This window comes from Acinetobacter sp. AR2-3 (genome assembly GCF_001878775.1).
GTDB lineage: Bacteria > Pseudomonadota > Gammaproteobacteria > Pseudomonadales > Moraxellaceae > Acinetobacter > Acinetobacter lwoffii_D.
Genome location: NZ_MJIQ01000032.1, coordinates 1 through 57,671 on the forward strand (window position 1 = coordinate 1; position 57,671 = coordinate 57,671).

Sequence of the window (57,671 nt, forward strand, 5' to 3'; positions counted from 1 at the left end):
GTCTCGTGGGCTCGGAGATGTGTATAAGAGACTTCTTTATTTTTTATTATATTAGACTGTTGTAAAATCCGGATCATTGGCAAAATGTATAGCATCTTAAATGCTGTTGATGCATTTTCACCTTAAGGACTTGGCCTAAATATGCGGAATACCTATATTTTACTGTTTTCGCTATATTGGGCACAGGGGCTTCCGGTCGGGTTTATGACGCATGCCTTGCCGGTCATTCTGCGGGCTGAAGGGGTATCGCTGGCGCATATCGGGGGCTTTGGCCTGTTAATGCTGCCTTGGTCGATTAAAATATTCTGGGCACCTTGGGTCGATCGACATGGATCAATCGCCAAAGGTCATTACCGTAGCTGGATTATTCCCCTGCAATGGCTGTCAGTTGCTGTATTGATTGGGCTCTCATTTCTACCGATTCAGGCCTTGAATCAGCCGCTGTATTTACTGCTGTTTTTTATCACGCTGTTGCTGATGAATGGCATTGGCGCGACACAGGATATTGCGACCGATGCACTGGCGGTCAATATTCTGAAAAATGAACAGCAATATTGGGGTAATACCTTTCAGGTCATCGGTTCACGACTGGGATTTATTGTCGGAGGTGGGGCCATATTATGGTTGCTAGATCTACTGCAATGGCAAGCCACCTTTTTATTATTGGCGGCTCTGGTCTTTCTTAATACTTTACCCATTTTATTATTTAAAGAACCGGATCATCTAAAAACCACCACGCAAACTTCTGAACAACCAGCACTCAGTAATATTAAAACCTATTTTCAATACTTCTGGTCGGATTCAACCTTGGCTGTCTGGTTACTGGTTTTATTGACCTTTAAAATCGCCGATGGTTTATCCGGGCCTTTATTAAAACCTTTAATGGTAGATCTCGGACTGAGCTTTAGCCAGATTGGCCTTTATGTCACCATGCTGGGAGCATTGGCTGCCTTGATTGGGGCAGGACTGGCTGGTTGGTGTCTGAAATACTGGTCGCGCAGCCGGAGTTTACTGATTTTTTCTGTTCTGAAAATCATGACTTTAATGGCTTATGCATGGCTGGCTGCCCAGTATGAAACCCAAAAAAAAGTAGAAAACTGGATGATATATCTGATTAATGCAGCCGAAGACATGATCTCAGCCATGCTTTTGGTGGTCATGTTGACCTTGGTCATGCAATACAGTCGCAAGCATCTGGCTGGTACTGATTTCACCTTTCAGGTGGCACTGATGGCTACGGTGAGTGGGGGACTTTATAGTCTGAGTGGTATTTTGGGAGATGCTTTAGGCTATCAAAATTATCTGAACCTCATCGTGATCGTGGCAATTATCTGTTTAATTCCAATTTTCCGATGGATGAAAGTTGCAGAAAAAGTATAAAATTTCTAAATAATCAACTGTTTGGTTAAATGTTAGCCTAAAGTACTAAATAGAATATATAAATATTAATTTAATAATTTTGTAATATAAGCGCCGTGTGTATTATTTGTTACAAAATAAATTAAGGATATTTTTGATGAAAACTAAGTTAGCAACAGCAATTGCATTCAGCCTTTTGGCGGGGACAACTTTTGCAGCACCAACTTTTTATGGTGAGATTGATGCCACAGTTGATTACTTACCGGAAGACAATGCTTCACCTGTGTCTGATCGTGACGTTATTGAACTGAATACTAATAATTCATTCTTGGGTTTAAAAGGTGAGGAGAAACTTACTGACCGTTTAAGTGGGCTTTATCAAGCTGAATTTACCTTCTATGTAGACAATGGTGGAAGCAATGATACATTCGTACCGCGTAATCTTTTAGTCGGTCTTAAAGATGAAAAGTTAGGTACAGTAAAACTAGGTAAAATCGATACGCCTGTAAAACAGCTTTCTTCAGTAGTTGATACTTTCAATAACTATGTTGCAAATAAAGCGGATATGGCAGGTATATTTACCGGTGAAAACCGTATCGATAATGTTGTCGTCTATGAAGCTCCTGGCTTTGCAGTCGGTGAAGGTAAACTAAAAGCAACTGCACTATTAGCTACAGGTGAGGCCGGTGGTATTAGCTCTTCTAAAGGCGGTGCTAAAGTTGCAGGCCGTGGCTTAGGTGATGCTTGGTCTGCTTCTGTAGTATATGACAGCCCAGTAGTTGTAGCAGGTGTTGCTTATGACAAAGCAATTCCGACTAACTTCTTAGGGCGCGGTTTTGATAATGCTTCTGCTCCAGAAGTAACGGGCGGTACTTTATTTGCTGCTGCAAATACCATTCGTGCAATTGGCCGTGTAAATCTAGATGGTGGTTTAGCGCTTAAAGCTCTTTATCAAACTTCAGAAGTGGCGGATGTGGATGCAGCTTCTAAAGCAGTTGATTTGCTTATTGATGATGCTCAAGGTTGGTTAATTGGTGCTGAATATAATCTTCCAAATGCAAAAGCTTGGACAGTTAAAGGTCAATACAGCCAAAACACTACAAGCTTCAAAGATAATACTGCCGATTATGAAGCACAGCAGATCTTTGTTGGTGCAGATTACGCATTTAGTAAACAAGTGAAAGCATATGGTTATGCCGGTTATCTAACACTTGAGCGTGGTTCTTTAGAAACTAAACAACCAGTTGTTGGTACAGGCTTAGAATACAAATTCTAATTTAGATTTTGTACTCTAAGAAAAGGCGATGCTTTGGCATCGCTTTTTTTATGCTTAAAACAACAAAACTTAGCAATTTTATGTCTGATCTAACAAGTGTAGGGCTGTTAACATGATTGAAAGTTTCAGCATTTCGTTTTGAAAATTATGCCTATTCAAGCCGTTTTATTTGACCTCGACAATACCTTGACCCATCGTGATCTGACGACACAAGCCTATAGCCGTTATCTGGCAGAATATTATGCGCCAGCATTGAAACAGGTCGAGTCTGACAAAATTATCGAGATTGTAAGACGCATCGATAATGGCGGTTATCCTAAAAAGGAATTGCTGACGCATGGTAGTATCGGGGCTTCGGCTGCTTATGCGTTGTTGCAGGAACTGTCTTGGTTAAATCCCCCAACCATAGATGAACTGGCCCAATTCTGGTTTAGCCAGTTTGGCCGTTTCGCCGTAGAAATGCCGGCAGCAGAGCAAGTATTAATGCAGCTGAAAGATGAGGGTTATCAGCTGGCCATTGTTTCCAATGGCGGACATGACACCCGTTTAAATACGATTCGGGGTTTGGGTATTGAACCTTATTTTGATGAGATCATCAGTTCGGGGTTGGTGGGTTTTAACAAACCACAGCCGGAAATATTCCAGATCACTGCAGAGCGTCTAGGCGTGCAGCCTGCACAGTGCCTGTATATTGGCGACCATCCAATTAATGATGTACAAGGAGCTACAGAGGCCGGAATGTATGCATTATGGATGCAAGGTTTCCATCCGGATGCCGAACATATTCAGCATAGAATTCAGCATCTGCCGGAAATTTTTGCCCATTTGCAGTTATTAAATCAGACTTAAGTTATTCTTAAACAGTCAATCGTTTCGGCCCATTGTGAAGAATCACAGCGCGGACATTGCTGGTCGGCATGTGAAAGGGTTTGTACCTGTCCACAGTAAATGCAGGCATATAATTGCCCGGCCTTGACCTGTTGGACTATAGAACAGGTTTTAGGAAAAAGTGGCAGCCCAGGCCGAACCTCATCCGATTTGAAAAACAGGATACTGAACTTACCGTCAGTTTCCAGTAAACCGGTACGAACCTGACCGAGATGTTCTACGCCTTGCTGGCGCATTTCGGCAAAGAATTCATCATGTGACATCTTACCTTTTTTAATTTCTTCAACGACCAGCACGCCATCTTCTACGATATAAATCGGTTTACCTTCCAGTAGGTCTTCAAACCACTGATATTTCATCATGAGCCAGGTGGTCAGGCGGTACATGATAATAATCACCGACATCACCAGAACTGCCTGAATCAGGGGAATATCTTCAGTAAACATCGGGTCGCCGGCAATCGAACCCAAGCTCAAAATGATAGCGACTTCGAAGATAGAAAGTTGACGTACCCCACGTTTTCCGGTCAGACGCAAAAACAGGATAATCATCGTGTACATCAGGGCACAACGCAGCAAAATTTCTGCGGTAAACTCCCAGGTGGTGTCATTTATAAATATGGTCGCCCAGTCCATTTAAATTCTTTATCCTCATTTTTCTCTTTGGCTCGAGTCTAGCAATATCAGTATTTTATTTGCTGCTGTGTTTATGTAAGTTTATGAATAAAGGTAGATTCTATTTAAAAAAGAAGCTTGAACTTAAAAATCTAGCTATTTGATCTATTGAAAATAAGATAGAGATTTCATGTAAATAATACATAAAAAATCAGCAGATTAAATTTGAAGAAGATCACATTCTCTACTGTCTATTTTTAAATCTATAAAAGTATTACCCATTTGAAATTTATAAATATATATTCTGAATAATGTGTTTTGAATAATTAGGAGTGTTTAGAAATTTGTAAGCAAATCACTTCATCTTTATAAAAATCTGTAGTTTGTGGCCTGAAAAATAGAGTGATTACACTACTTTAATAAACTGTTTTTAAATTAGAAATTGTGATTTTGACTTCCAACAAGGGATGTATTGTGAAAAGAATATTCACGCTTTTAACGGTTATGGGTTTAAGTACAGCGGTCTGGGCAGATGCGGATTGGGATTATACTCAGCCTGAGCAATGGTCGACTTTGAGCCAGAAATATTCGGCCTGTAATGGTCTGAACCAGTCACCAATCAATATTGAGCGAACAGTGAAAGCAGAACTGGAGCCGCTCAAGTTCAGCTATAACACCATGATTCATGCGATCGAAAATAAAGGTCATACTGTTCAGGTGGATTTTGCGCAAGGTGGTGAATTGCAGCTGGATGGCGATACCTTTGTACTGAAGCAGTTTCATTTGCATAGCCCGAGTGAAAATCTGATCAAGGATAAAAGCTATCCACTGGAAATCCATTTTGTCCATGCCAATGCCAAAGGTGAGCTGGCTGTCGTGGGGATGATGTTCGAGCAGGGTGCAGAAAGCCAGATGCTCAAACGCATGTGGAACCGTTTGCCAAAAAAGCAGGGTGAGAAAGTGGTTTTAAAGACCCCACAACCTGTGAATGCAATGTTGCCTAAGAATCTGGATTATTACCGCTTTAGCGGCTCGCTGACCACACCGCCGTGTTGGGAAGGAGTACGCTGGCTGATCCTGAAAGATATTCAGCAGGCTTCTGCCAAGCAGATTTCGGAATTTGCCAAACTGATGGGACACCCAAATAACCGTCCGTTGCAGTCATTGAATGGCCGTGTAGTGCTGGAATAATCAATATGAGAGCGAAAAAGCAGACTTTGGTCTGCTTTTTTTAATTCTGATACAAATTTAGAAAGGGCACACGGAAAAGGACTTTGTGACGAAAGCTGAAAGATTTAATATGGATCTTATTTCTTCTTTGACCTTCTCCTGCCATGCTCTTCGACTTAAAAACCATGATTCAGCCATTCACAGCGCTTTCGCCACAGCAGAAGAAGCTGGATCATCTGATTGATAAAATCGAGCAACAGAAACAGGAATTACAACAATGGCAACAGGCTGAAGAAGAGCTGCAACAATATACCCATAAAACGTTTATGCCGATCTATCATGAATTACATGGCGTACTGTTCAAGCAGCTGGAACAGCTCTGGAAGCACCTGCAGGAAACCACATTTTCCAAGGCAGAACTGGTGGTGCTGGATGAAAAGATTCAATACCTTGCAAATTATCTAAAAGACTCTCAGGCAATGTCGGTGCAACAAGCTCATAAAGTGAATGAAATCTTCACTTACTATCAGCAACGTGCCGAACATGCCCAATTCAGAAAAAGCCAAAAGAAAATAAATGAACTGGAAACATTTTTTAAGAATGAGCATCCCTCAGATCTTGCAGATGTAGAAGTATTTGAAGAATGGGAATCAGATCATTTTCAGCAGGCACGTGAGCAGGCCAGATTAAAACGCCAGCAGGAAAAACAGGAACAGGCAGCAGCGATGGCAGAGCAGTCATTGAAAACCGTTTATTTAAAAATTGCTGCCATCATTCACCCTGACCGTGAAGTGAATGATGTCAAAAAAATCAAGAAAACTGAATTATTACAACGTGCCAATGAGGCTTATGCAGAGCAGGATCTGTTTACGTTACTGAGAATGCAACTGCAGATTGAACAAGATCAGGATGTTTCAAAAAAAGGTTTAAGTGCGGAGCAACTCAAGTTTTATCAACTGGCTTTAGATGCACAAAGTCGGAAATTACAAGATCAGATTGATGCCTTGATCAATAGATTGGTCTGGTCATCGAAAACCAGAATTGCCGTGAAAAAGGCGAAAGGCAAGGTCCAGATTGCTGATCTGTATAAGCAGATTGATGAAGATACTTTAGCCATCAAACAGCAGATTAAAGTGGAAAAAGAACGCCTGATGTATATCAAAAAGGTGAGCCGCTTGGAGATGTTTTTAAGGCATGGGATGCTTTAATCTCTTATTCGTATAGTCATTCTAGATTTAATAATGAAAGTTCCCTCTCCTAGTAGGAGAGGGAAAATAACAATGAAAATAGATCCTCAATTATTAGAATTCGCCAAATCTATGCGCCATACCGCCACCGATGCTGAATATCTCATGTGGCAAGTCTTACGTGCCAAGCATTTTATCAATCTTAAATTTCGCCGTCAGCATGTGATTCAGCCGTACATCGTGGATTTTTACTGTCATGAAATTGGTTTAGTGATTGAGTTGGATGGTAGTCAGCATGGTATGGATGATGCTATTGAATATGATGCTGAACGAACCAAGTTTTTAGAGGCTTTGGGTTTAACCGTTATGCGATATTGGAATTTTGATGTATTGGGACAAACAGATGTGGTATTGGAGGATTTATGGAATGTGTGTTTTGAGCTTAAAAGCAAAAGTACCTCTCCCTAACCCTCTCCTAAAAGGAGAGGGAACACCATTCCTAAATTCATGCAAATATAAAATCAAATGACACACCCTCTCCCTATGGGAGAGGGTTGGGGTGAGGGTTATTTCTTAAATGAGATAATATCTTTTAGAGCTTGGATCGTATTATTTGAACTTTCAGATTCGATCCGACTTCTTTCAAGATCAATAGTCGTTTCATCTTTTTTTAAAATAAAATTACGCTCAGTATCCATTAGTTTTTCAATAACTTTAGCTTTAACTTGTCCATTATTAGCTTCGAAAGCATATAAAATTGCTAAGTATTTACTTTCTAAATTCGTTACTTCATTTTGGAAATATTTTATATCCTCTAAATTTTTTTATAAAGGTTTAAGAAAAAGTATGAAAATATTTCGATCAATATTGTTAGTGTTATTCTAGGAATAAAATATATTAGAGAGTTTCTTAAATTCTCATCAACTGTTGGTGTATAAGTCATCATAGAGTAAAAAATAAAGCCAATGCCTGTAATACAAAAAAATAGACCATAAACTAAGTTGAAATTGGCTTTTCTTTCTAATTTTAAAAGATATTTATTTAGTCGTTCGATTGTACGTTGTTTTAATTTTAGAGATTCGTTTAATTCATAGATATCATTTTTGATCTTGGTGATTTCTTTTTTTTGGTTTTTTAGATTTAATTTAAGTGTATCTAGTATTTTAATTCTATCCAAATTTTTACTAAATGGTAAACCTAAGAAAATTTTTAAAAAATCAATATAATGAGGTTTAGACTCAGAATTTAAATATCTGAGAGTAAACATAATGAAAGTAATTGCTAAACTACCAATAATTGCAATAGCCATAGCATCTTGTGGTGTTATAATTTGACTCATATAAGTATAAAGGGCTGAATAATCAGCCCTTTATACACAAATTAAATCAAACTAACAACACATTAAAGCGCTGCAATTTGCTCCATATTCGCTTTAATTTTCGCTAACTGGTCAGCAAACTCAGCCAGTTTCGCACGTTCACCTTCAACCACAGCCGCAGGTGCTTTTGCAACGAAACCTTCGTTAGAAAGTTTATTGGCAATTTGATCATGCTGTTTTTGAACCTTGTCTAAGTCTTTTTGCAGACGACCCAATTCCGCTTTCGGGTCAATCAAGCCCTTCATTGGAACGTAAACAGATACGTGACCCACTACAGAAGAAGAAGACAATGGTGGTTGCTCGCCATCAGCCAAGAAGGTGATGCTTTCTACTTTCGCCAATGCTTTAAACAATGCTTCAATACGAGTGATCTGTGCTTTTTCAGCTTCGGTGGTGTTTTGCAGAAGAACTGGTAATAAACGCGCATTACCTAGACCCATTTCACCACGGATGTTACGTACCGCACCAATCAAACCTTGAAGCCATTGCATATCTGCTTCAGCTTGGTCGTTCATCAACGCTTCATCAGCAACAGGGTACTGCGCAAGCATGATGGTTTCGCCAGTAATGCCAAGTTTAGGTGCAAGCGTTTGCCAGATTTCTTCAGTTAAGTACGGCATCAACGGATGCGCAAGACGTAAAGACGCTTCCATTACCGAAAGAAGAACACGACGAACTTCAGCTTTACGCTCTTCAGATACGTTTTCATCATTCAGAACTGGTTTAGTCAGCTCTACATACCAGTCACAGTATTCATTCCAGATGAACTCGTAAATTGCTTGTGCAGCCAAGTCTAAACGATACGTTGCAAACGCAGTTTGTACCGCAGCAGTCGCTTTTTGTAGACGGCTCACGATCCACTGTTCAGGTAATTCCCAAAGATCAGGACGTGCAGTTTGACCAACCGTTTGACCTTCAACATTCATCATCACGAAACGGGTTGCGTTCCAGATTTTGTTGGCAAAATTACGGTAACCTTCAACACGTTTCATGTCGAACTTGATGTCACGACCAGTGTTGGCAAGCGCACAGAAGGTGAAACGAACCGCGTCTGTACCGTAAGATTGAATACCTTCAGGGAATTCTTTACGGGTTGATTTTTCAATCTTCGCTGCTTGTTTCGGGTTCATCAAACCTGTTGTACGTTTTTGTACTAAGGTTTCAAGATCCACACCATCAATCAAGTCTAATGGATCAAGTACGTTACCCTTAGATTTAGACATCTTCTGACCTTCGCCATCACGTACCAAACCGTGAACGTACACAGTTTTAAATGGCACTTGTGGCGTACCATCTTCATTCTTCATGAAGTGCATGGTCAGCATGATCATACGTGCCACCCAGAAGAAGATGATGTCAAAACCAGTGACAAGCACATCAGTCGGGTGGAAGGTATTCAGGAAGTAGTTGGCTTTGTCTTTCGCTTCGTCGCCAGTCCAACCTAAAGTTGAGAATGTCCAAAGACCTGAAGAGAACCATGTATCCAATACGTCTTCGTCTTGGTTTAATTGAACATCGGCAGGGATGTTGTTTTTCGCCCGAACTTCAGCTTCATCACGGCCAACATATACATTGCCTTCCGCATCGTACCAAGCAGGGATACGGTGACCCCACCACAATTGACGCGAGATACACCAGTCTTGAATGTTGTTCATCCACGCCATGTACATGTTGTTGTACTGTTCAGGCACAAACTTAATGCGACCATCCTGCACCGCTTCAATCGCAGGTTTCGCAAGCGGTGCAATTTTTACATACCATTGATCTGTCAATAGAGGCTCAACAATCACGCCTGAACGGTCACCACGAGGTGGTTTTAATGTGTAAGGTTGGATCTGATCTAACCAGCCTTCAGTTTCAGCTTGTTCAACGATCTTCTTACGTGCTTCAAAACGTTCTAAACCAACATATTCGCTAGGTGCAGGAATAGTTTTAGAAATTTGCTCGCCCGCTTTCGCGATGTATTCAAACTCAGCCAACACTTCAGCATTTTTGTTGAAAATGTTGATGATTGGCAATTCGCAACGTTTACCCACTTCATAGTCATTGAAGTCGTGTGCAGGGGTGATTTTTACACAGCCTGTACCGAATTCTTTGTCTACATATTCGTCTTTTACGATTGGAACTGCACGACCTGTGATTGGTAAGATTATATTTTTACCTACTAGATCAGCATAACGTTCATCATCCAGTGCAACCGCAACCGCAGTATCACCCAATAATGTTTCAGGACGCGTCGTTGCAACTACGATGTGATCTTTACCATCGTGCGTGCGGAGTGACTTATCTTCAAAGAAATATTTGAAGTGCCACAATGAACCTGCTTCTTCTTTATCAGACTCAACTTCCAGGTCAGAAAGGGCAGTTTGCAGTTTTGGATCCCAGTTCACCAGACGTTTGCCGCGGTAGATCAGGCCTTCTTCGTGAAGTTTTACAAACACTTCTTTTACTGCGTTTGATAAACCATCATCCATCGTGAAGCGTTCACGTGACCAGTCAACCGAAGAACCTAAGCGACGGATTTGACGGGTAATGTTACCGCCAGACTGTTCTTTCCATTCCCAGACTTTTTCGATGAACTTTTCACGACCCAGGTCATGACGGCTAATCCCTTGTGCACCCAGCTGACGCTCAACCACCATTTGCGTTGCAATACCTGCGTGGTCAGTACCCGGTTGCCAAAGCGTATTTTTACCAGACATACGGTTGAAACGCGTCAAGGCATCCATGATGGCATTGTTGAAACCATGACCCATGTGCAGGCTACCAGTGACGTTTGGTGGCGGAATCATGATACAGAAAGATTCGCCTTTTTCAGACGGCTTAAAGTAACCACGCTCTTCCCAAGTTTGGTACCATTTTTTCTCGATCTCGGTCGGATCGTAGGTTGTCGCGATATTTTGCGCTGAGTCAGTCATAGTCTAAACAGATCAAAAGTGAATGAAAAATTGGATCTATTGTAGCAAAAAAAATAGTGCATGCGGCAGCTTAACCAAATGCAAACTTTAGCCAATTGGCATGTATAGCAACTCATCGTATGATAGAACGATAAAAAAACGCGACTCATCGCAGCATATCAAAAAGGATAATAAGATGAGCTATAGCATTTCCCTGAAGCTTCAGCCCGAAACCCATCAGCGCTTTAAAGACCTCCATTCCAGATTAAATGCGGGCGAGCGAGACAGTCTTGCCAGACCCTTAGGTGAAAATCTGGCCGATATGGCCTGTGAAATTATTGACCAGATTTTTGGTCAGGTGGTGCAGCTGGCCAAGTCACCGGACAGTGAGTCAGAAAAAGTGATTCAGCAGATTATGCATAACACCCGTAAATATATGCCGTGGTCGGTTTCGCTGTTTGGCAATGAGCGGCTGATGCCTATGGTGAACTATTTGCATCGTATGACCTATGAGCATCACGGCGATGCTTTTGTTCGATATCCGGTGGAAAAATTGCTGGTGATGGAGTTGCTCGGCTGTATTGACCAGATGAAAAATGGTAATCATCAATATGTATCACCCGCTTTAAAAGCCTTTACTCAGGTGGTCGATCAAGGGGTGACACATCTGATCCGTGAACCGAAAAAAATGTTGAAATTTAATGTGGTGGTCGATAAAACCTTGAATGGGGTGATTCATTTAACCACCCAGTTAGGCTATAAACGTTTTGACAAGCTCGGTAGCATCTATGATGCCGATACGATGAGTTATTATTTTGAGCATTTGCTGGCATTTCTGGAAGATGAAATGCAGCACCATATTCATTAAAACAAGGGAAAGAGGATTTCATGGCGAAAGTTGAAGACTTAAATGGAAAAGTGGTCTGGATTACCGGCGCATCTTCAGGGATTGGCAAGGCGATTGCACAGCAATGCGCTGCACTTGGGGCACAAGTGGTACTGACTGCACGCCGGCATGAAGAACTGGAAAATGTTCGCCACAGCCTTGCTCATCCGGATCAGCATATTTCTATTACGGCTGATATTACGGATGAAAGTCAGGTTCGTCATGCTTATGAACAGGTTTTGCAACAAAAAGGCCGGATTGACTGGCTGATTAATAATGCCGGTCTGAGTCAGCGCGCCCTGATTCGGGACACCACCATGCAGACTGAACGCGCCATTATGGAAGTCGATTATTTCTCGCAGGTGTTTCTCACCAAAATGGTATTGCCGACGTTTCTGAAACAAAAATCTGGTCGTATTGTATTTATTTCCAGTGTGGCAGGTTTGCTGGGCACGCAGTATCGCGCATCCTATTCCGCAGCCAAAGCAGCGATTCATATGTGGGCCAATAGTTTGCGTGCTGAAGTTGCTGATCGGGGCGTTCAAGTCTCGGTGATTTTCCCTGGCTTTGTTCAAACCAATGTGTCGTTTAATGCTTTAAATGGGGAAGGCAAACCGCAAGCTAAGCAGGATGAAGCGATTGAAAATGGGTTGTCAGCAGAGGATTTTGCCCGTCAAAGCGTACAAGCCTTGCAGTGTGGCGAAGAATATATTGTGATTGGTGGCAAGAAAGAAAAACTTGGCGTGCTGGTTTCGCGTATTTCACCCAAGGTGCTGTACAAAATGATTCGCAAGACCAAGGTAAAATAAATCACCCAGAGTAAAAAAGGGCAGGAGCGCCCTTTTTTATGTCTCTTAAAACATCAATAAAAATAACAAAACTTAAAAATGCCATTCATTTCTGGAGGATTGCCCGTACAGGGAATGCAGCCGATAACATTGATATGCAGAAAATTACCTTTTCACTCTGGTACTTAAGCCAAAAGCCGGTATGTTAATTAAAAATAATAGTGAATTGGAATAAGCTCATTCGATGAAAACCCCGGTGCCCGATTATCTCCAGCATGTATTAACGGTCTGTCATGATAATGATCAGGGCGCTTTGGCTGATTATATCCCTGAACTGGCAGCGGTAGATCCAAACAAGTTCGCTTTGGCGCTGACTACGGTGGATGGCACGATTTATTCCACGGGAGATGATGAAACCGAATTTACCATGCAGTCGATGTCCAAGCCTTTTGCCTATGCCTTGGCATTACAGCATTTGGGAATTCCAGCAGTACTGGAAAAGGTCGGCGTTGAACCTTCAGGAGAGGCTTTTAATCAGATTTCACTGGATAAAGAAACCAATCTTCCGAAAAATCCAATGATTAACTCGGGTGCGATCACCACGCATTCTTTGATTCCGGTACAAAAAGGCATTTCACGTGCGGAATGCTTGCGCCGTTTTTTAAGTGAGCTGGCAGGCCGTCAACTGGAATTCGACAAGCAGGTATATAAGTCGGAAGTCAAAACTGCATTCCGGAACCTATCGATTGGCTATATGCTGCGTACTGTAGGTGTGCTTGATTCGGATCCTGTGGAAATCGTCAATGGATACATCAAGCAATGTGCGATTAAAGTGACGGTCAAAGATCTGGCAAATATCTGTAGTGTGCTCGCCAATGGCGGTGTTCAGGCCAAAACGGGCAAACAGCTGCTAGAGCGTGATGTGGTGCGCCAAGTGCTCAGCGTGATGATGACCTGTGGCATGTATGATGCGGCGGGTGACTGGCTGACGACGGTGGGCATTCCTGCCAAAAGTGGTGTATCGGGCGGAATTATCGGGGTATTGCCTGGGCAGGTGGGAATTGTGGTTTTTTCTCCTAAAATTGATGAGCATGGGCATAGTGTACGTGGGGTAGATATTTTTGAGCGTTTGTCACGTGACATGGGCTTGCATCTGATGGAAGGGACGCCATCGGCACAGACCATTTTGCAAAGTCGTTATACTGTAGGTAAGAACAATGACATTGTCGTGTATGAGCTGCGCGGTGTATTGCAATTTACAGAATCCGAAATGTTGCTGCGAATTTTGCAGGATGAGCCAGACGCTCAAACACGTATAGTCATAGACCTGACCAATTTGACTTTGATTCATGATGTGGGTGCACGCATGTTATTTGAAGGTGTCAAACGTTTACAAGCGAATGGGCACAAAGTGGTGGTCATTGACTCAGAAGGCGTATTGGGTGAGGAACAGGTGAAAGGCAATAAGCGGGTAGTGGTGACAGAAGAGTTAGAGCGCTATTTAGAGAAGTTTAGTTAAGCCATACTTATAGGGATGAGTATGCCTTTCATTATTTGTGCTTTTAAACTTACTCAGTAGAAGAAATGAAATATAAAAAAGCCCCGAACAGTGTCGAGGCTCTTTTCAAATCTTGAAAAGTTTATTTAATATGCTCGGCAATGTCCGTAAAGATCACGCCTAAGCCATGTGCACCAGCATCTGGATAACCTAAGCTACGATCACCGACTGTACCGGCACGGCCCATACGCGCTACGATGTCTTTGGTAGATTCTGCACCTTTTACCGCAGCCTCTGCACCCAAGACAAAGTTTTCTTTAAACGTCTTGTCGGTATTGGCTGACCAAGAGTCTGCGCAAGGTACAAGTGCATCAATCAGGGTTTTGTCACCGACCACAGCACCACGACCAAATGAACGCTCACCAGTCACTTGAATACCTTTAACCGCAGCTTGCAGCATCTCGGCAAAATCTGCCACGCTTAGGGTTTGTTTCCCCTGAATGGCTTTGCTGGCTGAACGGAAAGCAGAACCCCAAATTGGCCCTGACGCACCGCCACAATGTTCCATAATAATCATGGAACTATTCAGCAGGAATTCATCCATGTGCTGCGCTTGAATCAGGCTTTGCCATTCGCGTTTCAGTTGTTTAAAGCCTTTGGCGACGCTCATACCAAAATCGCCGTCACCTGCATGGGCATCCAGCTCGCAGAATGGCACTTCGTTTTTGATGATGCAGGCCGCCATCACATCGACCACATAACGCATGTTTTCAATCGTGAATTGCTCGTTCTGAATTTCAGCATGTTCTGCTTGGGTTTCAACTTCGGTATTGGCGGTTTGTTTTGCTGCTGCATCTTGTGCTGCAAATTCAAATGGTAGTGCAGGTGAGCCATCAAGCTTTAAGGCAGGGGTATTGGCTTCCGCATCCAGATAGGTTTTCAGTTCATCATCCACAGCAAGTAATGAGACCGATGCACCATTCATGTCGATACTGGTCATGTAGTTGCCAACAAATGTACGGTAAATCTTGATGCCTTTGCGCGCCAAATGTTCGCACACATCGTTATTAAAGACATACAGCTCTTGCATTGGTGTTGAACCAAAGCCGTTCACTAGAACAGCAACTTCTTGCATGTCAGGACGATCGAGGAATAGGTCATCGACAATACGTTGTGCCAGCTCCTTGGATGGCAGGATTTTTTCACGACGAATGCCGGGTTCGCCGTGGATGCCGACGCCGTATTCCATTTCATCATTCGCCAAGGTGAAGGTGGGTGTGCCTTTGGCAGGAACGGTACACGAGCTATAGGCGAAACCAAGACTAATCACGTTATCCGCTGCTTTTTGAGCCACAACTTTGACTTCCGCAAGCTCTAAACCTTTTGACGCTGCTGCACCTGCAATTTTATGTACAAATACAGTACCCGCCACGCCACGACGGCCGACCGTGTAGAGGCTGTCCTTGACTGCAATATCATCTGCTACTTTTACATAATCGACTTTAATGCCATCTTCTATAGCTAAAGCTGCACCATTCTGGAAATTCATCATATCGCCAGAATAGTTTTTAATGATCATGAGCACGCCTTTGTCTGTTGCGACGTGTTGGAGTGCTTTATAGACCTGAATTTGCGAAGGTGAGGCAAAGACATCGCCACATACGGCAGCATCTAACATGCCTGCACCAACAAAGCCTGCATGTGCTGGTTCGTGACCGCTACCACCGCCACTGATCAGTGCAACATTGTTGTGTTTTTCTTTTCTTGAGATGATTTTATAAGATTCGTTAAAGCTCAGTTCAGGGTGTGCTAGTACAAAGCCTTTGCACATTTCGACAACCAGGTTTTCAGGGTTGTTGAGGAGTTTTTTCATGGAGGAGGGCCTTCACGTATTCTGGGAGATGTCTAAAGTCTTATTATTATGGAAAGTTATTGAGATTGCTGAATTAAAAATGTAAAAACGGATGATTTAGGGTTTGATGGGTTAGAAAAGGGGCGGTTTTTGATGTATATATTTATGATAAGAATCCCCCTAAATCCCCCTTTGTTAAAGGGGGACTTGTCGCGAATTGGATGGTGGCTTTGGATTCATGAAGTCCCCCTTTTCTAAAGAGGGGCTAGGGGAGATTCAAAAAAGAGAATAAAAAATGAAACCCTACAATAAAAATTTAAAACAAGCCTCGCGAGATTTACGCAATAACATGACCGACGCTGAAAAGTTGTTGTGGTCACGGCTTCGTAACAAGCAAATCTTGGGTTTACAGTTTTATAGGCAAAAGCCGATTTTGAATTACATTGTGGATTTTTACTGTCCTGCTGCCAATTTGGTGATTGAAAATAAATTTAAAATATACTTTCATCATTAACTCGAATTAGTAGGATTTTTTTTGCACCAAAATTTAATTCGTAGTTAAAGTTTTTAGGAATTTGATTATCTAAAGGAGTATCATGATTTATATCGATAACTTTTAGTAAATCATTAACCAATGATGAATTAGGAAGAGATTTTAAATTACTAATAATCCATCTAGAGATTGAATTATTAATGTGTATAGGGGTACCCACTTGTAAGTTATATAGTTGAACTAAAAAATTATGTAAACTAGTAGCTTCTAAGCATTCTTTTTCTGAAAATCCAACAAATTGACGTAATAAATGCGAGTTCAAAGAAGTTCGATTAACAAATAATTTTCCTGATCTTTGAGTATAAGTGATTGGTAAAGATAAATGTTCTGCACTTGCATAATATAGATCAAAGTCCCCAGATAAATCTTTATGGAAAAAACCAAATGAACCAATCGATTTTAGTTTAGCAGAATTTAATAAATCAGCAGGAGGGTTGAATTTGCCATAGCCTTTTATTAGTGGTAATTGATTTAATAAAAACCACTGCTCTAGGTTGGCTTTCCATTTATGAGTTTGAACATCGGATACTATTGTATTCTCATACTTTGCCTGTAAATAAGTTAATCTAGCTTCTCTTGAGTTAAATGAAATAAGAAGAAGATCGGATAACTCACATCTGGCAGAGGATCGAGCGTAAGTACCATTACCTGTGAATGTAACCTGATGATTAGTTCCGTGATGTTCTTCTATATATACATTTTTCTGAGTAGCATTTTTAAAAGACCAAAGTAGTGAGCGAAAAAGAGCAATTTCTCCCCCTTTGATCTTATTCAGATTATTGTTTTTTTTAAAATTAGAAACAATGTTAATAGCGAATTTGGTGCTGTTTATACTCATTTTTATCTTAAATTAAGTAAATTTTGCCTGATTCAGTTAAAGATCCCCTCATAAGAGGGGATTTTTCATATTCGATACGAATGGATTCTTCCCCTTTATCAAAGGTGAGAAGCATCGCTTCGCAAGGAGGGGGATTAAACCACAGAATCATCCAAATTCGGCGCTAACCAACGTTTCGCCTCATCTAACGTCCAACCTTTACGCTTCGCATAATCTTCCAACTGATCGCCAGAGATTTTACCCACGTTAAAGTATTCAGTTTCAGGGTTTGCATAGTAGAAACCACTGACTGATGAAGGTGGCCACATTGCAAAACTACTAGTTAAGTAAGTTCCGATCTTATCAGTCGTACCTAACCAATCAAACAGCGGCGCTTTTTCAGAATGTTCAGGACAAGCAGGGTAGCCCGGTGCAGGACGAATACCGACATATTTCTCTTTGATCAATTCTTCATTAGAAAGCTGTTCGTCTGCCTGGTAGCCCCAGAACTCTTTACGAATACGTTGGTGCAAGTGTTCTGCAAATGCTTCTGCAAAACGGTCGCCCAAAGCTTGAACCATAATCGCGTTATAGTCATCACCTTTGGCTTTGTATTCTTGAGAAAGTTCTTCCGCACCAAAGATCGACACGGTAAAACCACCCAAGTAATCCTGCGCCACATCTTTAGGGGCAATAAAGTCAGCCAAAGAGTAGTTTGCTTTACCTGTGACTTTGTCAGACTGCTGACGAAGGTGCTCAAAGCTGTGTGTTACATTGCCATTTGCATCAGTCACCGCAACGGTATCTGCTGCGACACGGTTTGCAGGGTAAATACTGAAGGTTGCACGCGCATCGAAACGTTTGTTTTCGATAATGTCTTTCAGCATTGCTTGTGCTTGTTCATACAAGTCACGCGCGGCTTCACCCACCACTTCATCTTCTAGGATTTTCGGGAATTTGCCCGCTAGACTCCAGGAAATAAAGAACGGTGTCCAGTCAAAATATTCCACCAAAGCTTCAAGCGGATAATTGGTAAAGGTTTCTGAACCAATGAAGTTTGGTTTAACCGGTGCATTCTTGTCGAAATCGATCTTGAAGCCGTTTTCGACTGACTCTTGATAAGACAATTTCGCCGCTTTCGGTTGCTTGTTCGCAAGACGGGTACGAATTTTTTCATAATCCGCTGCATAGTCAGCCAAAAGTTTTGGTTTCATTTCAGGAGAGAGCAACTGCGTTGCTACACCCACAGCACGCGAAGCATCCGCGGTATAAAGCACGCCATCATTATGATATTGCGGTGAGATTTTCACTGCGGTATGCGCTTTAGAAGTCGTCGCACCACCAATCATCAGTGGAATGTTAAAGCCTTTGCGCTGCATTTCTTTGGCAACAAAGACCATTTCATCCAGAGACGGCGTGATCAGACCAGACAAACCGATGATATCGACTTTTTCATCAATCGCAGTTTGCAGAATCTTCTCGCATGGCACCATCACGCCCAGATCCACGATGTCATAACCATTACAGCCTAATACTACGCCAACGATGTTTTTACCGATGTCGTGTACATCACCTTTCACCGTAGCCAGCAGGATTTTACCTTTAGCTTCAGCTTGGGTTTTCTCGGCCTCAATGAACGGGTTCAACCACGCTACAGCCTGTTTCATCACACGTGCAGATTTGACTACTTGTGGCAAGAACATTTTACCGGCACCGAACAGATCGCCGACTACGTTCATACCCGCCATCAATGGACCTTCAATCACATCCAGTGGACGTGTAGAGTTTAAACGAGCTTCTTCAGTATCCTGGTCGATATAAGTCGTGATGCCTTTTACCAATGCATATTCAAGCCGTTTTTCAACAGACTCATTACGCCATTCCAGATTTTCTTCGGCTTTTTGCGTACCACTTTGACCACGGTATTTTTCAGCAACCGCAAGTAGTTTTTCGGTTGCTTCCTGACCGCTTTCACCCTGGTTCTGGTTTAAAACAACATCTTCAACCGCTTCTTTCAATTCTTTATCGATGTCATCGTAAATCGCCATCTGACCGGCATTTACAATACCCATAGTCATGCCTTGCTGAATGGCATGGTACAGGAACACCGAGTGAATCGCTTCACGTACCGGTTCGTTACCACGGAACGAGAACGATACGTTCGACACACCACCAGAAATCATCGCATTTGGCAGGTTCTGTTTAATCCAGCCAGTCGCTTCAATAAAGTCCACGCCATAGTTGTTGTGTTCTTCAATACCGGTCGCAATCGCAAAGACGTTCGGGTCAAAGATAATATCTTCAGAGGGGAAGCCCACTTCATTCACCAGAACATCATATGAACGCTTACAGATTTCTTTTTTGCGCGCAGCTGTATCGGCCTGACCATCTTCATCAAATGCCATCACGATCACCGCAGCACCATATTGACGGCAGAGGCGGGCACGTTCGACAAACTCGTCATGACCTTCTTTCAGGGAAATCGAGTTCACCACGGCTTTACCTTGCACACATTTCAGGCCTGCTTCGATAATCTCCCATTTAGAAGAATCCAGCATGATTGGTACACGTGAAATATCCGGCTCAGAAGCAATCAGATTCAGGAAATGCACCATCGCACCTTGTGAATCGAGCATACCTTCATCCATGTTGATGTCAATGATTTGTGCACCGGCTTCAACCTGTTGACGGGCAACATCAAGCGCTTCGGCGAAGTTTTCTTCACGAATCAGACGCAGGAATTTTTTCGAACCGGTGACGTTGGTACGTTCACCCACGTTCACAAACAGTGAATCTTTGGTGATGTTAAATGGCTCTAAACCGCTTAAACGACACGCCGGTTCAATTTCAGGAATTTGACGAGGGGTAATGCCTGCAACAGCATTTGCAATCGCGCGGATATGATCCGGCGTAGTACCACAGCAACCACCGGTAATATTAATTAAGCCACTTTCAGCAAATTCTTTAATGAAGGCCGCAGTTTCTTCAGGTGTTTCATCATAACCACCAAAGGCATTTGGCAAGCCAGCGTTTGGATGTGCTGAAACAAAGGTATCGGCAACGTCAGACACGGTTTTCACGTGTGGGCGCATCGCATCTGCACCTAGGGCACAGTTAAAGCCGATAGATAACGGCTCTGCATGGCGCATCGAGTTCCAGAAGGCTTCAGCGGTTTGACCAGTCAATGTACGACCTGATGCATCCGTGATCGTACCTGAAATCATGATTGGCAGTTCATAGCCTAATTCTTTAAAGACTTCTTTTACTGCAAAGATGGCAGCTTTGGCATTTAAAGTATCGAACACAGTTTCGATCAGGATGATGTCTGCACCACCTTCGATCAAGGCCTTGGTCGATTCAATATAGTCAACTTTGAGTGCATCAAAAGTGATGTTACGGAACGCCGGATCATTCACGTTTGGAGAAATAGAAGTGGTACGCGATGTCGGACCAATCACACCGGCTACAAAGCGTGGTTTTTCAGGCGTTGAATATTTGGCACAGGCTTCTTTGGCCAGACGCGCTGCTTCACGGTTAATCTCGGGAACCAGATCTTCCATGTGGTAATCCGACATTGAAACGCGGGTACCGTTAAAGGTGTTGGTTTCAATAATGTCGGCGCCAGCTTCCAAGTAAGCTTCATGAATGCCTTGAATGATTTGTGGCTGAGTCAGCACCAGCAAATCATTATTACCTTTGAGATCATAGGCCCAGTCAGCAAAACGCTCACCACGATAATCGGCTTCTTCCAGTTTATGGCGCTGGATCATGGTACCCATCGCACCATCGATAATTAAAATTCTTTTGGCAAGAAGTTCTTTTAAAGTGGTAAGTGTAGACATTCAAACTTTCTCAGCAGAAATCAAAAAAAACGACGCTAATCTTAGCAGATTAGTTGGCTGATTTCTGCTGAGATTGCTCAGAATGATGGATAAGCATGATATGAAAATTTGATAAGTCATCTAGAAAAACAACAAGTTTTAACATGCGGATCAGAAAATAATGCAATCTCGAATCTGATTCGATGCCTTACAGACAAGAAACAGGATCAGAAAATTAAGCTGATGCTTTCATTCATGAAATTGTCATATTGATGGCTTATGCTGTGCAAATGAAACTTTTGCTCTGCTTGATGACAGGTAGGGCATGAATCGTTTTGGTAGCAAAATATGTGCGGTTGCTAAGCTTAAATAAGCTGGAATCCTCTCTTAAGTAATTGATATATAAAATCAAAATCTAGTATTTTAGTCGGAATTAAACAGGACGAATAGCAGCAAGAAAATCCAAATAATTGCTTCATATGACAGCAGTTTGTCATATAATTGTCACAATTTAACTGAACAATATGGGGATTCTTGAATCCTCTATTCCTGCTTGCATGAATCCTAATCAAACTCCCGTAGATTCAGCACACGGGTCGGCTTCCCAAAAGTCGACCAATGTTCATGTGCCAACACCGAAATTCTTTATGCCGGTGTTCCTGACTCTTATTATCACTACGCTGATTTATATCGGCTTCCAGTTGTCTGCAGATTTAGCGCATGTACCGGCCTTGGGCTTGTATTCAGTTATTTTGTTAGCGACGGCACTTTTTATTGCGTTGAGCTTTGAGTTCGTCAATGGCTTTCACGATACCGCCAATGCTGTGGCCACAGTCATTTATACCAATGCACTTTCAGCTCCTGTCGCAGTGATGTGGGCCGGCTTCTGTAATTTCCTTGGGGTTATGGTCGCCAGTGGTGCGGTCGCTTACGGCATTATTGCGTTATTGCCAGTCGAGCTGATCATGAATGTCGGCTCCGGAGCAGGTTTTGCCATGGTTTTTGCCATGCTGATCGCGGCAATTCTCTGGAATCTGGGAACCTGGTTCCTCGGTATTCCGGCATCCAGTTCACATACCCTGATCGGTTCGATTCTGGGTGTGGGCATCATGAACTATATTCTGAATGCCGGTACTGGCGCTTCAGGTATAGACATGGAGCAAGTCATGAAAGTCGGTAAGGCGCTATTATTCTCGCCTTTAATCGGTTTTGCATTTGCTGCAATTGTGTTCCTGCTGGTGAAAAAAATCTTCAAGCGTCAACTGGAATTGTTCCAGCCACCTGAAGGTAACAAGCCACCGCCACCATTGATTCGTGCCATGCTGATCTTTACCTGTACTGGGGTGAGTTTTGCCCATGGTTCAAATGACGGTCAAAAAGGTATGGGCCTGATCATGCTGATTCTGATCGGCTGTGTACCGTTGGCGTACTCGCTGAACAAGAATCTGGATGCACAACATATTCAATCTTTTGGTCAGTTATCTGCACAAACAGCGGATGTGATCTATCCAAATCATCAGGATATTCCGGATGAACAAGCCCGTGATGTCATTACCAAGTACATTCAGACCAAGGAAATTACCCCTGAAGTCGTGCCTGCATTGGCAAGCTTGACGGATCATCTGGGTGAGAAAGTCGGTAGCTATACCAGCATCAAGGATGTTCCTGAAGCTCAAGTATCTGAATTCCGTAATGACATGTATCTGAGCACTACAGCATTTAAGCGTCTGGATAAAGCAGAAGCTTTACCGGCAATGAGTGCTGCGCAGGAAAAAACAGTGGATGAATACCGTGACAATCTGGATTCATTCCTGCAATACATCCCGACCTGGGTAAAAGTGGCGACAGCCTTGGCACTCGGTCTGGGTACGATGGTCGGCTGGAAGCGTATTGTCGTGACTGTCGGTGAGCGTATTGGTAAACAGCATATGACTTATGGTCAGGGTATGTCTGCCGAACTTGTTGCGATGTCGACCATTGCGGCGGCAGATGGCTTTGGTATGCCGGTATCTACTACCCATGTATTGAACTCTGCAGTAGCAGGTACCATGGTGGCGAACAAGTCAGGTCTGAACTTCCAGATGGTGAAAACTATTCTGTCTGCTTGGATATTTACCTTGCCAGCAACGATCTGCCTGTCAGGCGGTTTGTATTGGGTACTGTTAAAAGTGTTCTAAGTTATTTAGACATAAAAAAAGCTGCTCTAGAGCAGCTTTTTTTATAGGTGATTTTTACCTCTCTCTGACCCTCACTTGCGCTTCGATTTAAAAGCGGTGCTTTAAAACTTGCTCAGGAGAGGGAATTACATTATTTATTCAAATAAAGCGAGTTTAATTTGAATAGTATTCATTTTATTAAAAAACGTTTCTTTAGATGCTTAATACTCATTTGAATCCATTGGGGAAGCTCCCTCTCCCTTTGGGAGATGAGAAGCACTGCTTCGCAAGGGTGAGGGGATAAACATTAAATAAAAGTTTATCTAACGTAGAAGAAGTCTCGAAAGAAGGAACTAAATTACTTCTTCAACTTACTTAATAATCCTTTTGGCAACTTCTCCGTTGCAAAACCATACAGCGCAGCAAAAGGCAATGCAGTACGCGCCAGATAAGCAACCCGCCACAAACCACCATGATTCGCGCCATGCATCATCAATTCAAGCGGATGGTTGAGTTTTACTTCAGGATTGGCCACCGATTCCGGATTACGCAGATCATGAATCCATAGTGCCGCCATAATCGCATTGGTGGTTTCAGGCGCGAAAGCTTCAACATCAAACAGGCTGGCACCGTTAAATGCGGCTTTTAATAGCGGATTCTTGGTCACGGAATAGGTGGTCGTCGAAGGCGCAATATTGATACTGACCCGTTGGCCTTGAGCGCGAGCCAAGGTGGCACGCCATTGCTGGATACGTTTTGCCAGCGCATAGTTCGGGCCTTGTTCAACTACTAGACAGTCACAAATGCCATATGCCTGATCACCAGACTGAATCAGTTCATGCGCATTTTTCTGGAAAAAATGTTTGCGGCTTAAAGTGGAAACACCTTTGGAGATGATTGCCTGTGCCTTGGAGCGTTCAGTATATTTTACTTTTGACGCTTCAATCACTTCACTCGGAACCGCATAAACATCGGTCGGCGTACACATGTACATCAGGCTGGTATTAGCTTTTTGCTGGCTGACATGCTGCATGATGGCATCCATCGCCATGGAGACCCGAACATGCTTTTCACCATCCAGATAGGCAATTGCAGCCAGATCCAGATCCTGCTCGAACTGTAATAACCATTTGGCAATTTCAGGAATCTGGGTCAGCAAATTCGCCCCCAGTTTTTCTTTTAAAATATCAAGTGAAGTATCAGTAGGCAGGTCTTCAGTACATGGCGCATACAGCGTGGCATTGCCTTGGTTGATGGTATCAACAATCTTGCCCCATACACGGGTATTCGGCAGATCAATCGCTACAATATTGGCTTTCCATTTCGCCAGCCAGGTCAGAGGACCGGCTTCAGATGCTGCACCAAACAGCACCGCCGTCCGATCTGACAAGTCAAACCATTCAGGATGTACCACACATTCACGCAGGGCATTGGCATGACTGGTTTCCACGATGCCTTGGCTTTCCCAGCGCTCAATCTGCTCCAATAAGGCATCACCTTGCAGCTTTTGACCGTGGTAAGGCACATACCATTCTGGTGCCGATTTGCTATTACCTGTCAGCTTGAAGGTATGCAACTGACCTGCGGGCAGAGTTAAAGCATCTTGTAATACATACTTTTGACCATCACGGTAAAATTCAAAAGTCTGATGGGCCTTTGCCAATCCATCTTCAGCAATTTTCAAGCTGGCTTCAGGAGAACTCAGTCCCTGTTCGACCAGTTGCTTAAAATGTACTGTGTAGTGTTTGCGCCAGTTTTTTTCTGATTGTGCCTGTTGAGAACTGTGTGAATCGACATTGGCTAAGGCTGCTGCGATGATCGCGCGTCCTGCTTTGGAGCTACTTGGTTTTTGTTGCGGAGACTGAAGAGGAAATTGAAGACCGTCTGGTGTAATGGACATGCAAAATATCTCGAGAATGACAGTAATTAATATACAGATGTATATATTATCGCTGCAAAATTCAGTCCAAGATTGGCATTAAGTGACATCATCACTTTCTAATATATTACGAGATGTTTCAAACGAATAAGAGAGCAGTAGCTCTCTTATCCATTTTCAGTAGAAATATGAGGCTTAACTCATATGTGGCTTTATTCCTTCAATATTTAAAAAACCTGATTAAAACGGAACCTGCATCAGTTTATTCAGGAAATGCGGAATCAGGCGTGGCTCCAGAATAATCGTCATGACCACCCCGTAAGCCGCTCCCCATAAATGCGCGCTGTGATTAATGTTGCTATTGCCTTTTTTGCCTGACCAGATGCTATAAGCTACATACAGCACAGCAAAAATAATGGCAGGAACCGGAATGAAGAACACAAAGATCAACTTCCAAGGTTCAAACAGAATATAGGCAAAAAGTACAGCCGAGACTGCACCGGAAGCGCCGAGACTGGCCCAGCGCGCATCATTTTTATGCTTCAGGTAACTTGGCAGAATCGCTGCGATCAGACCACCGAGGTAAAACAGGATAAAACCCAGGTCATACAGATATTGACGATAAAAGCTTTCAATCACGCTGCCGAAGAAGAACAGGGTAATCATGTTAAACAAGAGATGAGCTCCATCCGCATGGATAAAGCCATGCGTAATAAAGCGGTCATATTGTCCACGTTGCAGTGCCGGTGGCCAGAAAATCAGGCGATTCATCACCGTCTCTTTGGAGAAAGCAATAAATGACACAATACAGGTGATCAGAATAATGGTCACGGTATGATTAAAAGGTAAATCAAGCATATAAATGATTCTAAGGGTGCCTATTTGCCAATTATCATGCCATTAAAATTAAGCTAAAGTTGTACTTTTATAATAAATCCGACAATTTTAGTTGATTTTTAAAAATTACCCCGCATCTTCAGTTAAAATGGTCGCTTGAGCTTGAGGAAATTATTGTTATGTCGACTGAGAACAGCAGCACTCCAGTTGTTGGTGAAATTCCCAACTTATTGATTACACCAACAGCACAAGAGTATTTAAAGGATCTACTGGATAAACAGAACACCCCGGGTATTGGTGTGCGTGTTTTTGTAGAGCATCCAGGTACTCCTCGCGCTGAATGTTGCATGGCCTATAGTGCACCTGATGAAGTTGTACCGACAGATTATAAGCAGGAATATCCTGATTTCCCTGCTTTTATCGACTCGCCATCTATTCCGTATTTACTCGATGCCGTGATTGACTACAACAAAGACCGTTTTGGTGGTCAGTTGACCTTCCGTGCGCCGAACTCTAAAGTGCCACGCGTGGGGCCAGATGCATCGGTAGAAGAGCGTATTACCTATGTCTTGCAGTCTGAAATTAACCCGGGTCTGGCAGGCCATGGCGGTAACTGTGCACTGGTTGAAGTCAAAGAAGACCCTGAAAAAGGTTTAACCGCTGTACTTAAATTTGGTGGTGGTTGCCAGGGCTGTTCAGCGATTGATATCACCTTGAAACAAGGCGTAGAAACAACGCTAAAACAGCATATTCCTGAATTGATGAATGTCGTTGATGAAACGGATCATAGTCAGTCTGAAGGTGCGTATATGAAATAAGCTGTTCTATATAACAGTTCATTTATAGCATATAAAAAAACCTCGAACTTTCGAGGTTTTTTTATATCTGGCTTAAAATTTAGTAAATATTAATGATAATAATTATCAATAGCAATTGAATTTGAGTAGAAAGCTGTTACACTTCGCAACCGAATAAACATGATTTCTTCATAAATATTGGGGCGCGCAAGGTATGAATAAGCCATTCTTAAAAACCACTTTGGCATTTGCTGTAACTTCACTCATGACGGGTAATGCATTTGCAGTCGAAGCTGTTGTTCCACAGGCGGAAGCGACTAAATTGCAAACGATTGTGGTGACCGCAACAGGTTATGAGCAAGATTTGGCTAAAGCACCAGCTTCCATTACCGTGATTGATCGTGAAGAATTAGATAAACGTGAATATAACGACATTACTGATGTACTGCGTAATACGCCCGGGGTAGTGGTTTCAGGTGCAGGTTCTGCACAGACCATCAGTATTCGTGGTATGAGTTCAAACTATACTTTGTTTCTGGTCGATGGTAAGCGTCAGTACGGCAAGGATGTCAATCCGAATGGAGACGATGGAGGTTTTGAGAAAAATATTCTGCCACCTATTTCAGCAATTGAACGTATTGAAGTGATCCGTGGTCCAGCTTCTACACTTTATGGTACAGATGCCATGGGCGGTGTAGTGAATATTATTACCAAAAAAGTGTCGGATGAATGGTCTGGCAATGTTGAATTGGGAACCACGATTCAGGACAGTAGCCGTTCAGGTGATATTAAAAATGCTTCTGCATATCTTGCTGGTCCTTTAATTGCAGATAAGCTTGGTTTGCAACTGGCAGTCAATAAGCAGGAACGTAATGAAGACCGTTATGTTGGCGGTTTTCGTGGCACGGAACGTGAAAGCTTAAATTCACGCCTGACTTATGCCATTAATGATGATCATGATGTACAAGTTGAAGCTAATTTCGTGCAGCAGGAATCAACTACGTCTGTAGGGGAAACGGTAGCACCTGCTCAAGGTGCTGCAGATTCATTCTCGCGTAATTATCGTAATGTTTATTCCTTAACCCATAATGGCCGTTATAGCGATAACTTAGACAGTTCATCTTATATTCAATATGAAAATTCAAAAAATCCAGATCGTGGCAATACGGAACTCGGCACCAAAGGGATTACCCTGGATACTTGGACAGCGAACAGTCAATGGAACTTAGCCTTAGGTGATCATACGCTGTCATTCGGGGGATATCTTAAAGATGAAAAACTGGTCGATAAAGCGACTAACCGGAATCCTAATGCACCTGAATTTAGTGAATTAACACGTTGGTCTGCTGCCGCTTTCCTTGAAGACACCTGGAGTATTACGGATCGTTTCGACTTAACCGCCGGCTTACGTTATGATCATGATGAAAACTATAGTGGCCATTTATCGCCACGACTGTATGGGGTGTACGCGGTAAATGATAACTTTGTAGTAAAAGGTGGTGTGGCTACAGGTTATAAACAGCCTGATATTCGTGCAGCCACAGAAGGTTTCTATAGCGTCACGGGTGGCGGTGGTTCACCCTTAGCAACAGGCCGTGGCATTATTCGTTCCAATCCGGACTTGGAGCCTGAATCAAGCGTATCCACTGAATTAGGTTTCAACTGGAAAAATGATTATATCAATACATCGCTGACTGGCTTTATCACTAAATATGAAGATCGTATTACGGAAGTTCGTGCCTGTGAAACCGATACTGATGGCACCACAACAAACCGTAATAACTGGAAGAATTGGAAATGTTTCGAAGGGGATATTCCATTCTACTTTATTAGTGAACGGATTAATGTGGATGAAGCAGAAATTCGCGGTATAGAAGCAACCGTAGAAGCCAGTCTGAATGACTACACAACATTGACTGCAAACTATACCTATACCGATTCAGAGTTTAGATCGGGTGCTTTTAAAGGTCAGCCGCTGAACCAGATGCCGGAACACATGTTTAATATTGGTGTGGATTATGAGCTAAATGATGCACTCAATGTATGGAGCCGCTTGCACCAACGTTCTGAAACCTCTGCATACTTGAGCCGTACTTCGATAGCTCAGCCAAATCCAGGTTACCAATTTGTAGATGTCGGCTTTAACTATAAATTCAGTCCGAATTTGACTGGTAAATTTGGTGTCTATAACCTACTGGATGAAAAAGCTGAAGATATTGATGGTGATCAACTATTGGATGGCCGCCGTTACGGTATCAGCCTGAATGCAAAATTCTAAGCACACAAGAAAATAAAAAAGCCGCTATAAAGCGGCTTTTTTATTTAAATTTTAAGGATTTTTAAAGTATCTTCATGATAATAAAATTGTTCCAGATATTTGCGTGCGCGTTCACGTAAATGGCCTTGAGAAACCATCTGCTGGATTACCGGGCTGAGCAGTTGCTGTAATTCATTCTGAATTAGCGCTTCATCAATATTCAGGTCACGTAATAACTGATCAAAAGTATGTTCCTGATTGCGGACATACCAGGTATGAATTCCGTCATGCACTTGCTGCTGCAGATAGTCCGTCTGGCGTATGTGATCCCAGATGTCATGACCTAAGCCGACTGTCTGATTCAGGTCCTGCAGCTCAATATAATTCTTCAAGACCGATACTGGCATGTCTTTGATTTTATGCCAGAGATTGGCCTGAAAATGATAGAGTTTCTCGTCGTCAAAATGCTGGTTCAGCACATGCTCACTCATCTGGCTGAGCTTTAGAATATTTTTTTGCAGATAACGCGCAATGGTGCTATCGAGGTTGGTATCGGTGACATTTTCCAGTACCGATTTGCCCATTTTCATAAAGCGGGAAACCCCGGGTACGCTTTTGGCAATCATGGAGTTATCCAGATAATCCTGAATGGAATGCTGGATCAATTGGGTAATCATGGCTGAAAATGCCGGATTATTCACGACGGTTTTAATCAGACGCTGACGATGGCCACTTTTGCTGGCCACATACTGGGCGATTTTATCGACGGTCAGGACTGGAATCAGATCGGCAATCGTGGTGGTATCATTGGCCGGATGCACCAATGCAAAACGGATATGCTCGGCAATCTGTTCAATCAGAAAGCTGCTGGCTACAGTACCCAGAATCTGTTTTTGTAAAAGCTGATTGATCAGTTCACAGCTCCACAGCTCTTTCAGAGTCTGTTTACGCAACCACAAATAAAATGCATGAAACTCGCTTTGAATCGTTTCAGATTGAGAAAATGCCTGATCGAGAAAATCAAGTTGAGCATCGATCAACTGCTCAATCATCGGGTGTTTCTGCATAGCATCTCTGAAACTTAATTTAAAGGAATGAGTTTATCAGCAAGCGGGTTTTTTAGGGTCTGCGTCTTGGCCAGAAAAGGTAAATAATGTTGTGCAACCTGTTTTTCTGCTTCAAGAATCGGCATATGCCCGACATTATTTAAAATCACAGGTTTTTCGGCACGTTTCAGAAGGGCATGTAGTTCTTTGACCACTTCGACATTAATGATCCGATCCTGTCTGCCCCATAAAATCAAGGTGGGTGCTTCAACCGTGCGCGTCAGGCGGGCAAAGGTTTCCGGTGTATAAATCCGGTTTAGCATCACCACCTGATCAATCGATTTGCTGGTTTGTTCAGCGCGTGAAATCAGCAGTTTTTCCTGTGCATGTCGTAGCTGATAAGGAATCACCGGCGGGTTCTGCATCAGCTGTTTGGAAACATCTTGCAGATCACCGGGTTTGCTGACGATCAGATCTTTTAAGGCTTGTGGGTCTTTGGTATAGGGCGTATTCCCCATTTTGTAAAGACCAGCACTATTGATTAAAAAAAGACTTTGCGTATCGAAAGGATATTGTGAAGCATACACCGTAGCAATCGATCCACCCAGAGAGTGGCCGGCAATGTGTAAATTTTCGTCCACATTTAAGGTTTCAAGGAACAAACGCAGTTGAGAGGTCACATTGGGCACAGAAACATCAAAATTGTCCGGAACTTTGGTGTCGCCGTTGCTTGGCAGATCCGGAATAATGACATGATAATAGGGCGTCAGAAACTGGGCGACCCGGTTCCAGTTGTCGCGCGTGCCGGCCAGACCATGAATCAGTAGAATGGATGGTTTGTTCTTGGCACCGCCTTCGCTATAACTCCAGGTGACCTCGCCAATTTTGAGGGTCTTGGATTTGAGACCGGCAAGGCTGCGTTCCTGCAACAGATGCTGCTGCAAGACTTTGGCAGATGTTTCATTTTTCTGGCTAAACAGTATTTGAGCATGTGTCAGGCCCGGTAATGCCATGCTTAAGGCAACTACGGCTGAACAGATCATTTTCGAGCGCAATTTTATTATTTTCTTCATTGGCCATTCCCCAAAACAAACCCAGTGAGCAAATTGCTCAATCAAAATACTTCCATGTTATAAATTTGCAATTTTCATTCAAATAAAAACATTATTCTTCACTCTATTTTAAATCAATCTTTGCGCTTGTCACCCATTAGTTTTTTGTTGAATTACATTAAATGACTGGAAAATGTGATGTATTGCGCATAAATTACCTGCAGAAATGAAATTAGATAAATGCTAAAAATTTAATCAGCTAAGATTTTTTGCAAGTGACATTCAAAAAAACTGGCAGTAAGATATTGCAACTAAAACCATCGGTGATAGAAAAGAATGCTCACAGCTCAAGAAGCTTTAGAACGTCTTAGACAGGGTAACCAACGTTTTGTCAGTGGCGATACCACGCATCCAAAACAACTTAGCCACCAACAGCGCGCAGAAATGGCAGAGGATCAGAATCCGTTTGCGATTGTCTTGGGATGTTCAGATTCGCGCGTTCCAGCCGAAATGGTTTTTGATCAGGGTCTCGGCGATCTTTTTGTGATTCGTGTTGCAGGTAATATTGTTGCACCCTCACAGGTCGGCAGTGTTGAATTTGCCGCGGCACGTTATGATTGCGCGATTGTGGTGGTGTTAGGTCACAGTCACTGTGGTGCGATTAAAGCGACTATTGATACCTTGATGTGCCCGGATTGCCCGCCATCGGCAAACCTGATGTCGATTGTGAACCGCGTACGTCCTTCAGTTGAAACCTTAATGCAAACTGAACTGAAAAACGACTTGGCAAAATTATCCAAGCATGCGGTACGTTCCAATGTATTTGCTTCGGTGAATCAGTTGCGTCATGGTTCAGCCGTTCTGGAAAACCTGATTGGACAAGGAAAATTAAAAGTCGTCGGTGCTGAATATTCACTGGAAACTGGTGAAGTGACATTCTTCGATTTCTAATCACGATTCATCTAAATACATTCTAAAATAAGTTAAAGGCGCTTTATAAAGCGCCTTTAATATATGGATAAGCATTATTTAACAGAATCGTCTGTGCTTTGGCATTTGGATGAATCAGATCCTTTTGCATCAGGGTTTTATTACCGGCGACACCTTGCATAAAGAAAGGCAATAATTCCACCTTATATTGCTGACTGACCACTTTATAATTATTTTCAAACGCCTTGCTATAGGCCTGCCCGTAATTAGGCGGCATCTTTATGCCAAATACAATGACCTTGGCCTTGGCTTTCTGGCTCTGCTGAATCAGGCTGGCTAAATTTTTTTGAATCATTTGCGGTGGTTGTCCACGCAAGCCATCATTGCCACCTAACTCAATCACCACAAGGTCTGGACGATGCGTCTGTAACAGTTTAGGTAGTCTGGCCAGTGCTCCGCTGGTGGTTTCGCCACTGACACTTGCATTGACCACTTTATGCTGTTTCGGATACTGTTGCTCTAAACGCTTTTGTAATAAATGTACCCAACCCTGCTGGGGCTGGATACCATAACCTGCACTTAAACTATCACCTAAAATCATAATTGTCTTTGCTGAGACCCCGAGTGGTATCAGGCACAGACTGAGCAAAAAAAAGTAAGGCAATAGCCGAGTTTTCTGATTAAGATCTTTCATATAGGACACGTATGATTCAAAGCAGCAACGATTCGACCATCATGCCACAGGCTATTATTTCTGCCCAGAAATTGACACAAAAGATACAACTTTCACAAAAACAGCTCACCATTTTTGAGGATCTTGATCTGGATATTCAGGCCGGAGAACAAGTGGCAATTACCGGTCGTTCCGGTTCCGGAAAATCCACATTACTGGGTATTCTGGCGACACTGGATCAGGCGAGTTCAGGTCAGCTTATGGTTTGTGGCGAATCGGTCTCTAGCTTGGATGAAGAACAACGTGCACTGGTACGTTTAAGAAATATCGGGTTTGTCTTTCAGTCTTTTCAGCTCTTACCGCACCTGACTGCACTTGAAAATGTAATGCTGCCACTGCGCCTGCAGCCCGGCTTTAAATATGCAGAAGCCGAGCAAAAAGCCTTGGCTCTGTTGCATAAAGTGGGTCTGGATCGACAGGCGCAGCAAACGCCAAAAGTCCTATCTGGCGGTGAACAACAGCGTGTAGCCATCGCTCGTGCACTGGTCAGTGAACCAAAAATCATTTTTGCCGATGAACCTACAGGCAATCTCGATGGTGAAACGGCCAAAGAAATTGAACAATTGCTGTTTCAACTGAACCGGGAACTGGGGACGACTTTGGTGCTGGTCACGCATGACCGCAAACTGGCGCAGCAGTGTCAGCGACATTTTGAACTGCTGAATGGCGAGCTGATTGAACATCCGAGTGGAGGATGAAATGAATCCATTATTTCGTCCCTTACTGACGCAAAGCTTTAAAACCACCGGAATTTATCTGCTGATTATTGCCTTAACGCTGGCGATCAGTGCGACTACTGCACTCAAGTTTAGTAACGAGCAGATCCAAAATGCAGTCGCCTTGCAGGCAGCAGAAATGCTGGCCGGTGATCTAGTGCTTTCAGATAATGAGCCTTTGCCGGAGCAGTGGCGCGATCAGGCCAAGCAGCTGGATTTAAAGCAGTCAGAAGTCACTTTCTTTAGCAGTATGGCCTATACCGATGCGCAGTTTGTCATGGTCAATGTCAAAGCCATTGATCAGGCTTTTCCTTTGCGTGGCGAACTGCGGGTGCAACCGGCAAAAAAGTCGATTCAATCTGGTGAAATCTGGCTCAGTCCACGAGCCATGGGTTTGCTCAAAGTCAAATTGGGGGATCAGCTCAATATTGCCGATGCGGCGTTTAAAGTCACCGCGAAGATTGAACAGGACTCCAATCAGGAACTTGGATTTTCCGGATTTTCACCAACGGTGATTATTTCCCAAGCAGATGTGGCACGAACCAATGCCATTCAGGTGGGGAGTCGGATTGAATATCGCTTACTCATGGCTGGCCGTCCAGACGATACCCAACAATATGAAGCCTTATTCAAGCAGCAGGTCAAGTCAGCAAACGGCTCGGCTGAAACGCCAGCGGAAGTACAAGGACAGGAGTTTGAGGAGCAAAGCAGTCTCAGGTTACGCAATGCCAGTGAAGGCAATACCCGCTTGATGAAGCCGATTGCCAATCTGGACACTTTCCTGCAACTGGCCAATATTCTGACCATTCTATTATGCGGGATTGCCATAGCCTTAACCGCGCAGCGTTATGTGCAGCAGAATCAGGATCATATTGCCTTAATGCGTTGTATTGGCGCCACCAAGCAGCAGATTCTATCGGCTTATCTGGCTTTACTCGGGATGGTACTGTTAATTGCCATGCTGATTGGTACCGTGGTCGGGATCAGTCTGGGTTATGGCCTGTTACAGTTGATGTTGCAGCTGATTCCGAATTTGCAGATTGAGTTTTCCGCTATCGCAATGTTGCTCGGCCCATTGCCGGTCGCGATGCTGACCAGTGCTGTAGTGTTACTCGGTTTTGTGATGCCAAGCTTATTGCAACTGCTGAATACGCCACCGATTCGGGTCATTCGCCAGCAGGAAAAATCAGTACAATCCATGCTGTGGATGCTGCTGACCGGAACGCTCAGCCTGATTATCTTTAGTGTGATTTTGACTGAAAACTTGCTGCTGACCGCCTGGGTGATTGGCGCGATTATTGTATTATGTGCAGTGCTGTATCTGACGGTATGGGGGGTGTTGAAACTGCTACGTAATATGAAGCTGAATCTGTCAGCCTATGTACGCACACCTTCTCAGACTGCTTTGCAGATTACGGCTTTAGCCTTGGGCTTGAGCCTGATTACAGTATTGGCAGTCTTGCGTACCGATCTGCTGGAGCGCTGGCAGCAACAGTTACCGGAAGGTACACCGAACCAGTTCGTTTACGGTTTACCGCCTTTTGATATGCCAGACCTGAAAGCTCAACTTGAGCAGAATGGCTGGAAAAGCACGCCACTGTATCCAAATGTCCGTGGGCGTCTGGTCGCCAAAAATGATCAGCCTTTTGCCGAGGAACTGGTGAAAAGCAGCAATACCTTAAGACGTGAACTGAATCTGACCCAGTCAAATAGCTATCCACAAGATAATGTGATTGTCAGTGGTGACGCGGTATTAAAACAAGTCGGCACCGTATCGGTCGAAGCCAATACTGCGGAAGAGCTAGGGATCAAGATCGGAGATAAACTCAGTTTCAGTCTGCCAGAAGGGATACTGGAAGCTAAAGTCGTTAATCTAAGAACCGTCGAATGGGAAAGTTTTAGCCCGAATTTCTTCTTTATCTTTGCACCGAATAGCATGGATGCCAATGTCGGCAGTTATCTGGGCAGTTTTTATGTCCCGGAAACAGATAAAGGCAAACTGGTCCCTGTGATCCAGCAATTTTCCAACACGGTCTTTATTGATGTCAGCCTGATTCTGGAAGAGATCAAACGCATTGTGAATGTGCTGGTGCAAATCGTGACGATTCTGGCGGTACTGGTCAGCATTTCCGGTTTTCTGGTGCTGATGGCCTGTCTGAACCTGTTGATGGATGAACGCAAACGTGAAGTGGCTTTGCTACGATCATTCGGTAGTTCCAAGCAGAAACTGAAAACCATGATGAGTCTGGAAATTGGTTTTATTGGGCTGTTTGCCGGAATAGTTTCCTGCCTGTTTGCCGAAGTGATCAGTGCGATTGCCAGTTATAAAATGGATTTAATGATTCAGCCGCATTGGGAAATCTGGATTATCCTGCCGATCTTTATGACCTCTTTATGTGCGCTGATTGGCCGTTATCGCCTGAGTTATCTGTCAGAGATTCCACCCTTACAAAGTTTGCGTGAGATGAATCAATAAGATTCATCTCCGTGATTTTTAAACTGGCTGAGAGTTAAAGTTTTAGTTGCTGTTGCATCATTTCCAGAATCTCTTGCCACAGTGGGCGAATGGGTTCGAGTAAGGCCAAGTTATGTTGATAAAGCAGCACACAAAGGCCGAACCCGACAATCAAGGCAATCAGATTGAACAGGTGGCTACGCTGCATTTTTTGCCCGATGTACCAGAGCAAGGTGAGAAAAGCCCCCATCAGCATGCCGCCAATATGTGCGGCATTGTTGATTCCACTGATCATAAAGCCCAGCGCGAGGTTTAGACCCATCACCATCACCAGGGTTTTTTTATCCAGAATAAAACGTTGCTGTGGCAGCATTGGCAATAAAGCCAGCACCGTGAGTGAAGCACCGAGTCCCATCACGGCACCAGATGCGCCGGCACTGACCGCAGGCAATAAATCAGGATTGGCCACACCGCCTTCGATCAGGCTATAGCTGTCTTGAATATTCATATAGCCACTGAGCAGGCTGCCCATTAATCCGGCACACACATACAGGCCAATAAAATACATCCGGCCAAACAGCTGTTCGGCAACACTACCAAAAATATACAAGGCCCACATATTCAACATCAGGTGAATCAGGCCAAAATGAAAAAACATGCTGCTAAACAAGCGCATGGGTTCCGCTAAATAGGTTAAAGGTGCATAATCGGCACCCCAGAGAATAGCGTCTCGGGTACTCGGCTGGCTAACATCCATGCCATGCATGGCTTGCCAGCCAAATAATCCAACATTGATCCCGATTAAAATGGCGGTGATCCACCAGAGATGCATTTCAAGTTTGCGATGTTCGACAGGGGGAGAGTATTCAGACATGCTATTTTTTTGCTGTGATTGTATATTTCGAATAAGCTTAACACGAAAAATTAAATTTTCAGGAGTAACGCACTGACATGAAAGCCTTTCTGATCCGCACGATGCTCGTCATCGTCAGTGTGATTCTGCTGGTTCAATTGTGGATCTTTGCCAGTCTGGCCTGGTGGCGAACCAATCCGGTGAACACCACCATGATGATGCGGATTGATTACTGGACAGAACCTTCCAAAGCGATTCAGCATCAGTGGCGTCCCTATGACGAAATCAGCCTGAATCTGAAACGTGCCATCGTCACTGCGGAAGATGGAAAATTTATTCATCACCATGGTTTTGACTGGGACGGAATTCAAACTGCGCTGAATAAAAACAGAAATCAGGGCCGTGTAGTGGCCGGTGGTTCGACAATCTCCCAGCAATTGGCGAAAAACCTGTTCCTCGTCAACAAGCGTTCCTTTGTGCGTAAAGGTCAGGAAGCAGTCGCGACCTGGATGATGGAGCGCATGTGGTCGAAAGAACGGATTCTGGAAGTCTATTTAAACTCGATCGAGTTCGGGGACAATATTTACGGCGTTGAAGCAGCGGCCAAACATTATTTCGGTAAAACCGCACAAAGCCTGACCCGCGATCAAGCCATCTTTCTGGCTGCCATTTTGACCAATCCGAAATATTTCCAAGATCATCGCAATTCCTCTGCATTAAATGCTCGTAAGCGGATGATTCAGCGCTATATGCGTTATGCAGAATTACCTTAATTGATGATTTGAAGAGAAAGCCCAATTATTTGGGCTTTTTTTATGAAATTGTCATCAATTTGAAGCATACTTGGAGGGATAAGCACAATTTTAAATCCGCATAGGTTTGATATGAATACGGCAGCCAGCACAACTTCAGCACAGCCCGAATATACATATAATGATCGTTATATTAATCGTGAACTGTCTATCCTAGACTTCCATTTACGTGTCCTGGAACAGGCTGTCGATCCTTTACATCCATTGCTCGAACGCATGAATTTCCTGTTGATTTTCTCGCGTAATCTGGATGAGTTTTTTGAAATCCGGGTCGCCGGGATGATGGAACAGCTGGATCTGGACAATGAAAGCCGGAGCCCGGATGGCTTGACTCCAAAGCAGGTTTTAGAACAGATTTCTAAAACGGCACATGCCGCCATTGAACGCCAGTACCGTATTTTAAATGAAGAAATTTTGCCAAAACTGCGTGAGGAAGATATTTGCTTCTTGCGCCGTGGTGAGCTGACTCCGGCACAATCTGCCTGGATTAAAAAATACTTTCAGGAGCAGGTTGCGCCGGTTCTCACTCCGATCAGTCTGGACCCTGCACATCCATTCCCGCGACTGGTGAATAAATCACTGAACTTTATTGTCACGCTGGAAGGGAAAGATGCCTTTGGCCGTCAGATTGATCTGGCTGTGGTACCTGCACCGCGTTCTCTGCCACGCGTGGTGCGTTTACCGGATGAACTGACCGATGGAAAAGAACATCATGTGATGCTGTCGGCGATTATTCATGAGCATGTTTCTGACCTGTTCCCGGGGATGACAGCGACTGGCTGTTATCAGTTCCGTGTTACCCGAAATGCCGATTTGGCCTTGAATGAAGATGTTGAAGATCTGGCCAAGGCACTCAAAGGCGAACTCAGTTCACGCCGTTTTGGCCGCGCCGTGCGTCTGGAAGTGACAGAAAATTGTCCGCAGCATATTTATGAATATCTGCTGAATGAATTTGATCTGGACGACGAGCAGCTTTATAAAGTCGCGGGCCCGGTCAATCTGGCACGTTTGCTATCTAACTTTAAACGTCCGCATTTACGTTATGACTCGCATACTCCCATCATTCCTAAAGTACTGAAAAAATCTGAAAATATTTTTAGTGCAATGCAGAAGCAGGATATTCTGCTGCATCATCCCTTTGAATCTTTTGCGCCGGTGATTTCATTATTACGTGAAGCGGCACGCGATCCGCAAGTGCTGGCGATCAAGCAGACCTTGTACCGCAGTGGGCCAGATTCTGAAATTGTCCAAGTGCTGGCTGAAGCTGCCCGCAATGGCAAGGAAGTCACGGCAGTGATTGAATTGCGTGCGCGTTTCGATGAAGAATCCAATATTGCGGTGGCCAATGTCCTGCAAGAAGCCGGTGCGGTCGTGGTCTACGGCATTGTCGGTTACAAGACTCACGCCAAGATGATTCTGGTGGTGCGTCGGGAAAATAACAAACTGGTGCGCTATGTTCATCTGGGCACCGGTAATTATCATGCCGGCAATGCGCGAATCTATACCGATTATGGTCTGTTAACGACGGATAAGGATCTGTGTGAAGATGTGCATCGTATTTTTCAGGAATTGACCGGTATGGGGAAAATGGCCAAGCTGAAAAAGCTGCTGCACGCGCCGTTTACCTTACATGCCCAGTTACTGAACTATATCGATAATGAAATTGCCTTTGCCCAGGCAGGTAAGCCGGCGCAGATTATTGTCAAAGTCAATGCGCTGACCGAAATGCAATTGATTAACAAACTCTATGAAGCCTCTCAGGCCGGAGTACAGATTGACCTGATTATTCGGTCGATTTGCAGTTTGCGTCCGGGTTTGCCGGGTCTGTCGGAAAATATCCGGGTGCGTTCAATTGTCGGACGTTTCCTGGAACATACCCGCGTGTATTATTTCAGCAATAATGGAAATTCACGTATTTATTGTTCAAGTGCAGACTGGATGGATCGTAACCTGTTTAATCGGGTCGAGGCCTGTTTCCCGGTCGAAGATGAAGCCTTGAAAAAACGCATCTATCAACAAGGTCTGTTGAATTACCTGAAAGACAACCAGCAATCCTGGTTATTGCAAGGTGATGGTACCTGGCTGCGGGCACAGCCAAAAGAAGGTGAAAAACCACATAATGCACAACGTATTCTGTTAGAGCTGTTTAAATAAGTTTAAGTATTTAAAGAGGCTGAATATTCAGCCTCTTTTTTATTTCGAACATACAATTGAACTGTTTAAGCTGAGTCTGATCAGTTTTCGATAGATGTATTTGACCCGGCTATACATCTGATAATCTTTCATCTGAAGCTGGTTTTGTCGTTCGGTTTGCGATTTATGCTGACTCATTACTTTTAATAACTGTAATTCAGCGAAGTTGAGACAGGCTTTAACGCTGGGCTGGTGCAGGAGATAGTCTGCCAATTCAGTATGAATGTAGGCTCCACCGCGCAAGACAGTTTTTAGACTATCAGCGAACTGGGGTAATGAATCATGATGCTGCATATAGCTATCTGCGCCGGACAGCAAGGCTGAATAGATCAGTGCTGTGGAATGAGTATTGAGTATGGCAATAACGGGCGTATCTAGGCTTTGCTGTTTCAGCGGACGGATCACACTGATCTCTGAAGTTGTTGCTGCATGATAAAGAATCAGGTTGGGCAGATGTTCAGTAATCATGGATTGTGCGGACAGCATATTGTCCGCATACAGCAGCATATCTGGCTGATAGCCGAGTTGCTGTAGCACGGTCTGGATTTTTGACAGGTCGAGTCCAGTCGGTGAACGAATCACTAAAACCGGTGCAGGCAAAAGGCTAGCCAATAAAACGCGATCCTGTAGATGCGATAGAGAGCTATACTGTGAATCAGGCAGATGCAAATGCCTATCCCAAAGAATAGTGATTTAGCTGAAATGTAGAGATTCTAAGTTTCTAGGCGGACTGGATGCATTCAATTCAAGATATAAAAAAGGAGCAACATGTGCTCCTTTTTATTATCTATAGATCAGGCAGCATCGTGCTGAGTGATTTTCTGGAAAATCTGTAATAGCACATCAAACTCGCTTTGCAGCGGTGTGCTTTTACGGGTTACCAATGCCAGGGTACGACTTGGGGCTGAATCGATCGCTTTTACCTGAATCTCAGGATTGCCTTTAATCATATTGGTATGGATCGCAATTTCAGGCAGCAGGGTAAAGCCCAGATTTGCAGACACCATTTCGATTAAAGTCGGCAGTGAGCTGGCTTTTAAACGGTGATCATTTTTACGCTCACCAATCGGGCAGGCACTCAAGGCATGATCACGCAGGCAATGACCTTCTTCAAGTAACATCAGGCGAGACAGATCCAGATCTTCTAAAGAGTTTGCTTGTGCAGCATGCTGATCAGATTTTTGGTAAACCAGATACAGATTCTCTTTGGCAATTTCAGCAACTTTCAGACCACGGGTGTCGAAAGGCAATGCCAAAGCCACCATATCCAGGTTGCCATGTTCCAGCTTTTCTACAATCTTTTCACTTTGCGCTTCATGCAGATGCAACTGGATTTTTGGTAATTGCTTATGCACTTCATCCAGCAGCTGGGACAATAGGAAAGGTGCAATTGTTGGAATGACGCCGAGATGTAGATCACCGGTTAAAGGTTCACTCATCTCACGACTTAAACGCATTAGGTCCTGAGCATCGGCCAGTAGAACACGTGCGCGTGCAACCACTTGTTCACCAAGAGGCGTTAAACGAACATTCTGGCGGTCGCGTTCAACAAGTACGCCACCGAGTAAACGCTCCAGCTCCATGATGCCGCCAGACAAGGTTGACTGGGTGACAAAGGAGCGGCGAGCAGCTTCTGTAAAGTGTAGCGTCTCTGACAGTGTTACGAGGTATGACAGCTGTCTTAGGGATGGTAATGCAGCCATAGTGTCCTAATGTTTATGATTTAAAATGATCAGCAAATAATTCGCTAAGATATGGAATAAAATGCGGTGGGATATCATGCCCCATTCCATCAATTAATTCAAATTTAGCCCCTGAAATTGCTTTCGCAACGGCCTTGCCATGGCTAGGAGGCAGCAATCGATCTCGAGAACCATGGACCACCAGGGTTTCTTGTTTGATTTGCTTGTCCAGTTGCAGCAATGAGCCTGTACATAATATTGCTAAAAACTGTTGAAGTACACCAGCAGGATAGTAACTTCGCTTATATAATTTACGGGCGGTCTGCACCACTTCCAGATGATTGACATAACCTGGTGAGCCGATGATCTTAAACAGTTTCAAACTATGATCAACAATGCCATCTTCATCTGTTGAAGCCGGTTTGTCAATCAAACTAAAGAGTTGCTTGGGAAAGGGTGGTGGCAACATCGGCTGGTTATTGCTGGTAAACAGTAAGCCCAGTTTTTTGACTTTGTCCGGATAACGCGCGGCCAGAATCTGGGCAATCATACCGCCCATCGAAGCACCCAGCACATAGACCTGTTCCAGCTGCATTTTTTCAATTAGCAGACTGACATCTTCAGCCATATCGTAAAGATCATAAGGTGCACCCTGATTACCCAGACCCAGTACAAAACGGCTCATCATTTTCAGGGTATTCAGGCGTGGACCTTTGTGATGGACTTTTGAAGACAGGCCAATATCACGATTATCAAAACGGATGATGTGATAACCATTGTCAATCAGTGATTTGCAGAAAAAGTCAGGCCAGTACAGCATTTGCCCACCCAGCCCCATAATCAGCAAAATGGTGGGATGTTCCGGATTTCCACCAACCTCGACATGTAGCTGGATCCCATTGCCAAGATCGACCTTGGTTTCATGCATGAACGAGGTATAAGGGGAAAGATTAAACTGTGCTGCGCTGTACATAGTCGCTGTCCTAATTAAAGGATATTTCGTTTAAAAAATATCCTTGCTATTAAACCTCTAAACCGCAGCAGGAATCAAGTCAGGAACCTGTTTGGTCAAGGCCAGACGCTGTTTGGCTGCAGTGGCGCCCAAAAGCACGAAACCACGTAAGGTGCCGTTCGTATCGAACGCTTTAGCCAGCATGCCATCGTCAAACTCTTCAGTTTCCCAGGTGACATCAACATCAACTGGTGCAGGTAATACCGTTAAAGGTGCAGCAGGCGTTTTGACTGCCACTGGCATAGCCGGATAATGTACAGCGGTATGTTCACCGTTTAAGGTTTTTGCCAAAGCGCGGGCTTGTTGCATGATCGGCATGACATAAGGCAATAAAGTTCCATTGACCTCGGCACAGTCACCTACAGCATAGATGTCGGCTTGGTTGGTTTCCAGTTGTGCGGTGGTCAAAACTCCGCCACTGGTATGTACGTCTGCCTGTTTCGCCAAAGAAATATTCGGCTGTAAGCCCACCGCAGATAACACTACATCCGCAACCAAAGACTGACCGTTGGCCAGCGTGACCAGATAATCACCATTGTCCGCACGAGAGACTTTTTCGACTGTTGTGCCCAAGACAAAGTGAATGCCGGTTTCTTCAAGATTCTTCTGGAAGGCAGTAGCAACATGTTCTGGCAATAAACGGCCAAGCGGCTGCGGCGCCAAATCAATGACTGTGACCTGATGATCGGTATTTTGCAGGTCATTGGCAAATTCACAGCCAATCAGGCCTGCACCTAAAATTACTACACGTTTGTCTTCACGTGCTGCCAGATTGTTACGGAAAGCTTTATAGTCACTCAAATTGTTGACGACATGAATGTCATCGCTGGCATCACCGGCAATCGCCAGACGTACCGGATTGGCACCAATGGCTAATACCAGTTTGCTATAATGTTGTGTACTTTCCTGGCCATCTTTTTCCAGAACCAGTTGATGATCTTCCGGATGAATGGCTTTGACCCAGGTATGCTGTTCAATACGCATATTCAGCTGTGCTGACATTTTAGTGGCATCGCCTAGTGGAATTTGTTCAGGCGCTTTATTGCCAGCCAAAGCATTGGAGAGCGTCGGTTTGGCGTAATTGACCGCATCATCCGCACAGATCATCAGCAATTCATGTTCTGGATTGAGTTTACGAAATTCACGTGCTACGGCATAACCCGCCATACCTGAACCAATAATGACGATAGGATGCATAGTCGTTTCCATATGGTAGAGCTCCATGCTGTATAAATGATTGAAAGGCATAAAAAAAGACCATATGGATATGGCCTTTAACTGGACGTGATTAGACTTCGATCATTTCGAAATCAACTTTAGACACGCCGCAATCCGGACAGGTCCAGTCATCCGGGATATCTTCCCATTTGGTGCCCGCCACGATCCCGTCTTGAGGCCAACCTTCCGCCTCATCATAAATCCATCCACATACGATGCATTGAAACTTTCTCATGTAACTCTCCAAAACTGACCAACACTCGGCGTCAGTGTAAAATCCATAAAAGGCAAGACTCTAAAAGAATATGACTTTTTAACAGTGAACATATTTGGCTAAATTTTTACGCAGTTCTATTCAGAAAGTAAAGTGAATAAAAGCCTAATCAGCGAAATTAGCAGCAGAATAGACGACACATTCCTCATTTATCAGAAAATCACGCCAATCAGCTTTTTTGGCGCAGGCGGTTAAAGGATAAAAAGCTGAAGATAGCAAAAATGAGCGTTTATCTTGGGGGATAGACCAAAGTCGTGCAGTAAAAACTTGAGTTTTTAGGTAATTTATAATGAGTAAAGTCTGGATTAAATATTTTTAAAATAAATCAATATAATAAAATCAATATCTTGTGATTAAATGTCGGGTTTTTATTAGGCAGCTTGGCTTGTCCCCTCTACTCAAATAGGTTTAAAATTCCCATATTCCTTTTCTTTTTTTAAGATCTCCCATGAGCAATTTGTCTACTTCTTTGTGGTCTCACATTCGTACGGTCCAAGATTTTCCAAAACCAGGAATTTGCTTCTTTGATTTGACCCCACTTTTCATGAGCAATATTGGTCCATTGACTGACGCTTTGATTGCCAGCATTCCTGCTGACAAACTGGCAGAAGTAGAAAGCTTTATTGCGGTTGAAGCGCGTGGTTTTGTGTTGGCAAGCTTGTTGGCACAACGTACAGGCAAAGGCTTATTGTTGGTGCGTAAAGCAGGTAAATTGCCACCTCCAGTGGTCGGTGTGGGTTATAGCCTGGAATATGGTCTGGATCGTTTAGAAATGTCTGCGAACGTTCAGTCCCAGAAAGTAATTATTGTGGATGATGTTCTGGCAACTGGCGGAACCTTAAAAGCTGTGAATGAACTGGCTCAAAAATGCCAGCATGAAGTACTGGGTGCAAGTATCTTCCTTGATCTTCCTGACCTGCATGCTGAATTAGGCCTGGATATCTGGTCAGTATTGGACGACAAATCTCAGCCTGAAGCGGCAGTTGCTTAAGTCATAAATTAAAAAAAAGCCCCAAAAATGTGGGGCTTTTTTATTGCCTGATAAAATGATCTTCGATTTCCTGAATCAGCGTATTAATCTGTTCAGGGTGTTCCAGACGATGATGGCCGCCATCAACTGCCTGAATTTGCATATAGTCTTCAAGTTGTGTCTGAACTGCATGCATATCCAGAATTTCATCGCCCAGTTCAAGATAGGCAAACTGAGGAATATCATGCTGTAAATCGTGATGCCCAATGGCTGGATAGTCATCGCGGAAGTTAGGCTGCAAAATGGGATTGGCCACTACACAGGGAATTTGATAAGCCTGTGACATTTTCAGTGCCCAATAACCGCCAAGACTGTGGCCGACCAGAATATCCGGTTTGATGGTTTCAATCATCTCATGATAAAACTCGGCGACCGAACTATAGCTCAGATTTCGGTAATCGACATCGATACAGTATTTATGTACCACATCAATGGCGTGGAACTTGGTGGATTCTCTGGAGGAATCTAAGCCATGTAAAAACAAAATCTTAGACATAGTTCATTACTCATTTTTATGGGACATGCCATATTGGTTATTTGTTGATTGGCACATCATCTTCAATCTGAGCGTCATTGTAGAACGTCTAGGTATACAAGGCAGTTAGCTATTGGTCTAAGCCGCAGTTTTGCAGTGCAATGATTTTATATAAGACCTGTCTGTTTTAGACTTTAATCCCAAATGAGAGCAGCAGGGTGTTGCAAAAGGTTGAAGAAAGGCAATTTAAAAGAGTGACAGACGGGCTGAACCGAATGGTGTAAATAGCGGGATAGTGGATTCTTCCAAAGAAAAGCCGGTTCCTGAGAGTGTTTACGCTACGATTTGAGAAGGATTTCTGCTATTCTATGCAACTTCTATTTTTTAACTAATCTTATTCGAGGCAGAGATGACGCAAACTAACGCTCAATCGACTTCTGAACAAATCATTTCCGAAAACGATTTAATTGCACAGCGTCATGCCAAGTTAAAGCAAATCGAAGCTCAGGCACAAGAAACAGGTAAGAGCCCATGGCCGAATACCTTTAAGCGTGAGCACTATGCCCAGGATTTACAAGACCAGTTCGCTGATAAATCTAAAGAAGAAATTGAAGCAGGCGAAAAGGTCTACGTCAAAGTTGCCGGTCGTGTGATGTTGAACCGTGGTTCATTTATTGTGATCCAGGACATGACAGGTCGTATCCAGCTTTATGTTGCGCGTAAAGAACTCGCTGAAGATGTACTGGCTACCATTAAAGGTCTGGACCTTGGCGATATCATCGCAGTCGAAGGTTATATCGGTCGTTCGGGTAAAGGCGATTTGTATGTACACATCGAACATTTTGAATTATTGACCAAATCATTGCGTCCACTGCCAGATAAGTTCCATGGTTTGAACGATACTGAAGTAAAGTATCGTAAACGTTATCTTGACCTGATCGTTAACGAAGAAACGCGTAAAACTTTTGAGATTCGTGCCAAAGTTGTAGCGGGTATCCGTGCCTTCCTGACTGAAAAGCGCTATATGGAAGTTGAAACGCCAATGATGCATGTGATTCCAGGTGGTGCATCGGCACGTCCTTTCGAAACACATCATAATGCATTAGATATGTCATTGTTTTTGCGTATTGCGCCAGAGCTTTACTTAAAGCGTTTGGTAGTTGGCGGTTTTGAACGTGTGTTTGAAATTAACCGTAACTTCCGTAACGAAGGTGTTTCTACCCGTCATAACCCTGAATTCACCATGATTGAATTCTACCAGGCGTATGCAGATTACAAAGATCTGATGGAATTGACCGAGCAAATGCTGGAGCGTCTGGCGATTGATATCTTGGGTACGACTGACGTGCCTTATGGCGATGAAGTATATAGCTTCAAAGGGCCATTCAAGAAAATTTCAATGTTCGATGCGATTTTGGAAAATAACCCGCAATTTACTCCTGAAAATGTCAATGACCGTGAGTTCCTGGCAAAATTCCTTCAGGAAGAATTGAAAGAGCAAGTGAAGCCAGGTTTTGGTCTGGGCAAACTGCAAACTATGGTATTTGAAGAAACCGTAGAAACCAAATTGCGTCAGCCGACGTTCATTACTGAATATCCAGCGGAAACTTCTCCATTGGCACGCCGTAATGATCACAATCCACACATTACCGACCGTTTTGAATTCTTCATCGGTGGCCGTGAGTTGGCAAATGGCTTCTCGGAATTAAATGATCCAATCGATCAGGCTGAACGATTCCAGGCACAGGTTGCTGAAAAAGATGCTGGTGATGATGAAGCTATGCATTACGATGCAGACTTTGTAGAAGCATTGGAATACGGTCTTCCTCCAACAGCAGGTGAGGGTATTGGTATTGACCGTCTGGTGATGATCTTTGCCAATGCAGCAAGTATCCGCGATGTGATCTTGTTCCCGCATATGCGTCATAAAAATGCTTAAATGCTGAATTCAAAATAACCCGCTCTGGCGGGTTTTTTTATACTTGAAATAAAATAGATTCAAAAATTAAAGACAAAAAAAACGCAATGATTGGGGTTGTCATTGCGTAGAAAAAGGAACGTTTTTCAAACTACTTCATTAACTGTGGAGAGAGTTAAATCTGATTCCTTACTGAATATGACCATAATAGGACGCATTCTCATATGACTCATCAGTATTCATGTTAATACATGTTAAATAAGGTTAAAACTATGAAGATTATGTGGGGATATTTGCATCATTTTTGCGCAATTATAGTTTAAATAAAAAAGCCCTTCATCAGAAGAGCTTTTCAAAGCAATTTTATATTTAGAAATGGAATACGCCGAGGCCAGATTTAACTTCATCCAGTGTCGCCTGGGTAATATCGCGACATTTATCCGTACCAGTTTTTAGAATATCCATGATGTAATCCGGATCTTTAGCCAGTTCAATACGACGCTCACGAATTGGACCGATCAATTCTTTTAAAATGCTTTCCAGACGTTTTTTCACTGTACCATCGCCTAAACCACCACGACGATAATGGGCTTTAAGTTCTTCCAGCTCTTCTTTATTTGGATCGAAGGCATCTAGATAGGTGAATACCACGTTGCCTTCGACCTGACCTGGATCTTCAATACGTAAGTGATTCGGATCGGTATACATGGCATTGACGGCTTTCTTAATATCTTTATCTGTTGCATCTAGCACAATGGTATTGCCCAAAGATTTCGACATTTTTGCTTTACCATCAAAACCAGGTAGGCGACCAACATTGGAAAGTAGTGCCTTACATTCTGGTAACAGGTCATGACCAATTTGACGGTTTAAACGACGCACGATTTCGTTGGTCTGTTCGATCATTGGAATCTGATCTTCACCCACAGGAACTACAGTGGCCTTGAATGCCGTAATGTCAGCAGCTTGAGCCACCGGGTAGCACAAGAAACCGGCTGGAATATCACGCTCAAAACCACGCATCTGGATTTCAGATTTAATGGTTGGGTTACGCTCAAGACGTGAAACCGTCACGAAATTGAGGTAAAGCATGGTCAGTTCATTTAGTGCTGGCAGGCATGACTGCACACAAATTGTGGTTTTAGTTGGATCAATACCGACAGCCAGATAATCCGTCGCCACTTCAATAATGTTACGACGTACTTTTTCAAAATTGTCCGCATTATCGGTCAGGGCTTGAGCATCAGCGAGTAACAAGTGTTGATGGTGAGAATCTTGCAGACCTACACGAGAGCGTAATGAACCCACAAAGTGGCCGAGGTGGAGTTGTCCGGTAGGACGGTCGCCCGTCAAGATCACTGGACGATTATCTTGATTACTCATTATCTATTCCAAAGGGTAGTCAGTACTACAGCTGTATTTTAACGAATGGCAACATTGTACGGCATTCTGTTTTTGATTGTCAGCCAGAAAAAAAGCTGTCGTAAAAAAATCTTATAAATTAAACAAGTGAATACAATATTTTTAAGAATTTTGATTAAACTATCTGGAAAGAAGATAAGGATAATAAGTATGGCGAGCAGTTTATTACTATTATTAGATGATATTGCTACTGTTCTGGATGATGTCGCTGTCATGAGCAAAATGGCAGCAAAAAAAACAGCAGGCGTCCTTGGTGATGATCTGGCTTTAAATGCGCAGCAAGTGACAGGTGTGCGGGCTGATCGTGAATTACCGGTGGTCTGGAAAGTTGCCAAAGGTTCTTTTGTTAATAAACTGATTTTGGTGCCGCTGGCATTATTAATCAGCTTTATTGCAGGCTGGCTGATTAATCCCTTGTTGGTGCTGGGTGGTTTGTTCCTGTGTTATGAAGGCGTGGAAAAAATTATTCATACCTTGCATACACCGAAGGCCAAGGACGCGGAACAGGCGCGTGAGCAATTGATTCATACAGAAATGGATTTGCACCAGTTTGAAAATGAAAAAGTCAAAGGTGCTATTCGCACTGACTTTATCCTGTCTGCTGAAATTATCGTGATTACTTTGGGAACGGTCGCCGCAGCCTCGATGCTGACCAAAGTGACTGTTTTAAGCCTGATCGCGGTGGTGATGACCATTGGTGTTTATGGTTTTGTTGCGCTGATTGTCAAACTGGATGATATCGGTCTGCATCTGACTGAACAGCAGTCCGATTTTAAACAAAAAATAGGACGTGGCTTGTTGGCATTTGCCCCGATCTTAATGAAAATTCTCTCCATTGTTGGGACCGCTGCGATGTTTCTGGTGGGCGGTGGAATTATTAACCATGCAATTCCTTTTATTCATCACTTTACTGAAGACAGTGTTGCTTATGTGCAGGATATTCCCAGCATTGGCAACATTGTCGGTGCCGTAACACCGACCTTGATTAATTTCGCAGTAGGAATTTTAGCGGGTCTGCTGGTCATGCTGGTCATCAGCCTGATTAAGAAAATCTGGCCTAAATCATCAAAAGCTTAAGGTGTGGAAATATCTGGATATTAAGCAGATTAAGAAAAGGAAAAGACTATGCGTTGGAAAGGTCGTCGTGTCAGTAGCAATGTAGAAGACCGTCGTGGTGGTGGTGCCAAAGCTGGCGGAATCAGTATTGTTGGATTGATTGTGGCCTTTGTGGCCTGGAAGTTTTTCGGTGTCGATCCACAACAGGCTTATCAAACCACCAAGCAGGTCACTCAGGGGGTATCGGGTGCGGCAGAAACACGTGGCCTGGAAAATCCCACGCCAGAACAGCAGGAGTCGATTGATTTTGTTGGAACTGTATTGGCAGATACTGAAGATACCTGGAATCAGGTGTTTCAGCAGCAGTTAAATCAGCAGTATGTCCCACCGAAATTGGTGTTGTTTAACGGCATCGTGAATTCTGGTTGTGGTACTGCTCAGGCGGCGATGGGGCCTTTCTACTGCCCGACAGACCAAAAAGTGTATATCGATACTGCATTCTTTAAAGATATGCGTACCCAAATGGGCATTACCGGAGAACAGAATGCCACCGAACTTTCCCGCAATGATCAGGCGGGGGATTTTGCGCTGGCCTATGTCGTGGCCCATGAAGTGGGGCATCATATCCAGACGATTTTAGGTATTTCTTCTCAAGTACAGCAAGCACGTCAACAGGCAAGCGAAGTGCAAAGTAATCAGCTTTCAGTGCGTCAGGAATTGCAGGCAGACTGTCTGGCCGGCGTTTGGGCTTACCATAATCATGAACGTACCCAATTTCTGGAACAGGGTGATGTGCAGGAAGCGATGGATGCCGCCCATAAAATTGGCGATGATTATTTACAGAAACGTGCTCGCGGGCAGGTGGTGCCGGACAGCTTTACCCATGGCAGCAGCGCGCAGCGGGTACAATGGTTTAACACCGGCTTGAAATCCGGTCAAGTTGCGAATTGTGATACCTTTAATCAAAATATTTAAATGACTTCGATAAAAAAAGGAGCAGATGCTCCTTTTTTTATTTATGCAGAAAACGCCGGAAGTTTCTTAATATCTTGATACTGACAAATAATGCAGCCAAAGCAAACAGTGCAATTGCAAAGACTGTATATTTGAGGTTGCTCATGTCATTTTGATAAAACTGCTGAATTTCTTGTTTGTTATATTCTAAAGCAGTTGCTTTGCCGGTTCGGCTATCTCTGAACTGGATTTTTTCAATATAGAACAGATTTCCCGCTTTGATTAAGTCAACAGTCTGGATTTGACGGGTATGCGATTGATTGTCTTCATCGCTACATAAAGCGCTGTAATGTTCACAGTTGATTTTGGCCACATAACCATTTCCTGCAATCAGAATAAAAATTGCATTGTCTGGTCGCTGGTTATTGGACACCAATACATACTGTTCGCCGGCTGTACTTTTTAAGGGAATGCTGGTGGCTTGCTGATAATGCTGTTCTGCTTGCAGAATTTCCTGAATTTTAGCAAAGCAGGTAAAACATAAGGACAACGTGATCAGAAAAATCACGCTGGCAAAACAGAGACGAAAAATGGTTTTGACAGTTTGATGCATGGGAGAAAAATTCAAAATAGAATGATGGGAAAGCAAAAGCCGAGTGCTGATCTGTATGTTAAATCATCATTCGAAAATACTGAAAAGAAACTTAACTCAATTCGATAAAAAAGCGGACTAAACTTGTTTTGCCAGAATACCTTGCTATTTAAATCTCTATTTTAACAACGCCTCTCGGCGCATAGTGCTCCATATCGCCCGATTTTAGGAAACCGAATGGGAAATTTCTTTTTTCTTCAGCTACTCACGGTGGTCTTTGCTCTGTCTATTGCCACGACCATGTTTAATAAGCGCGTTTTAGGCTTTCCGCAAGCGATCGGTGTCCCTATTGTCTCTGCAATCTTTGTTTTCATTTTGCAGTGGGGCGCCAGTTTACTGCATGGTAATCCATTCTTTAGCATCAATATTGACAATATCGAGCAGGCTGTTCGTCACGTCGATTTCTATGATTTTCTGATCAATGGTGTGATCTGTTTTATCCTGACTTCATCTGCGCTGAAGTTTAAGGTCTCAGATTTGCGTAACCACTGGCGGCCGATCAGTATTTTGGCTGGTCTGGCTTTGGTGTTCTGTGCAGTGTTCTTTGGTGTGGTGTTGTATGGTTATCAGTTCCTGATTGGTAAACATGTTGACCTGCTGGTTTTGCTCTTGCTAGGGGCGGCCTTGGGCGCCACAGATCCGATCGGCATCAAAGGCGTATTGAGTTCGGTTCGCGCACCGCATCATTTGATTGTCAAGCTTGAAGGCGAATCACTGTTTAATGATGCAATGTGTATTGCCTTATTTATGACCTTGCTCAATGTTCTGCAAGGTGAAAACTTTACGGTACTGGCAGTGCTGCAAACCTTGCTTTATGAAATTGTCGTGGCGGTGCTGATTGGTCTCGGATTCGGTTTTGCGATCTTGCGGATTTTGCGCGGTAAGCATGAAATGGAATCTCTGATTTTGACCACGGCCTTGCTGGCTTGTGGTTCCTATCTGGTGGCTTTGCTGGCACATGCTTCCGCGCCAATTGCCTGTGTGATTGGTGGTTTGATTGTTGGCAATAAATGGAAAGAAATCCTGGCAGATGCTGAAATTGGTGACGTTAATCATTTCTGGCATACGGTTGAGGGAATTATCAATTCATTCCTGTTTACCCTGATTGGTCTAGAATTGTTTATTCTGGACTTGAGTACCAGTCTGGTTCTGGGCGGAATGGTGGCTTTTGTGATTCTACATCTGGCCCGTTTTGCAGCCAACTATCTGGCCTTTGCCATGTTCCCAAAAGTCAGCAAGAAAAGCTATAACGGCAGTTTGACCATCCTGTCTTGGGGCGGAGTACGGGGCGGGATTTCTTTGGCCTTAATTCTGGCGGTCGCCAATGTTCCTCAGCTGGAAGCCTATAGCAGTATTCTGGTGGGCTATACCTTTATTGTAGTGCTATTGTCCGGTGTGGTATGTGGCTTGGGCCTGCCTGCGGTGATGAATGCGTTTTATTATAATCCCAATGAAGAGACGCAGGGCTTTAAAGGCTGGTATCAACGCATGTGTCATAAAATGAATCGTAAGGGTTTTCGCTATATTGTTGGAGAAGATGCCAAAGGAAATGAGACTATTACTATCTTTCAGCCAGAAATTCTGATTGATCAGAAAGATGCAGATGGCGTTGCCACGGTGCATCATCCAGATAAAGTTCAGGAAGTAAAAAGACTGGAAAATCCGGATAATTTCTAAAGATAAAACTTAGAAGATCAAGAGACTGTTAGATTGGTTTTTATAGTGAGATGAGAGCTTGAATCAGCGTATTTCATCAGGCTTAATCACTCTCCTATAGCTTTTTTACTGGGGGTGGATTGTGATTTTTGATTTAAATAAGCTATTAATGAGATGAAAATGACCCAGACAAGTTCAGCCAGTCAGGAAATGGCAGAAATGATTTTGGCTGTGGTCAATCAGATTCCGTATGCCAAAGTCGCCACCTACGGACAGATTGCTAGACTGGCAGGTTTACCCAAACATGCGCGATTGGTCGGACGGGTATTAAGTCATCTAGATTCGGACACTGATATTCCTTGGTATCGGGTGATCAATGCCCAGGCGAAAATCAGTGTGAAGCAACTGGACGAACATGGCCAGAATATCCAGCAGCAAAAACTCATGCAGGAAGGAATTTTTCTTAAAGGTGATCGCTTGGATTTAAAACGCTATCAATGGGATGGTCTGGTCAAGATATAAAAAAAATCCCCACTTGGTGAAAAGTGGGGATTTTAAACATAACTTAGTTGCGAATCACCATTACTGGGATATCCGCTTGGCCGAGAATGCTTTGCGCTACGCTGCCAAGGAACAGCTTTTTGAAGCCCGTGCGACCATGGGAACCAATCACGATCAGGTCAGAATTTAAATCTTTAGCTGCTTTGACAATCTCGCTATAAATTACCTGACCCTCAAGGAGCTGTGTATCCACTTCAACACCGGCACCAGAGAATTTTGCTTTGGCTTCATCCAGCGTTTTCAGGATGGAAGTACGGGCACGTTCAATCAGGTCATTGGTTTGTGCCGCAGAGATATATTCCGCAGCGATATAAGGGTCCAGTGCCAGCACTTGAACCACTGTGACTTTACTGTTAAATGCTTTGGCAATTTCTACAGCTTTATCCACTGCAGCATACGATGTTTCTGAACCGTCAACAGGTACTAAAATATGTTCAAAAGGCATTAGAATTCTCCTGAGGGGAATTTAGAGTTATAAAATTATGACGCGTTAAACCGGGTACGAATAGTTGTTTATACTTTGATCATAGCCTGTATTGTATAAAAATAAAACCAAGTAAATACATAGGTATAATGTCTAATAGATTAAAAAATGAAGCACCTGTTTAGAGCTATTTAATTGGGTGATTTATTTAGCCTAAGTTAATAATTTATATGTAATTAATGTGATAGCCTAAGACAGTGATTAATCACATCGAATAGAGGTCGGGTCTAATTTTATTTGCGGTGACAGCTGTTCATAGCGATTTAAAATTGTTTGAGTTTCACCTGCATAAATTTTTTGCTGTAGCTGCCGGATTTTATGTTCTGTCACATGTAAACGCGCACAATGTAATGCAATCTGATTTTCCCGGGTTACCGCCAGTCGTTGGCTCTGATCATATTCCGGATAGCGCCCGATTTTCTGCTGTGCTCTGCTGAGTTGTGCCAAGGACCGTTTTTGCTGCATGCTCATCAGTTGCTGCTGATTAATCCACTGTGCCACATCACGTCTGACGCCATTATAATCTACGAAAATAGGCGAGATGATCTGGCAGGCACTCAGGCTTGAAAGGCCAATGAGTAAAATAAATATTTTGATTTTATACATTTGGTGAATCGTCGAAGAATTAAAGAGTGCTATGAATGCGTGAATTACATACTAAAAAAAGCTTTTTTGTTTAAAATTTAAAAGTTTATTCTGTATTTGCATAAAGACTGAACATTTGTTTTTTAAAATGCTTGACGATAGAAGCTGAAATTACGATAATGCGCACACAGTTTACGGCTATGTAGCTCAGTTGGTTAGAGCACCGCACTCATAATGCGGGGGTCACAAGTTCAAGTCTCGTCATAGCCACCATTTTAAAAGACCAAGCTCTCAGCTTGGTCTCTTTTTTTGTCTTTTAAAAAGTACTGCAAACTATAAAAAATATTTGAAGCATCCACTAATTTTTTCAGATTTCTCAAAACATCATTTTTCCTTAATGTTGAGTCTGATCTTCATTTTACTGTCGCATAAAAAAATCGCCCAAGCATTCACTTGGACGATTCTGATTTACATCATTGAGAGCAGAATTTAGCTACCTGCTTTCCATCCATTGACGATTGGATAACGACGCTCACGACCATAAGAACGTGAACTGATACGTGGTCCAATGGCACCTTGGCGGCGCTTGTACTCATTGATATCAACCAGACGAATCACTTTTTTCACGACTTCAGCATCAAAGCCTTTGGCAATGATATCGTCTTGACTCATATCTTCTTCAATATAAGAGTACAAGATCGCATCTAGAATGTCATAGGCAGGTAAAGAGTCTTGATCGACCTGATCTGGACGCAGTTCTGCTGAAGGTGGGCGGGTAATCACACGTTCCGGAATCACTGGAGTTTCTGAAATGCTGTTACGATATTTCGCCAGTTCAAACACAATAGTTTTATACACATCTTTCAGAACTGCATAACCACCGACCATATCGCCATACAGGGTGCAATAACCGACAGCTAGTTCAGACTTATTACCGGTTGCCAGCACCAGATTACCGAATTTGTTAGATAGGGCCATCAATAAGGTGCCCCGTGAACGTGCTTGCAGGTTTTCCTCGGTAGCATCGACTGGAGCGTTGCCAAAGAACGGGAATAGCACCTGCATAAAGCCGCTTACCACTGGATTGATTTCGGCAATACCGAAAGTCACGCCCATATTTTTGGCTTGAGCCGCTGCATCTTCCACACTGATTTGTGCGGTATAGGTATAAGGCATCATCACGGCTTGAACTTTATCTGCACCAAGCGCATCTACAGCAATCGCCAGGGTCAGGGCAGAGTCAATCCCGCCAGACAGGCCCAGAATCACACCTGGGAAGCCAGAACGCTGTACATAATCACGTGTGGCCATGACCAGGCTTTGATAAATCTCAGCCATGGTGTCTAAAGCAGGTGCAATTGCACCTTTGCTGAATTGCAGTTGTTCAGCATTAAATTCTGCAATTGCCAGATTTTCCTGGAAAGTGGGTGCCTGTAAAGCCACCTCGCCAGATTTGTTGAGCACAAAGCTGGTACCGTCAAAGATCAGGTCATCTTGGCCACCGACCTGGTTGCAGTACACCAGATTGATATTTAGCTGTTTGACCAAGGCCGCCATGGTTTCAATACGATGTTGTGGTTTACCCACTTCATATGGCGATGCATTCAGCACCAAAGCCGTGTCGATATTCAATTTTGCCAGTTGCTGAACAGTGGCCAAAGACCAGACATCTTCACAGATCAGTACGCCAAATTTATGTCCAAGATACTCAAATACCAGATGCTGATGACCTTCGCCAAAATAACGCTTTTCATCAAATACACCATAGTTTGGCAACACTTGTTTGTTATAAACACCCAGTACTTCGCCATCTTTCATGACAGCAGCCGAGTTATAACGCTGACCATCTTCAGTTTGATTAACAAGACCAAAGACCATGACAATATCTTTTACTTCAGTTAGTTTTTCAAAAGCCGCTTTGGTGCGTTTCACCAGACTTGGGCGAATTAATAAGTCTTCTGCAGGATAGCCCAATGTTGAAAGTTCAGGAAAGATAATCAGATCTGCTTTATCTTTTTTAGCCTGATTGGCCAGATCAATCATTTTTTGCGTATTTGCATCCAGATTGCCCACATGTGGAGAGAATTGAGCAATCGCAATTTTAAAACTTTTCATTCCAAGTAAATCCTATTCCTATAGGTTGATACACTAAATTACTGATTTTTATAATTCTAATTATTCAGTTGAGTGCACTTCGATATTCATAAAATGCCAAATGGCTTAAATAAAAAAACTTTTTATCGCATGATCATTGAATCTTAATCTGCGATGCAAAATAATCATACCGGCCTATTTTATCGAAATTTTATCGATAAGCTAGAGTTGATTTAGCAGAACAGGCATTGAGTGAAAAAAGTTATTATATAAAATTAGAAAATATGCTGATTTTTTATGCATCTAGGCTTATGTAGATTTAAAGACTGAAGTGGAAATTTGGGCTTTTAAAATATGCTTTAGCTATATTGTTTGGAATTAAACTGATTAAATATCATCTGTTTATTTTTGGATTTAAAATAATATTCGGAATTTTTTTTAGAAAAATATCCCGGGCAATATCGCCTTGTTGTTCAATATTGTAGGTTGAAAATGATTTGTTGGGATTAAATTGATATTTGTACGGATTATATTTTCCCAAGCTGAGAAAATAAGCACTTTGTAAAAATGCCCCTTTTAAAAGCACATTGATCTGACATTGGTGCTGATAAATATGCGCCATCTCATGAATAAATAGTGCCTGATAAGATAAACTCTCGCGCGAATAATCTTCCCGATAATTTAAATTGCGTACATGGATGTAGCCACTGGGCGCCATAATGACATGTTTGGATTGCCAGGGCAGGTAGGGGTGATTCATGATTTTAACGCGGGAATAATCGATCAGGTTGCCAAATACTCGTTGGGAAATTTTGATTTCACCAGACGTTAAACTGCGGCACTTAAACTGTTCAAAACGAACCAGTCTCAAAATAAAGGGCAGAAAATACAACAGCAT

The 57,671-nt window shown here is 43.2% G+C and carries 47 protein-coding genes, 1 tRNA gene and 1 pseudogene; 25 read left to right on the top strand and 24 right to left on the bottom strand.

What is annotated here, in order from left to right; all coding sequences use genetic code 11:
- Nucleotides 1–141 precede the first annotated feature (141 nt).
- From BFN00_RS04260 to BFN00_RS04270, 3 genes are all read left to right on the top strand, one after another.
- Complete coding sequence (locus BFN00_RS04260) at nucleotides 142–1,380, top strand: MFS transporter (RefSeq protein ID WP_044112845.1); 1,239 nt, start codon at nucleotides 142–144, stop codon at nucleotides 1,378–1,380.
- Nucleotides 1,381–1,516: 136 nt separating this feature from the next.
- Nucleotides 1,517–2,635: a porin gene (locus tag BFN00_RS04265; protein ID WP_044112846.1), complete on the top strand. Its 1,119-nt coding sequence runs from the start codon at nucleotides 1,517–1,519 to the stop codon at nucleotides 2,633–2,635.
- A 147-nt stretch (nucleotides 2,636–2,782) separates the two neighbouring features.
- A complete protein-coding gene (locus tag BFN00_RS04270; protein WP_044112847.1) occupies nucleotides 2,783–3,484 on the top strand; it encodes an HAD family hydrolase in 702 nt (233 codons plus the stop codon).
- On the opposite strand, the gene BFN00_RS04275 is transcribed toward BFN00_RS04270, so the two are convergent.
- Complete coding sequence (locus BFN00_RS04275) at nucleotides 3,481–4,158, bottom strand: DUF421 domain-containing protein (protein ID WP_004730345.1); 678 nt, start codon at nucleotides 4,156–4,158, stop codon at nucleotides 3,481–3,483. The two genes, BFN00_RS04270 and BFN00_RS04275, sit on opposite strands and share 4 nt — an antisense overlap.
- A gap of 483 nt (nucleotides 4,159–4,641) precedes the next feature.
- Here BFN00_RS04275 and BFN00_RS04280 point away from each other — a divergent pair, with 483 nt between their 5' ends.
- The 3 genes from BFN00_RS04280 to BFN00_RS04290 all read left to right on the top strand — a co-directional run bounded on the left by BFN00_RS04280 (nucleotide 4,642) and on the right by BFN00_RS04290 (nucleotide 6,962).
- Nucleotides 4,642–5,328 carry a carbonic anhydrase gene (locus BFN00_RS04280; RefSeq protein WP_044112848.1) on the top strand — a complete coding sequence of 229 codons (687 nt, stop codon included), beginning with the start codon at nucleotides 4,642–4,644 and terminating at the stop codon, nucleotides 5,326–5,328.
- A gap of 143 nt (nucleotides 5,329–5,471) precedes the next feature.
- A complete protein-coding gene (locus BFN00_RS04285) occupies nucleotides 5,472–6,515 on the top strand; it encodes a hypothetical protein (RefSeq protein ID WP_044112850.1) in 1,044 nt (347 codons plus the stop codon).
- 72 nt (nucleotides 6,516–6,587) lie between these two features.
- Nucleotides 6,588–6,962, top strand: coding sequence for an endonuclease domain-containing protein (locus BFN00_RS04290; RefSeq protein WP_044112851.1), 375 nt, complete (start codon nucleotides 6,588–6,590; stop codon nucleotides 6,960–6,962).
- Nucleotides 6,963–7,308: 346 nt separating this feature from the next.
- Here BFN00_RS04290 and BFN00_RS04295 read toward each other — a convergent pair whose 3' ends face one another.
- Together BFN00_RS04295 and BFN00_RS04300 are read right to left on the bottom strand one after the other, a co-directional pair.
- The gene (locus BFN00_RS04295) at nucleotides 7,309–7,833 is read right to left on the bottom strand and encodes a hypothetical protein (RefSeq protein WP_044112852.1); all 525 of its coding nucleotides are present in this window, start codon (nucleotides 7,831–7,833) and stop codon (nucleotides 7,309–7,311) included.
- 62 nt (nucleotides 7,834–7,895) lie between these two features.
- A complete protein-coding gene (locus tag BFN00_RS04300; protein ID WP_044112853.1) occupies nucleotides 7,896–10,790 on the bottom strand; it encodes a valine--tRNA ligase in 2,895 nt (964 codons plus the stop codon).
- Nucleotides 10,791–10,965: 175 nt separating this feature from the next.
- Between BFN00_RS04300 and BFN00_RS04305 the strand changes: the two genes are divergently transcribed.
- The 3 genes from BFN00_RS04305 to BFN00_RS04315 all read left to right on the top strand — a co-directional run bounded on the left by BFN00_RS04305 (nucleotide 10,966) and on the right by BFN00_RS04315 (nucleotide 13,962).
- Nucleotides 10,966–11,637 (top strand): hypothetical protein, encoded by a 672-nt coding sequence (locus tag BFN00_RS04305; protein WP_071850574.1) that lies wholly within the window; start codon nucleotides 10,966–10,968, stop codon nucleotides 11,635–11,637.
- 20 nt (nucleotides 11,638–11,657) lie between these two features.
- Nucleotides 11,658–12,464, top strand: a complete 807-nt coding sequence (locus BFN00_RS04310; protein ID WP_044112854.1) for an SDR family oxidoreductase — start codon at nucleotides 11,658–11,660, stop codon at nucleotides 12,462–12,464.
- Nucleotides 12,465–12,687: 223 nt separating this feature from the next.
- A complete protein-coding gene (locus BFN00_RS04315) occupies nucleotides 12,688–13,962 on the top strand; it encodes a glutaminase (RefSeq protein ID WP_044112855.1) in 1,275 nt (424 codons plus the stop codon).
- Between the two features lie 121 nt (nucleotides 13,963–14,083).
- Here BFN00_RS04315 and dhaK read toward each other — a convergent pair whose 3' ends face one another.
- Complete coding sequence (dhaK, locus tag BFN00_RS04320; protein ID WP_044112856.1) at nucleotides 14,084–15,814, bottom strand: dihydroxyacetone kinase subunit DhaK; 1,731 nt, start codon at nucleotides 15,812–15,814, stop codon at nucleotides 14,084–14,086.
- A gap of 274 nt (nucleotides 15,815–16,088) precedes the next feature.
- On the opposite strand from dhaK, the pseudogene BFN00_RS04325 reads away from it, so the two are divergent.
- A pseudogene (locus tag BFN00_RS04325) lies at nucleotides 16,089–16,277 on the top strand (endonuclease domain-containing protein); the annotation flags it as partial.
- Nucleotides 16,278–16,284: 7 nt separating this feature from the next.
- On the opposite strand, the gene BFN00_RS04330 reads toward BFN00_RS04325, so the two are convergent.
- On the bottom strand, nucleotides 16,285–17,184 hold the full coding sequence (locus BFN00_RS04330; RefSeq protein WP_044112858.1) for a hypothetical protein: 900 nt from the start codon (nucleotides 17,182–17,184) through the stop codon (nucleotides 16,285–16,287).
- Nucleotides 17,185–17,318: 134 nt separating this feature from the next.
- Complete coding sequence (gene metH, locus BFN00_RS04335; protein WP_044111640.1) at nucleotides 17,319–21,005, bottom strand: methionine synthase; 3,687 nt, start codon at nucleotides 21,003–21,005, stop codon at nucleotides 17,319–17,321.
- Nucleotides 21,006–21,541: 536 nt separating this feature from the next.
- Here metH and BFN00_RS04340 point away from each other — a divergent pair.
- Nucleotides 21,542–23,161, top strand: coding sequence for an inorganic phosphate transporter (locus BFN00_RS04340; protein ID WP_044111639.1), 1,620 nt, complete (start codon nucleotides 21,542–21,544; stop codon nucleotides 23,159–23,161).
- A 337-nt stretch (nucleotides 23,162–23,498) separates the two neighbouring features.
- Here BFN00_RS04340 and BFN00_RS04345 read toward each other — a convergent pair whose 3' ends face one another.
- Together BFN00_RS04345 and BFN00_RS04350 are read right to left on the bottom strand one after the other, a co-directional pair.
- Nucleotides 23,499–25,040: a hypothetical protein gene (locus BFN00_RS04345; RefSeq protein WP_044111638.1), complete on the bottom strand. Its 1,542-nt coding sequence runs from the start codon at nucleotides 25,038–25,040 to the stop codon at nucleotides 23,499–23,501.
- 219 nt (nucleotides 25,041–25,259) lie between these two features.
- Complete coding sequence (locus BFN00_RS04350; RefSeq protein ID WP_004646259.1) at nucleotides 25,260–25,877, bottom strand: rhomboid family intramembrane serine protease; 618 nt, start codon at nucleotides 25,875–25,877, stop codon at nucleotides 25,260–25,262.
- Nucleotides 25,878–26,035: 158 nt separating this feature from the next.
- Here BFN00_RS04350 and nfuA point away from each other — a divergent pair, with 158 nt between their 5' ends.
- Nucleotides 26,036–26,674 (top strand): Fe-S biogenesis protein NfuA, encoded by a 639-nt coding sequence (gene nfuA, locus BFN00_RS04355; RefSeq protein WP_044111637.1) that lies wholly within the window; start codon nucleotides 26,036–26,038, stop codon nucleotides 26,672–26,674.
- Between the two features lie 193 nt (nucleotides 26,675–26,867).
- Nucleotides 26,868–28,931 (top strand): TonB-dependent receptor domain-containing protein, encoded by a 2,064-nt coding sequence (locus tag BFN00_RS04360; protein ID WP_044111636.1) that lies wholly within the window; start codon nucleotides 26,868–26,870, stop codon nucleotides 28,929–28,931.
- 44 nt (nucleotides 28,932–28,975) lie between these two features.
- Here the strand turns inward: BFN00_RS04360 and BFN00_RS04365 are convergent, their stop codons facing one another.
- Together BFN00_RS04365 and BFN00_RS04370 are read right to left on the bottom strand one after the other, a co-directional pair.
- Complete coding sequence (locus BFN00_RS04365) at nucleotides 28,976–29,977, bottom strand: hypothetical protein (RefSeq protein ID WP_044111634.1); 1,002 nt, start codon at nucleotides 29,975–29,977, stop codon at nucleotides 28,976–28,978.
- Between the two features lie 14 nt (nucleotides 29,978–29,991).
- A complete protein-coding gene (locus BFN00_RS04370) occupies nucleotides 29,992–31,029 on the bottom strand; it encodes an alpha/beta fold hydrolase (RefSeq protein ID WP_044111633.1) in 1,038 nt (345 codons plus the stop codon).
- Between the two features lie 315 nt (nucleotides 31,030–31,344).
- On the opposite strand from BFN00_RS04370, the gene BFN00_RS04375 reads away from it, so the two are divergent.
- Nucleotides 31,345–31,959 carry a carbonic anhydrase gene (locus BFN00_RS04375; RefSeq protein ID WP_004646264.1) on the top strand — a complete coding sequence of 205 codons (615 nt, stop codon included), beginning with the start codon at nucleotides 31,345–31,347 and terminating at the stop codon, nucleotides 31,957–31,959.
- A gap of 43 nt (nucleotides 31,960–32,002) precedes the next feature.
- Here BFN00_RS04375 and BFN00_RS04380 read toward each other — a convergent pair whose 3' ends face one another.
- Nucleotides 32,003–32,632 (bottom strand): arylesterase, encoded by a 630-nt coding sequence (locus tag BFN00_RS04380; protein ID WP_071850575.1) that lies wholly within the window; start codon nucleotides 32,630–32,632, stop codon nucleotides 32,003–32,005.
- Between the two features lie 11 nt (nucleotides 32,633–32,643).
- Between BFN00_RS04380 and BFN00_RS04385 the strand changes: the two genes are divergently transcribed.
- Nucleotides 32,644–33,369: an ABC transporter ATP-binding protein gene (locus tag BFN00_RS04385; protein ID WP_005246978.1), complete on the top strand. Its 726-nt coding sequence runs from the start codon at nucleotides 32,644–32,646 to the stop codon at nucleotides 33,367–33,369.
- Nucleotide 33,370: 1 nt separating this feature from the next.
- The gene (locus tag BFN00_RS04390; protein WP_071850576.1) at nucleotides 33,371–35,863 is read left to right on the top strand and encodes an ABC transporter permease; all 2,493 of its coding nucleotides are present in this window, start codon (nucleotides 33,371–33,373) and stop codon (nucleotides 35,861–35,863) included.
- A 34-nt stretch (nucleotides 35,864–35,897) separates the two neighbouring features.
- On the opposite strand, the gene BFN00_RS04395 is transcribed toward BFN00_RS04390, so the two are convergent.
- Nucleotides 35,898–36,716, bottom strand: coding sequence for a rhomboid family intramembrane serine protease (locus tag BFN00_RS04395; protein WP_005262372.1), 819 nt, complete (start codon nucleotides 36,714–36,716; stop codon nucleotides 35,898–35,900).
- A 77-nt stretch (nucleotides 36,717–36,793) separates the two neighbouring features.
- On the opposite strand from BFN00_RS04395, the gene mtgA reads away from it, so the two are divergent.
- Both mtgA and ppk1 read left to right on the top strand, forming a co-directional pair.
- Nucleotides 36,794–37,468 (top strand): monofunctional biosynthetic peptidoglycan transglycosylase, encoded by a 675-nt coding sequence (gene mtgA / locus BFN00_RS04400; protein WP_004279409.1) that lies wholly within the window; start codon nucleotides 36,794–36,796, stop codon nucleotides 37,466–37,468.
- Nucleotides 37,469–37,579: 111 nt separating this feature from the next.
- Nucleotides 37,580–39,661, top strand: coding sequence for a polyphosphate kinase 1 (ppk1, locus tag BFN00_RS04405; protein ID WP_044111624.1), 2,082 nt, complete (start codon nucleotides 37,580–37,582; stop codon nucleotides 39,659–39,661).
- Between the two features lie 39 nt (nucleotides 39,662–39,700).
- Here ppk1 and BFN00_RS04410 read toward each other — a convergent pair whose 3' ends face one another.
- From BFN00_RS04410 to rubA, 5 genes are all read right to left on the bottom strand, one after another.
- Nucleotides 39,701–40,312 carry a response regulator gene (locus BFN00_RS04410; protein WP_071850577.1) on the bottom strand — a complete coding sequence of 204 codons (612 nt, stop codon included), beginning with the start codon at nucleotides 40,310–40,312 and terminating at the stop codon, nucleotides 39,701–39,703.
- A gap of 182 nt (nucleotides 40,313–40,494) precedes the next feature.
- Nucleotides 40,495–41,403, bottom strand: coding sequence for a LysR family transcriptional regulator OxyR (gene oxyR / locus BFN00_RS04415; protein WP_004279412.1), 909 nt, complete (start codon nucleotides 41,401–41,403; stop codon nucleotides 40,495–40,497).
- 13 nt (nucleotides 41,404–41,416) lie between these two features.
- A complete protein-coding gene (estB, locus tag BFN00_RS04420; protein ID WP_071850578.1) occupies nucleotides 41,417–42,355 on the bottom strand; it encodes an esterase EstB in 939 nt (312 codons plus the stop codon).
- A 57-nt stretch (nucleotides 42,356–42,412) separates the two neighbouring features.
- The gene (gene rubB / locus BFN00_RS04425) at nucleotides 42,413–43,591 is read right to left on the bottom strand and encodes a rubredoxin reductase RubB (RefSeq protein ID WP_071850579.1); all 1,179 of its coding nucleotides are present in this window, start codon (nucleotides 43,589–43,591) and stop codon (nucleotides 42,413–42,415) included.
- A 91-nt stretch (nucleotides 43,592–43,682) separates the two neighbouring features.
- On the bottom strand, nucleotides 43,683–43,847 hold the full coding sequence (rubA, locus tag BFN00_RS04430) for a rubredoxin RubA (protein ID WP_004279415.1): 165 nt from the start codon (nucleotides 43,845–43,847) through the stop codon (nucleotides 43,683–43,685).
- A 487-nt stretch (nucleotides 43,848–44,334) separates the two neighbouring features.
- Between rubA and BFN00_RS04435 the strand changes: the two genes are divergently transcribed.
- Nucleotides 44,335–44,877, top strand: coding sequence for an adenine phosphoribosyltransferase (locus BFN00_RS04435; RefSeq protein ID WP_071850580.1), 543 nt, complete (start codon nucleotides 44,335–44,337; stop codon nucleotides 44,875–44,877).
- Between the two features lie 40 nt (nucleotides 44,878–44,917).
- Here BFN00_RS04435 and BFN00_RS04440 read toward each other — a convergent pair whose 3' ends face one another.
- Nucleotides 44,918–45,412 carry a YqiA/YcfP family alpha/beta fold hydrolase gene (locus BFN00_RS04440; protein ID WP_071850581.1) on the bottom strand — a complete coding sequence of 165 codons (495 nt, stop codon included), beginning with the start codon at nucleotides 45,410–45,412 and terminating at the stop codon, nucleotides 44,918–44,920.
- Between the two features lie 388 nt (nucleotides 45,413–45,800).
- On the opposite strand from BFN00_RS04440, the gene lysS reads away from it, so the two are divergent.
- Nucleotides 45,801–47,330, top strand: a complete 1,530-nt coding sequence (lysS, locus tag BFN00_RS04445; RefSeq protein WP_071850582.1) for a lysine--tRNA ligase — start codon at nucleotides 45,801–45,803, stop codon at nucleotides 47,328–47,330.
- A gap of 348 nt (nucleotides 47,331–47,678) precedes the next feature.
- On the opposite strand, the gene trpS is transcribed toward lysS, so the two are convergent.
- Complete coding sequence (gene trpS / locus BFN00_RS04450; RefSeq protein WP_004279419.1) at nucleotides 47,679–48,692, bottom strand: tryptophan--tRNA ligase; 1,014 nt, start codon at nucleotides 48,690–48,692, stop codon at nucleotides 47,679–47,681.
- 189 nt (nucleotides 48,693–48,881) lie between these two features.
- On the opposite strand from trpS, the gene BFN00_RS04455 reads away from it, so the two are divergent.
- Nucleotides 48,882–49,808, top strand: a complete 927-nt coding sequence (locus BFN00_RS04455; RefSeq protein WP_004646278.1) for a DUF808 domain-containing protein — start codon at nucleotides 48,882–48,884, stop codon at nucleotides 49,806–49,808.
- Between the two features lie 48 nt (nucleotides 49,809–49,856).
- Nucleotides 49,857–50,762 carry a KPN_02809 family neutral zinc metallopeptidase gene (ypfJ, locus tag BFN00_RS04460; RefSeq protein ID WP_004279421.1) on the top strand — a complete coding sequence of 302 codons (906 nt, stop codon included), beginning with the start codon at nucleotides 49,857–49,859 and terminating at the stop codon, nucleotides 50,760–50,762.
- A gap of 37 nt (nucleotides 50,763–50,799) precedes the next feature.
- On the opposite strand, the gene BFN00_RS04465 is transcribed toward ypfJ, so the two are convergent.
- Nucleotides 50,800–51,354: a hypothetical protein gene (locus BFN00_RS04465; RefSeq protein ID WP_071850583.1), complete on the bottom strand. Its 555-nt coding sequence runs from the start codon at nucleotides 51,352–51,354 to the stop codon at nucleotides 50,800–50,802.
- A gap of 216 nt (nucleotides 51,355–51,570) precedes the next feature.
- Here BFN00_RS04465 and BFN00_RS04470 point away from each other — a divergent pair, with 216 nt between their 5' ends.
- On the top strand, nucleotides 51,571–53,070 hold the full coding sequence (locus BFN00_RS04470; protein ID WP_071850584.1) for a cation:proton antiporter: 1,500 nt from the start codon (nucleotides 51,571–51,573) through the stop codon (nucleotides 53,068–53,070).
- A 159-nt stretch (nucleotides 53,071–53,229) separates the two neighbouring features.
- Nucleotides 53,230–53,571: an MGMT family protein gene (locus BFN00_RS04475; protein ID WP_004730272.1), complete on the top strand. Its 342-nt coding sequence runs from the start codon at nucleotides 53,230–53,232 to the stop codon at nucleotides 53,569–53,571.
- A gap of 43 nt (nucleotides 53,572–53,614) precedes the next feature.
- On the opposite strand, the gene BFN00_RS04480 is transcribed toward BFN00_RS04475, so the two are convergent.
- The gene (locus tag BFN00_RS04480; RefSeq protein WP_004279425.1) at nucleotides 53,615–54,055 is read right to left on the bottom strand and encodes a universal stress protein; all 441 of its coding nucleotides are present in this window, start codon (nucleotides 54,053–54,055) and stop codon (nucleotides 53,615–53,617) included.
- 240 nt (nucleotides 54,056–54,295) lie between these two features.
- Nucleotides 54,296–54,700 (bottom strand): hypothetical protein, encoded by a 405-nt coding sequence (locus BFN00_RS04485; RefSeq protein ID WP_071850585.1) that lies wholly within the window; start codon nucleotides 54,698–54,700, stop codon nucleotides 54,296–54,298.
- Between the two features lie 175 nt (nucleotides 54,701–54,875).
- Here BFN00_RS04485 and BFN00_RS04490 point away from each other — a divergent pair.
- Nucleotides 54,876–54,952: transfer RNA gene (locus tag BFN00_RS04490), tRNA-Met, on the top strand.
- 216 nt (nucleotides 54,953–55,168) lie between these two features.
- On the opposite strand, the gene BFN00_RS04495 is transcribed toward BFN00_RS04490, so the two are convergent.
- Together BFN00_RS04495 and BFN00_RS04500 are read right to left on the bottom strand one after the other, a co-directional pair.
- Nucleotides 55,169–56,794: an NAD+ synthase gene (locus tag BFN00_RS04495; RefSeq protein ID WP_071850586.1), complete on the bottom strand. Its 1,626-nt coding sequence runs from the start codon at nucleotides 56,792–56,794 to the stop codon at nucleotides 55,169–55,171.
- A gap of 373 nt (nucleotides 56,795–57,167) precedes the next feature.
- The gene (locus BFN00_RS04500) at nucleotides 57,168–57,671 is read right to left on the bottom strand and encodes a hypothetical protein (RefSeq protein ID WP_071850587.1); all 504 of its coding nucleotides are present in this window, start codon (nucleotides 57,669–57,671) and stop codon (nucleotides 57,168–57,170) included.

Bases quoted from the DNA above. Each gene is read 5' to 3' on its own strand.
- BFN00_RS04260 (WP_044112845.1), top strand. From the start codon at position 142: ATGCGGAATACCTATATTTTACTGTTTTCGCTATATTGGGCACAGGGG.
- BFN00_RS04265 (WP_044112846.1), top strand. From the start codon at position 1,517: ATGAAAACTAAGTTAGCAACAGCAATTGCATTCAGCCTTTTGGCGGGG.
- BFN00_RS04270 (WP_044112847.1), top strand. From the start codon at position 2,783: ATGCCTATTCAAGCCGTTTTATTTGACCTCGACAATACCTTGACCCAT.
- BFN00_RS04275 (WP_004730345.1), bottom strand. From the start codon at position 4,158: ATGGACTGGGCGACCATATTTATAAATGACACCACCTGGGAGTTTACC.
- BFN00_RS04280 (WP_044112848.1), top strand. From the start codon at position 4,642: ATGGGTTTAAGTACAGCGGTCTGGGCAGATGCGGATTGGGATTATACT.
- BFN00_RS04285 (WP_044112850.1), top strand. From the start codon at position 5,472: ATGCTCTTCGACTTAAAAACCATGATTCAGCCATTCACAGCGCTTTCG.
- BFN00_RS04290 (WP_044112851.1), top strand. From the start codon at position 6,588: ATGAAAATAGATCCTCAATTATTAGAATTCGCCAAATCTATGCGCCAT.
- BFN00_RS04295 (WP_044112852.1), bottom strand. From the start codon at position 7,833: ATGAGTCAAATTATAACACCACAAGATGCTATGGCTATTGCAATTATT.
- BFN00_RS04300 (WP_044112853.1), bottom strand. From the start codon at position 10,790: ATGACTGACTCAGCGCAAAATATCGCGACAACCTACGATCCGACCGAG.
- BFN00_RS04305 (WP_071850574.1), top strand. From the start codon at position 10,966: ATGAGCTATAGCATTTCCCTGAAGCTTCAGCCCGAAACCCATCAGCGC.
- BFN00_RS04310 (WP_044112854.1), top strand. From the start codon at position 11,658: ATGGCGAAAGTTGAAGACTTAAATGGAAAAGTGGTCTGGATTACCGGC.
- BFN00_RS04315 (WP_044112855.1), top strand. From the start codon at position 12,688: ATGAAAACCCCGGTGCCCGATTATCTCCAGCATGTATTAACGGTCTGT.
- dhaK (WP_044112856.1), bottom strand. From the start codon at position 15,814: ATGAAAAAACTCCTCAACAACCCTGAAAACCTGGTTGTCGAAATGTGC.
- BFN00_RS04330 (WP_044112858.1), bottom strand. From the start codon at position 17,184: ATGAGTATAAACAGCACCAAATTCGCTATTAACATTGTTTCTAATTTT.
- metH (WP_044111640.1), bottom strand. From the start codon at position 21,005: ATGTCTACACTTACCACTTTAAAAGAACTTCTTGCCAAAAGAATTTTA.
- BFN00_RS04340 (WP_044111639.1), top strand. From the start codon at position 21,542: ATGAATCCTAATCAAACTCCCGTAGATTCAGCACACGGGTCGGCTTCC.
- BFN00_RS04345 (WP_044111638.1), bottom strand. From the start codon at position 25,040: ATGTCCATTACACCAGACGGTCTTCAATTTCCTCTTCAGTCTCCGCAA.
- BFN00_RS04350 (WP_004646259.1), bottom strand. From the start codon at position 25,877: ATGCTTGATTTACCTTTTAATCATACCGTGACCATTATTCTGATCACC.
- nfuA (WP_044111637.1), top strand. From the start codon at position 26,036: ATGTCGACTGAGAACAGCAGCACTCCAGTTGTTGGTGAAATTCCCAAC.
- BFN00_RS04360 (WP_044111636.1), top strand. From the start codon at position 26,868: ATGAATAAGCCATTCTTAAAAACCACTTTGGCATTTGCTGTAACTTCA.
- BFN00_RS04365 (WP_044111634.1), bottom strand. From the start codon at position 29,977: ATGCAGAAACACCCGATGATTGAGCAGTTGATCGATGCTCAACTTGAT.
- BFN00_RS04370 (WP_044111633.1), bottom strand. From the start codon at position 31,029: ATGAAGAAAATAATAAAATTGCGCTCGAAAATGATCTGTTCAGCCGTA.
- BFN00_RS04375 (WP_004646264.1), top strand. From the start codon at position 31,345: ATGCTCACAGCTCAAGAAGCTTTAGAACGTCTTAGACAGGGTAACCAA.
- BFN00_RS04380 (WP_071850575.1), bottom strand. From the start codon at position 32,632: ATGAAAGATCTTAATCAGAAAACTCGGCTATTGCCTTACTTTTTTTTG.
- BFN00_RS04385 (WP_005246978.1), top strand. From the start codon at position 32,644: ATGATTCAAAGCAGCAACGATTCGACCATCATGCCACAGGCTATTATT.
- BFN00_RS04390 (WP_071850576.1), top strand. From the start codon at position 33,371: ATGAATCCATTATTTCGTCCCTTACTGACGCAAAGCTTTAAAACCACC.
- BFN00_RS04395 (WP_005262372.1), bottom strand. From the start codon at position 36,716: ATGTCTGAATACTCTCCCCCTGTCGAACATCGCAAACTTGAAATGCAT.
- mtgA (WP_004279409.1), top strand. From the start codon at position 36,794: ATGAAAGCCTTTCTGATCCGCACGATGCTCGTCATCGTCAGTGTGATT.
- ppk1 (WP_044111624.1), top strand. From the start codon at position 37,580: ATGAATACGGCAGCCAGCACAACTTCAGCACAGCCCGAATATACATAT.
- oxyR (WP_004279412.1), bottom strand. From the start codon at position 41,403: ATGGCTGCATTACCATCCCTAAGACAGCTGTCATACCTCGTAACACTG.
- estB (WP_071850578.1), bottom strand. From the start codon at position 42,355: ATGTACAGCGCAGCACAGTTTAATCTTTCCCCTTATACCTCGTTCATG.
- rubB (WP_071850579.1), bottom strand. From the start codon at position 43,591: ATGCATCCTATCGTCATTATTGGTTCAGGTATGGCGGGTTATGCCGTA.
- rubA (WP_004279415.1), bottom strand. From the start codon at position 43,847: ATGAGAAAGTTTCAATGCATCGTATGTGGATGGATTTATGATGAGGCG.
- BFN00_RS04435 (WP_071850580.1), top strand. From the start codon at position 44,335: ATGAGCAATTTGTCTACTTCTTTGTGGTCTCACATTCGTACGGTCCAA.
- BFN00_RS04440 (WP_071850581.1), bottom strand. From the start codon at position 45,412: ATGTCTAAGATTTTGTTTTTACATGGCTTAGATTCCTCCAGAGAATCC.
- lysS (WP_071850582.1), top strand. From the start codon at position 45,801: ATGACGCAAACTAACGCTCAATCGACTTCTGAACAAATCATTTCCGAA.
- trpS (WP_004279419.1), bottom strand. From the start codon at position 48,692: ATGAGTAATCAAGATAATCGTCCAGTGATCTTGACGGGCGACCGTCCT.
- BFN00_RS04455 (WP_004646278.1), top strand. From the start codon at position 48,882: ATGGCGAGCAGTTTATTACTATTATTAGATGATATTGCTACTGTTCTG.
- ypfJ (WP_004279421.1), top strand. From the start codon at position 49,857: ATGCGTTGGAAAGGTCGTCGTGTCAGTAGCAATGTAGAAGACCGTCGT.
- BFN00_RS04465 (WP_071850583.1), bottom strand. From the start codon at position 51,354: ATGCATCAAACTGTCAAAACCATTTTTCGTCTCTGTTTTGCCAGCGTG.
- BFN00_RS04470 (WP_071850584.1), top strand. From the start codon at position 51,571: ATGGGAAATTTCTTTTTTCTTCAGCTACTCACGGTGGTCTTTGCTCTG.
- BFN00_RS04475 (WP_004730272.1), top strand. From the start codon at position 53,230: ATGACCCAGACAAGTTCAGCCAGTCAGGAAATGGCAGAAATGATTTTG.
- BFN00_RS04480 (WP_004279425.1), bottom strand. From the start codon at position 54,055: ATGCCTTTTGAACATATTTTAGTACCTGTTGACGGTTCAGAAACATCG.
- BFN00_RS04485 (WP_071850585.1), bottom strand. From the start codon at position 54,700: ATGTATAAAATCAAAATATTTATTTTACTCATTGGCCTTTCAAGCCTG.
- BFN00_RS04495 (WP_071850586.1), bottom strand. From the start codon at position 56,794: ATGAAAAGTTTTAAAATTGCGATTGCTCAATTCTCTCCACATGTGGGC.
- BFN00_RS04500 (WP_071850587.1), bottom strand. From the start codon at position 57,671: ATGCTGTTGTATTTTCTGCCCTTTATTTTGAGACTGGTTCGTTTTGAA.